This is a genomic window from Paenibacillus radicis (ex Xue et al. 2023) (assembly GCF_024722015.1).
Classification (GTDB): domain Bacteria; phylum Bacillota; class Bacilli; order Paenibacillales; family NBRC-103111; genus Paenibacillus_S.
The window spans coordinates 57,672-115,342 of the sequence record NZ_JANQBD010000023.1 but is presented as its reverse complement, the minus strand read 5'-3'; the positions used below and the strand labels follow the sequence as shown (position 1 = coordinate 115,342).

Below are 57,671 nucleotides of genomic sequence, written 5' to 3'. Positions count from 1 at the left end.
TCCGTTCCCGATTAAACAAAACGCGTCAGGACGGTACCCTCTATCCTCAAGTGGAGATTCGTAATGAAGGCTGGAAAATAGACGCTGAGGTGGCCGATCAGGTACGCAAGCTGGTTGAGGAGCTTAAGGTTCAAACCTCTACCAAAAATGTAGGCATTTATTTGCAAAAGGAACAGAAACGCTTTTATCCTGGCGGGAAAATGGCTTCCCACTTACTCGGCTATAACGACAAGGAAGGCAAGCCGATAATGGGACTCGAAACATTGTTTGATAAATATTTAAAGGGTATTCCAGGCAATCTTAGCTATGAAAAAGACCGTAATGGTGTTGAGCTCCCCGACGCCAAAGTTGATTACAAGCCCGCAGTAGACGGCAGCAATGTAAGGCTGACAATTGATAAAAACATCCAGTTTTACATAGAGAGCGCTCTGGAAAAGTATTACACCAAATATAAGCCAAAAAGCTTGACGGCAATCGCAGTTGATCCTAAAACAATGGAAATTCTAGGAATGTCCAGCTATCCGAACTTTAACCCTAACCACTACTGGGAAACTAGCAATCAATCCGATTTTATTAATCATACAGTTGCTTCACAATATGAACCTGGATCCACCTTCAAACTGGTCACTTTGGCCGCTACAGTGGAGGAGAATCTCTTTGTTCCTACGGACTTTTACCAATCGGGCTCGATTCAAGTGCCTGGACGAAGGCTGCATGACTGGAATATTTCTGGTTGGGGTCAGATTTCCTATCTCGACGGATTGAAACGTTCAAGTAATGTTGCTTTTGTAAAGCTGGGCGAGAAATTAGGTCAATCAAAATTGTCGGATTATATTGAAAGATTCGGTTTTGGAGCTAGGACGGGAGTTGATCTCCCTGGCGAGGTTCCGGGAATTGTGAGAATGAAATATCCGGCTGAGTTTGCTACGGCAACCTATGGTCAAGGTTTGACGGCTACAGCTATTCAACAAACAGCTGCTTATGCGGCGATTGCTAACGGTGGCAAGCTGATGTGGCCTCATGTGGTGAAGGAGATTTTTGATCCTAAAACCAAACAGCCTATACAAACCTTTGAGCCAAAAGTCGTCCGTGAGGTCGTTTCAGAAAAGACCGCCAAACAGGTGAGTGAATATTTAGAGATGGTTGTAAACGACAAAACAATAGGTACAGGTAAAAATGCTTATATTGAAGGATACCGTGTTGCTGGTAAAACAGGGACGGCTAATAAAGTTGATCCTGGGGGCAAAGGGTATGCAGAAGGCAAATGGGTTATTTCCTTTATTGGTTTTGCACCGGTAGAGGACCCGAAAATTCTTGTTACCGTTATTGCAGATGAGCCAGATCTGAACGGGGATTTCCATGGAGGCAGTGAGGTGGCTCCCCCTATATTCAAGGAAATCGTATCCCAAACGCTGCGCTATATGGGGGTTCCGTCTTCCTCGCAGCAGATGAAAACAACCGATAAAGAAACGAAAATGACTGTGCCTGATTTAGAAGGTTTGACGGTTGAACAAGCGAAAAATACGATGAATAAGTACGGCGTCACCGTTGAATCAGTTGGAAAAGGAGCCAAGATTATTGACCAAACTCCTTTGGCGGGTACTGAAATTGGATCGACGCAACGAATTTATGTAGTAATGCAGGAAAGTGAAGATATATCGGTACCTGATATGACCGGCAAATCATTAAGAGATGCACTGGAAGTGTGTTCATTTATTAAATTGAAATGCCAATCTGTTGGGGAAGGTTATGTGGCCTCCCAGTCCTTGTCTAATGAAGGGGATAATAAGCTGCTCATCCTCCAGTTAAAGCCATATCAAGAGCTGATTCAAGTGCCGACTCCAATGGGGCCTCCTGCGAAGTCCGATAAAACATCGGATAAGTCTGCGGATAAGGCACCAGAGAAGACGTCAACCGGCAAAGCTGATAAAACGGATAAGAAAGACGCTGTCCCCCCGCCCAAAACAGCTGCCCAGCCGGCTAGATAAAATAATAGAGGCCAGTCGATATTGAGAAATAGCTGTGGATTCTGCGAATTTACAGGACAGCTTGTTCTAACCCCTGTTTGTCCCGAATAATCTGGATATGAAACTATCTATGGGCTAGTCCGGCAGAAAGCTGCCGAAAGACTCTAGAGAATCCATTCGGGAGGGGATCGAACAGTAATGAGGGCATCGAATGTAACAGTTCGTCGTCGACTATTCATTGCATTGATTGTGGGAACGTTTCTGTTCCTTGCATTGATCGTGCGGCTTGGCTATGTACAAATTTGGATGGGGCCCGAGCTTTCCGACAAAGCAGAAGATTCATGGAGGCGTAACATCCCTTTTGCAGCGAAAAGAGGAGAAATTGTTGATCGGAACGGCATACAGCTTGCCTACAATATTAGCTCGCCAACTGTAATGGCGATCCCTGCCCAAGTAAAGGACCCGCAGTCTACGGCTGCTCAATTGGCTTCCCGACTGCAGGTGCCGCCAGAAACGGTACTGAAGCAAATTACTCAAAGGCAATTAATTGTTCGTATTCAACCGGGTGGGCGTAAGATTACGCAGGAAAAGGCTCAGGAAATTCGTGCTTTGAACCTACCTGGCATAGTAGTTGCTGAGGATAACAAGCGCAGCTATCCATTAGGCAGCCTTGCAGCTCACATTCTTGGTTTTACTGGGATTGATAATCAAGGTTTGACGGGCATAGAATTAAAATATGATAAACAGCTTACTGGAATTAATGGAAGCATATCTTTCTTATCGGATGCTGCGGGACGACAGATGCCGAATTCTTCGGACACTTATTCTCGGCCCCTAGATGGAATGAACCTGCAGCTGACCATTGATAGTCACCTTCAATCGGTTCTGGAACGAGAGCTCGATCAAACGATGGTGAAATATCAGGCCAAGCATGCTATTGCAATCATGATGGATCCTAACAACGGTGAGATTCTAGCGATGGGGGCAAGACCCGGCTACGATCCGGGCAACTTCAGGGACTTCCCTAAAGAAAGCTATGACCGCAATCTTCCGATCTGGATGACTTATGAGCCGGGTTCTACATTTAAGATCATTACATTGGCAGCGGCATTGGAAGAAAAGAAAATAAAGCTCACCGATCCTTTCTACGATCCAGGCTCGATAGAGGTCGCTGGTGCAAGGCTTAGGTGTTGGAAGCGCGGGGGACATGGCAGCGAGACTATGCAGCAGGTTGTAGAGAATTCGTGCAACCCGGGTTTTGTTGTTATGGGACAAAAGTTAGGCAAGGAAAAACTGTTTGAATATATATCGAACTTTGGATTTGGCAAGAAAACAGGTATCGATCTCGGTGGCGAAGAGAATGGGATCATGTTTAAGCTCCCCAAGGTTGGACCGGTTGAGCTGGCGACAACCTCGTTTGGTCAAGGTGTGTCCGTTACACCCATTCAGCAAATTACAGCTGTTTCAGCTGCAATTAATGGAGGGAAGCTTTATAAACCTCACGTTGCCAGAGCTTGGTACAATCCGATTACTAGCGAGAATGCAGAAACGATAAAACCGGAGCTAGTGCGGCAGGTTATCTCGGAGCAAACCTCCAAGCAGGTCAGGGAAACATTGGAAAGCGTCGTAGCTAATGGTACGGGCCGCAATGCGTTTATAGACGGCTATCGTGTAGGTGGTAAAACGGGTACAGCCCAAAAGGTAGTGAACGGTCGTTACTCGGCAGATGAGCATATTGTTTCTTTTATAGGATTTGCTCCTGCAGATGATCCGAAAATTGTTGTTTACGCAGCTGTGGACGATCCACAAGGTCTTCAATTTGGAGGTTTGATTGCGGCGCCGCTGGTCAAGAACATTATGGAGGATGCTCTCCGCTATATGAAGGTACCGCAGCGTAAAGATCAATTGAACCGGAAATATGTATATGGAGATACTCCGCTTGTAGAGGTTCCTAGCCTGATTGGGATGAGTGTCACCGAAATTTACGAGGACCTTAACTCTAATTTCGTCCTGGCCAAGTCGGGAGTCGGCAAGTATGTTGTGAATCAAGTGCCCAAAGCTGGTACTCGAATAGACCAAGGCTCAACCATTCGTGTTTATTTATCGGATAAGGAATCGGAGCCCTCGCAATAACGAAATAATTAAATATTGGTTTTTGAAAAATTAGGCTTTTCATCGGAGCTTTTTTTGTCCATAATAGATACCATGTGTAAAAAACGGAGGGGAACCCATGCAGCTAAAGGAACTGGCTTCCCGGCTTACGGCTAGCCGTATTTCAGGTGATGGGAGCATTAACATTACAGGTATCCAGATTGATTCCAGAAAAGTGAAGCCTGGTGATTTGTTTGTATGCGTTTCGGAAAAAATCGGCATTAAAGACAGACATTTATTTGCAGAGCAGGCTGTGAGCAATGGCGCCTCTGCATTAGTTGTGGAATATGACGTGGAAAGCGATGTTCCTAAGTTATTTGTGAAAAATACTTGGGATGCCTTGTCCATATTGTCCTGTCATTTTTACGAGTATCCGAGCAACAGCATGAAGGTGATTGGAATTACGGGTACGAACGGTAAAACAACAAGCTCGTATTTGCTGGAAAAGATACTGAGTCATAACGGATTTGTAACTGGCTTGATGGGAAATATTCATGTCAAAATCGGTTCTGATTATATAATAAATCATGAAAATAATACGCAGGATGCGCATAATTTACAAAGAAATTTCCGGAAAATGGTTGAACAAGGGACCGATTATTGCATTATAGAAGTTTCATCTCATGGTTTGGATATGGGCAGGGTGAAGGGCACAAAATTCAGAACGGGTATTTTTACAAACCTGACACAGGATCATCTGAATTATCACGGATCAATGGAAAACTACAAAGCAGCGAAAGGTTTGCTGTTTTCAAGGCTAGGCAATGAATATGTTTCTGATCCGGATGAACAGCGGTTTGCTGTTTTGAATGCGGATGACCCGGCATCCGTAGATTATGCCAGATTGACGGCTGCACAGATTGTAACCTATGGCATAACTAATGAAGCTGATGTCCGCGCTGACATGATTAAGATGAATTCCAAAGGAACGAGCTTCCGCTGCACGACCTTTCGTGGTACACTCGATTTCCAAACGCATTTGATCGGCGAGTTCAACGTTTATAATTCGCTGGCGGCGATTACTGCTGCTTTGCTGGAAGGAATAACCTTGGAGTCGATCAAAGAAAGCTTGGAATCCATTGGTTCCGTTGAGGGGCGGATGGAGGTAGTAGATGAAGGACAGGATTTCCTGGTCCTTGTCGATTACGCTCATACTCCCGATGGGCTGGACAATGCATTGTCTACCATCAAGCAGTTTGCAGAGGGCCAAATTCATTGTGTATTTGGCTGCGGTGGTGACAGGGACCGCACTAAGCGCCCGGTTATGGGTGCTGTGACGGCGCGTTACAGTAATCACTTATACGTTACCTCTGACAACCCGCGAATGGAGGACCCACAGCGGATTGTCGAAGATATAGAGCCTGGCATTGTGTCTGCGGGTTTTTCCAAAGACAGCTATGAACTGATCGTTGACCGAAAAGCTGCTATAAAAAAAGCCATTGCAGCGGCATCCCCCAAGGATGTAGTATTGATAGCGGGAAAAGGGCATGAAACGTATCAGGACATCCAAGGGATTAAGCATGATTTTGATGACAGGTCAGTGGCCAAGGAAGCGATAAGGGGACGATACCGTGATTAAACGAACCTTTGCAGAGGTGTCTGCCATGTCATGCGGGACTGCTGCAGCAGCGGATTACGATGGCAGCCTGCTAATTCAAGGTGTGTCAAAGGACACCCGGACACTTCAGCCCGGCAACCTGTATGTGCCATTAATTGGCGAATCGTTTGACGGGCACCGGTTTCTTGATGATGCAATCGCTAAGGGAGCTTCGGCTTCTCTATGGCAAAGGGACCATGAGCTTCCGCCTCATTCTATTCCCTTTATCTTAGTGGAGGATACGTTAGCAGCATTGCAGCAATTGGCCAAAAACTATCGCTCGGAGCTCGACATTCGTATTGTTGGTATAACAGGGAGCAATGGCAAGACGACAACCAAGGATATGACAGCTTCTGTTTTATCGACAACTTTCAAAGTGCATAAAACATTAGGTAACTATAACAATCATATCGGTCTGCCGCTTACTTTGCTTCAGTTGGAGGAGGATACGGCTGTAGCAGTGCTTGAGATGGGGATGAGCGGCCGGGGGGAAATCCGGTTCTTATCGGAATTGGCAGAGCCTGAGGTTGTTGTTATCACTAACATAGGTGAAGCACATCTTTTGCAGCTAGGCTCCCGTGAGGAAATCGCAAGAGCTAAGACCGAGATTTTAGCAGGTTTACAGCAGGATGGAACCTTGATCTATTTCGGTGATGAACCCCTGATCGATAAGGTGCTGCCCGAATTGCAAGCAGCAGACGGTATGAAAGCTCACCGTTACGATCGTGTTAGATTTGGTGCTAGCTCTAATAATGAGTGGTTTCCAGTGGAGACGAAAACAGATACGGCGGGTACCCATTTTAGATTAAATAGGATGGAAAGCACTGAGTTCTACATCCCGTTGTTAGGCTTTCATAATGTAATTAATTCGCTTGCCGCTATAGCGGTGGGAGTTCATTTTGGAGTCCCGTCAACTGCAATAGCCGATGGTCTCAAAAAGAGTGTCATGACAAGTATGCGAATAGAGTTAATGAAAGCACCGTCAGGTTTAACCATTCTTAACGATGCGTATAACGCAAGCCCTGCATCCATGAAAGCAGCTTTAAAGCTGCTGGTTGAGTTAACAGGCTACAGCCGTAAAATCGCTGTGCTGGGCGATATGCTGGAGCTGGGTGATCAGGAGGTGGAATTTCACCGGGAAATCGGACGGATACTGAATCCTAAAGAGATCGACCGTGTCTTCGTGTTCGGGCAGCTGTCCGAACACCTTGCAGACGAGGCATCCCGGAAGTATCCGCCAGGTAAAGTAGTTGTGTTCGATGACAAGAACCGTTTGGCGCAAGCGTTGGCCTCCTTTACCGCATCGGACGATATTGTGTTGGTAAAAGGATCGCGCGGCATGAAGCTGGAACAAGTCGTTGCACTGCTGCAGCAGGTATAAACATTTGAGCCATTCCAAACCCTCCCCAAGCGTTTTGCGCAGCAAAGCTGATTTCGAAAGCTGAGGGAGGGTTTGGAATGGAGGTATGTGCAATAAAGTTGGGAGGACAAAACCGTGGATTTTAATGTGGTCATGATTGCTTTGGGGGCGGCTTTTGTGCTGGCTGTCATCATGGGGCCATTATTTATACCTCTTTTAAAAAGATTGAAATTCGGTCAACAAATCCGCAGCGATGGACCGCAAGGCCATTTGAAAAAAGCTGGTACGCCAACTATGGGCGGAACGATTATTTTACTTGCACTGGCGCTTGTTGTGCTGCGGTTTGCCGATAAAAGTATTGATACGGTTATCCTGCTTGTTGCCTGTTTAGGTTATGGGCTGATAGGCTTCTTGGATGATTATATTAAGATACTGCTTAAGCGATCACTGGGACTTACGGCCAAGCAAAAATTGATGGGACAGCTGATTGTTTCTGTTATCGTCTGTATATTGCTTGCTCAGCTAGGTCACAGCACCGATGTAAAAGTTCCTTTTATTGATTATACGATCCCGCTCGGATGGTTCTATTATCCGTTTGTCGTTATAATGATGCTTGGAACCTCCAATGCTGTGAATTTTACAGACGGTCTTGATGGACTGCTGGCCGGAACAAGCGCTGTAGCCTTCGGTGCATATGCGATTATTGCCTTGAACACTACACAGCCGGATGTAGCCATCTTTTCTGCTGCGATGGTAGGCGCGGTGCTTGGGTTTCTCGTATTTAATGCTCATCCAGCCAAGGTATTTATGGGTGATACCGGTTCGCTTGGTATTGGCGGGGCATTAGCGCTTGTAGCCGTACTGACGAAATCCGAAATATTGCTTGTATTAATTGGCGGCGTGTTTGTAGTTGAAGTGCTGTCCGTTATTATTCAAGTCGTTTCTTTCAAAACAAGAGGTAAAAGAGTGTTTAAAATGAGCCCGATTCACCACCATTTTGAATTGGTAGGCTGGTCTGAATGGCGTGTCGTCATTACATTCTGGACGACAGGCATCGTGCTGGCGATAATCGGACTTTATCTAAATGAGGTGTTGTAGCAGATGAATCATCCCCGGGATTATAAGAATGAACATGTGGTCATATTGGGATTGGCGCGCAGTGGAGTGGCTGTAGCCAAGCTATTCCATGAATATGGTGCTATTGTAACTGTAAACGACAAAAAAGAGCTCAACCTATGCCCTGAAGCCGATGAATTAACGGCTCTGGGTATTTCTGTTATTTGCGGCAGTCATCCGGCTGGCATTATTCACGAAGGGGTGAAGCTGGTTGTTAAAAATCCCGGCATCCCTTATACTATAGAACCTATCGAGTCGGCACAGAAGCTAGGTATAGAGATCGTAACTGAGGTTGAGGTGGCTTATCATGTTTGCCAGGCACCAATGATTTGCGTTACGGGCTCTAATGGTAAAACAACGACCACTACCTGGATCGGATTAATGCTGGAGGCAGCGGCGAAGAAGCCGATTGTTGCCGGCAATATCGGCCGTGCATTAACAGAGGCAGCTCTTGAGGCTGGTTCAGACAACACGATGGTAGTAGAGCTAAGCAGCTTCCAGCTTAAAGGCACCCAAAATTTTCGGCCCAAGATCGCTTGCTTGTTGAATGTATACGAGACACATTTGGATTATCATGGAACGATGGATGATTATATTGCCTCCAAAGCAATGCTGTTTGCAAACCAGACTTCGGAGGATACGGCGATATTAAATTGGGATGACCCTGTTTGCAGACGTATTGCAGATGAGGTGAATGCCTCCGTACTCCCCTTTTCAATTAAAGAGGAGCTTGAATATGGATTATTCATTCAGCCGTCTCTAAGCGACAAGTCCATTCCAACGACCGGGAAGCAGTTGGTTTATCGCGACCGGAAGGGTCTCTTACATAATATTACCGCCGTCTCCGAACTAGGGATTCCCGGCAGCTTTAACATTGAGAATGCGTTAGCAGCTTCGTCTGCTGCCATTACAGCCGGAGTTCCACTGGAACTAATCGCTCAGGTCCTTCAAGACTTCCGTGGCGTAGAGCATCGGTTGGAATACGTCGCAACGAAAGACGGCGTATTGTTTTATAACAATTCAAAGGCTACAAACGCAACCGCTACGATTAAAACTATCGAATCCTTCGAAGATCAGGATATTATCCTGATTGCAGGAGGTTTAGACAGAGGTTCGGATTATATGGAGCTGCTGCCTGTGTTTAAAGAGCAGGTCAAGGGGCTTGTCACTTTGGGTCAAACCAAACAGAAAATTTTGGATGTAGCCATTATGGCAGGCATGAGCCGTGTGAAAACGGTCGATACTGCTAACGATGTGCAGGATACGATAGCTGAGGCGGTACGCGAGGCAATGGCTATGGCCAAGGCTGGAGACGTTGTGCTGCTTTCGCCGGCGTGCGCCAGTTGGGACATGTTCCCTTCCTATGAGGAAAGGGGAAGAATGTTTAGGCAGTCCGTGCATAACCTGTAAAAGGGGGGCATGCATACAAGCCTACCCTACCATTTTGCAAGGGTTGAGGTGGCATGTATGGTAAAAGCGCGGTCTGCTCCGGATGTAACGATGTTAATGTGTACGCTGATGCTTCTTGGCATTGGTGTCGTGATGGTTTACAGCGCCAGTGCGGTGCTGGCTTTTCACGAATTCAACGATTATTACTACTATTTGAAAAGGCAGCTGCTGTTTGCTGTTCTAGGCGTAGTTGCGATGTTCTTTACTATGAACGTAGATTACTGGGTCTGGAAAAAGTACGCGAAAATCGGATTGATTGTTTGCTTCATTTTGCTCATTGCCGTACTGATCCCTGGTATCGGGGTCGTTCGCGGAGGTGCGAGAAGCTGGCTTGGCATCGCATCCTTCGGGATTCAGCCGTCTGAGTTTATGAAGATTGGCATGATCCTGTTTTTATCCAAAATGCTTTCAGAGCAGCAAGATAAAATCACACTTTTTACCAAAGGGCTTTTACCTCCGCTTGGACTTGTTGGACTGGCCTTTGGCTTGATCATGCTCCAGCCTGATTTGGGCACAGGAGTTGTGCTAATTGGCGCGACACTGCTTATCATTTATACATCTGGGGCGCGAATGCTGCACTTGTCTTCTCTTGGCCTTTTAGGTTTGGCTGGTTTTGTAGGGCTCATTGCAGCAGCTCCTTATCGTCTGCAGAGAATCACTGCGTTTCTTGATCCGTGGCAGGATCCGCTTGGAGCGGGTTATCAATCTATTCAATCGCTGTATGCCATCGGACCGGGTGGTTTGGTAGGCTTAGGCCTCGGTATGAGCAGACAAAAGTATAGCTACCTTCCTGAGCCGCAGACCGACTTTATTTTCTCGATCGTCGCAGAGGAGCTAGGATTCATTGGAGGCTCCTTCATTCTAATTTTATTCATGCTGCTGGTTTGGCGTGGTATGCGGACGGCTATTACGGCCCCGGATACGTTCGGAAGTCTGCTGGCAACTGGTATTGTCGGCATGATTGCGGTTCAGGTAATTATTAACATCGGCGTTGTCATCGGGATGTTCCCTGTAACCGGAATTACGCTGCCACTGATAAGTGCGGGAGGCTCTTCATTAACGCTGATGTTGACTTCCATCGGCATTCTATTAAATATTTCCCGCTATGCGAGGTGACAGAATTGAAAAAGATTGTTTTTACAGGAGGCGGTTCTGCAGGTCATGTAACTCCGAATTTGGCTATCATTTCGAAGCTGCAGGCTGCAGGCTGGAACGTTCAATATATCGGCTCCAAAGATGGAATAGAACGTGAAATCATTGAACATGCGGGCATTCCCTACCATCCCATCTCATCAGGAAAACTTCGCCGATATTTTGACTTGAAAAATATGAAAGATCCTTTTAAGGTGATCAAAGGAATCGGAGAAGCGTACTCGCTTCTTCGGAAGTTAAAGCCGACGGTTGTTTTTTCCAAAGGTGGATTTGTTTCGGTACCTGTTATTTTGGCCAGTTGGTTAAACAAGATACCAGTAATAAGTCATGAATCGGATATGTCCCCTGGATTGGCGAATAAAATATCCATTCCTTTTGTAACACGCATATGCGTCAATTTTCCCGAATCATTGAAGTATATCAAAGGTGGGAAAGGTGTCTGCACCGGTCTGCCAATCCGCGAGCAAATAACGAAGGGCAGGGCCTTCAAAGGCTATGCAATATGCGAGTTTCATAAGCAAAAGCCGGTACTTCTTGTGATGGGCGGAAGTCTGGGTGCGCAGAAAATTAACAGTGCCGTTCGTGAGTCGCTCGATTCCTTACTGGAGCAATATCAGATTGTTCATATATGTGGAAAAGGGCAAATGGATGACGCCTATAACAAACGGCGCGGATACAAGCAATTCGAATATATCAATGAAGAGCTGGCTGATATTTTGGCTATGACCGAGCTGGTAGTTTCACGTGCGGGTGCTACTTCGATATTTGAATTTTTAGCCCTCCGTAAGCCCATGCTTCTTATCCCTCTCACAAGACAAGCTAGCCGTGGGGACCAATTACTTAACGCAGAGTCTTTTCAAAAGCAAGGCTACGCACAGGTAGTTTTCGAAGAAAATTTGACGGCTGCCTCTTTAATTAAAGGCATTCACGATGTTTACAACAGCAAGGAACAGATGGTTGATCGCATTCGATCGGCTAAACAAACGAACGCGACCGATTTGATCATCAAATTGATTAAAGAGAACAGTCTTTAAGCAGCCGTCAGCGAATCCCGAAGGGACAGCGCCACTTAGCAGGAAGTACCGAATCAAGTTCAAGCTGAGAGCGTGTCCGTCAGGACGAGATGTAAAAGTCCCGCACTTAAGCTCAATTGTCAAGCAAATCCCAAGGGGACAGCGCCACTTAGCAGGAAGTACCGGATCAATATCAAACTGTGAGCGTGTCCGTCAGGACGAAAGCGTTCCTACAGGCAGGAGATCCAACGTAAAGCGTGTTCCGCAGGAACGAAAGCGCTCCTTGCACGCAAGCAACTAAGGAACACTGCGGGTGTCCAGAGGGCGGCTGCCCTCGGAGCCCTCCCGGCGGGGAGGGTTTGGGAGGGGACTATTTTTGGGCGATTGTCACACTATTTCCGATATTACATAAACTACACTATAACCGTGACAGACACCCGTTGAAGCAGCAAACGGCAGATGCGAGAAGTAAAGCTTAATTTAACACTTGCATAAATGCTCGTATTGTTCATTTCGGTTCCGGCTTGAAGCCGGTATCGGAAGCCCGAAGGTTCTGTGAAGGAGGTTTTCCCATGCAACAGGTCATTACACAATTGCAAAGCGGCGCATTTGGTCCATATTATTTGAACGCACCGCTAGCGCCTCATACAACTTGGAAAATAGGTGGTCCAGCCGATTTGCTGCTGGTACCGCAAACCAAGGAACAGCTGATTGAGGCTGTCATACTTCTGCATCAGCTTCAGGTACCTTGGACCATACTGGGGCGCGGATCCAACCTGCTGATTGCTGATAAGGGGATACGCGGAGCTGTTATTAAGCTCGGTTCCGCGCTTGAGACACTTCGATTTGAAGGCGATGTGGCTTATGCCGGAGGAAGTTATTCATTTATTAAGTTCTCTGTCATGGCCGGCAAGGAAGGATTGACTGGATTAGAGTTCGCTAGTGGGATTCCAGGAACTGTGGGAGGCGCCGTCTACATGAACGCCGGGGCTCACGGATCAGATGTGTCACGCATACTCATACAAGCTGAAGTGCTGCTCCCGACAGGGGAATTGGTGACTATGCAGCAGGCCGATTTTGAATATGCCTACAGACATTCAATACTGCAGGAACAGTCGGGTATCGTGACCGAGGCAGTTTTCCAGCTGCAATTTGGCGACCGTGAGGAAATTGCAGGGACTTTGGCCTCGTACAAGGAACGCCGTTTACGTACTCAGCCTTTGCAATTGGCATGTGCAGGCAGTGTCTTTCGCAATCCGGAAGGGCATTTTGCTGCAAAGCTCATTGAGGAAGCAGGATTGAAAGGCCTCAAAATCGGAGGTGCGGAGGTTTCGCTGCTGCACGCTAATTTCATTGTCAACACCGGGCAAGCGACAGCTCACGACGTGCTCACCCTCATCGAACAAGTGCAAAACACCGTATTTGCAACATACGGAGTTAAGCTGGTTCCGGAAGTTTTGGTGATTGGGGAGCGGTAAATCGGAGGTGGGACTTTGGAAAAGTTGGTTATCGAAGGCGGGAGACCTCTATCGGGAGCCATCAAGATTCACGGAGCGAAAAATGCAGCGCTGCCCATATTAGCAGCTGCAATGATGGCGGAAGGCACGGTTCATATTCAGAATGTGCCCAATCTGTCGGACATCCAGGTGATGCTAGACATTCTTCGCGCACTAGGGTGCCGCACCGGGCATGTTGGTGATACGGTAACCGTCAATACGTCAACAGCGCATTCGTTTCATATCCCGGAAGACCAGATGAGTCAAATGAGATCATCGATCTTTTTAATGGGACCGCTGCTGGCTCGTTTTGGCAAGGTTCAAGTCTATCAACCTGGCGGTTGTGCTATAGGTGAGAGAAAGATAGACTTGCATTTGCAAGGGCTCTCTGCTTTGGGAGCAAGAATCGAGGAGTCCGGTAACACTATTGTTTGCACGGCACCGGAATTGAGAGGTGCTGAAATCGTACTTGATTTCCCAAGTGTAGGCGCTACAGAAAATATAATGATGGCTGCTTCTATGGCAAAAGGTCTAACTACGATTTCGAACGCTGCTAGAGAGCCGGAAATACAAGACTTGCAAAATTTCCTGAATGCGATGGGAGCCAATATAATTGGAGCCGGAACTGACACAATAACCATTGAAGGCGTGTCGGAATTAACTCCTTGTACTTACCGCATTATTCCAGACCGCATCGTGGCAGGAACTATGATGATCGCCGCTGCGGTTACGCGGGGGAATATAACGCTGGAGAATGTTTGCGCGGGCCATTTGACCTCCGCCATCCATGTTTTAAAGCGTGCGGGTGTTCAAATAACAATTGACGGTGATATAATGAATATAAGTTGTCTATCAAGGCCTAAACCGGTCGACCGCATTGTTACCTCCCCACATCCGTCATTTCCTACCGATCTGCAATCGCAGGTTATGGTGCTGCTCTCTTTAGCTGATGGTCACAGTATATTAAAAGAAACTGTTTTTGAAGGCAGATTCAAGCATGTCGATGAACTGACGCGTATGGGCGCAGATATTCGGGTTGATTTAAACTCGGCGTTTATAAGAGGGGTGCCGAGATTGTACGGGGCTACCGTGGAGGCTACTGATTTACGTGCTGGAGCCGCACTTGTTATAGCAGGATTGGCTGCTCGGGGTACGACAATTATTGAACAGATTCACCATATCGATCGCGGCTATGACCGGATTGAACATATGCTGTCCTATTTAGGCGCGAGCATTCACAGGACTACGCCTGTTCCAACAGAGTAATTATGATATACGTAATGATAGAAAGTGAATTTATATACGTATTTATCCTTAATTCCTTTTGAACACTGCCGCTTATATCCCTTTCTTTTTTGGAAGGGGATGTTTAGCGGTTTACATAATGTAAGTATATAGATCCAATACTGTGTGCGTTTCATAATGTGAAAATAAGTGTAATAACTATTTTATTGACTTGAGTTTTTATTTTGCCGGAAGTCAAAAAGGCCAGAATATGCTTACGAAGTAAGTTTTTGCCTACGCAAAAACTCCCAGGAGGGACAACCTTGCACGCAGAAGAAAGACTGCCTGTCATTCAGAAGCCGAAAATAAAAAGCCGCAGCAGTAAGAGGCTGCTTGTATTTTTATTTCTCTTTTTCATTACGCTTTTGTGTGTTTTGTTTTTTCAATCCTCCTTTAGCAAAGTGTCTTCTGTAGAAATTCAAGGTCAAGAATTACTGACAGCCGAAGCGATCGGACAAGCCTCTGGGGTTAAAGCTGGAGATCATTTCTTTTCCATTTCCTCATCACAGATCGAAGATCGTGTCAAAGCTTTGAAAATGGTTCAGTCAGCAAACGTATCCAAGCACTTCCCTGGAGTTATCCGCATTGAGGTTAAGGAGTTTCCCAAGGTAGCCTATCAATTCGGCGAAAACAATCAACCACAAGCCATTTTGGCAGACGGCAGCGTCATCACAGTTTCCAATGAAGTGAACTTCATACTGGACAAGCCTATTCTTTCCGGGTGGGCTAATAACGAAGCTATGAAAATTAAGCTGTGTCAAGTATTGCAGGAAGTTCCCTTATCCTATTTGACGGATATTTCGGAGATCAAGCCAGAGCCATCCGAATCGTATCCGGACAAAATCAAAATGTACACACGATCCCAATTCGAGGTTATTACAACGGTGGGCTATCTTCCAGAGAAGCTTAAATACTTGGACTCTTACATTGCCAACTTGAAGGAAAACAAGATCAATACGGGTGTATTAAAACTGCTTGAGGCCGATACCCACGCTCCTTTTGAGTCGGATGCCAAGGGGGCATCCAAAGATTCAAATAACAAGAGCAATTCTGGGAAAGGTGCATCATCAACAGAGAACAAGACACCTGCGGGGAATTCAACCCAAGATCCGAAGAAGGATTCATCCAAGGATGCTTCTAAATCATCGTCTGTGAAAGATAATAAGGGTTCTGTCAAAGAAATCCCGAGAAATTGATAGTTTATACACTACTCAAGCTATAAAATTAATGATAGAATTGTTTCTATGTATATTTTGTTCTTAATAAGATGAAAAATCTTTTCAAAAAAAGAGGGAAATTCCCAATCATGTTGAATAAGTACAAAGGCTTTTATTTCTACAAAGCTCATATCTATTATAAGTCACAGGAGGTGCCACAGGTTGAGCAGCAATGACATCATTGTTAGTTTGGACATCGGTACATCCAAAGTTCGTGCTATTATTGGGGAAGTCGTTAACGGCGCCATTAATATAATAGGGGTTGGATCAGCCGACTCGGAAGGTATTCGTAAGGGAGCCATTGTAGATATCGACCAAACAGTTCAATCTATCCGCAGTGCGATTGATCATGCGGAACGGATGGTTGGTATTCAAATAGCAGAGGTTTACGTTGGGATTTCCGGGAATCATATCGCATTACAATCCAGTCATGGTGTCGTAGCCGTATCTAATGGAGACCGTGAAATTGGAGATGAAGACATTGAACGCGTAATACAAGCGGCCAAGGTCATCCCTCTAGCTCCGGAACGAGAAATCATTGGCGTAGTTCCTAACCAATATTTGGTAGACGGCTTGGATGAAATTCATGATCCTCGCAGTATGATCGGTGTTCGTCTTGAGGTACAGGCCACTATTATTACTGGGGCAAAAACTTCCATACATAATTTGCTTCGTGTCGTTGAGAAAGCAGGAGTGAAGGTTTCAGGGCTTATTCTAATGTCTTTAGCCTCTGGTCATTTGTGCTTATCCAAAGATGAGAAAGCAATAGGAACGGTTCTGGTTGATATAGGAGCGGGCCAAACAACAATCGCCATTTTTGAACAAAATAATTTGGTGGCTACATCTACGTTACCTATTGGCGGAGAATATATTACTAATGATATTTCCATTGGACTTCGAACTCAGGTTGATATCGCTGAGAAAATCAAGCTTAAATTCGGCTGCGCTGTTATAGAGCATGCGGCGGCGGATCAAGTTTTCAAAGTAAACCGGATCGGCAGTAATGTGGATAAAGAATTTTCGCAAGTAGACTTGGCCAATATTGTTGAGCCACGTGTGCAAGAAATCTTTCATTTGATTCAACTGGAAGTTCAAAGATTAGGTTTCTTGGAGCTTCCGGGAGGTTATGTATTAACAGGTGGAACAGTTTCCATGCCAGGTGTACTGGCTGTTGCTCAGGCAGAGCTGGCGACCTCAGTAAGAATTGCCGTCCCTGACTTCATAGGTGTACGTGATCCTTCTTATACAAGCGGTGTAGGTATTATTCAATATGCTTATAAATATCTGAGAGCCTCCAGACAATCGTCAAGCGCGGTTAAGAAAGTATCGGCCAACAAAAAGGTGACTTCATCCAGCGGTAGTAGTAATAGCAGCGGCAGTGAACAAAAACCTTCGGTAATGGAACGATTTAAAAATTGGTTGAGCGAGTTTATTTAAAGGTACACCTAAGGCGTGAAGCTTAACGAGGGGGAAGAGGTAGGCTATGTTTGAATTTGATATGGACATGGATCATTTAGCCAAGATAAAGGTTATTGGTTGTGGCGGAGGCGGCAGCAATGCCGTCAACCGAATGATTGCCAATGGTGTTAAAGGCGTAGAGTTTATTACAGTAAACACAGACGCCCAGGCTTTGCATACATCGAAATCGGAACAAAAGCTACAGATTGGTGATAAATTGACTCGTGGTCTAGGAGCAGGCGCTAATCCTGAAGTAGGGAAGAAAGCGGCTGAAGAATCCAGAGAGTTGATTTTTAATACACTTAAAGGCGCAGACATGGTATTTGTTACAGCAGGTATGGGTGGAGGTACCGGAACCGGTGCAGCACCCGTTATTGCCGAAATTGCAAAAGAGTGTGGAGCGTTGACTGTTGGAGTTGTTACGCGTCCGTTTACATTTGAAGGCCGTAAGCGTGCTGCTCAAGCAGAACAGGGAATTGCTGCCCTTAAAGAAAAAGTTGACACGCTTATTGTTATTCCCAATGATCGTTTGCTTGAAATTGTTGATAAGAAAACTCCTATGCTGGAAGCGTTCCGTGAAGCGGATAACGTTCTACGTCAAGGGGTACAAGGTATTTCTGACTTGATCGCCGTACCGGGCTTAATCAATTTGGACTTTGCCGATGTTAAGACCATCATGACCGAACGCGGTTCAGCGTTAATGGGGATTGGTGAAGCTTCTGGTGAGAATCGTGCTGCGGAAGCGGCTAAAAAGGCAATTCAAAGCCCGCTGTTGGAAACTTCCATCGACGGAGCACGGGGTGTTCTTATGAACATCACGGGCGGTGCAAACTTATCACTTTACGAGGTTAATGAAGCGGCTGACATTGTGGCTTCGGCATCTGATCTTGAAGTGAATATGATCTTTGGAGCGGTAATTGATGAATCCTTTAAGGATGAAATCAAGGTTACGGTAATTGCTACAGGTTTCGAGCATAAGGCTATGCCACAGGCTCCTGCACGCAAACCGGCAGGCAATCATAGTCAGCACCAGCAGGTATCAGAGCCTGCGGATAATCGAGTTAACAATTTGCGTCCATTTGGCAGCCAGCCTTCTAACGATCAATTGGATATTCCAACGTTTCTCCGCAACCGCGGAAGAAGCAATTTGGATAAATAGTACAAGCACTTATAAGTTCGTATATTAGAATCCCCTGCCGGTTTAGTTGAACCGGTCAGGGGATTTGTTTTTTTTCAGACTTCATAAGCTGGTAATCTACATGGATGGGGTTGGTGCGGCTTGTGCTTGATCTTGAACTAAAAAACAGGATCGATCATGATGATCCTGCCCCTCTCTACTCCGCACTATAGCGCGTGAGTGGAAGCAGCGACGGAGGGAGAGGGGGGGGCCGGAGAGTTTACGAGTCTCCTTGAAGCGGTGTTCCCACTACCTTGTCTAATCAAAGGAACACCGCTTCAAGACAGACCGCAGGCATCCCCCTTCCCGCAGGAGCTATTGCTTCCACTCACGCGCGGCCCCCCCATTATTTGACAAAAATAGTTACGCCTAATCGGCAAGTTTAGACAGACTTTGGAATAGTATTACTATATACTTGTCTCATTCGCGGTAACCTAGCAATAACTCAGGAGGTAATAGAGGGAATGATTGTATACCTCGATATCATTTTCCTCGTAAATGTGCTGATTGATGCCGCATTGTTATGGACAACAGCAAGATCAAGAAAACTAGTGTTTCGTTGGTGGAGGCTTGCTTGTTCCGCATGTATAGGTGGGGGTTACGTAGTTTTTATGTTTTTTCCCCCGCTATCGTTTTTGTTTACATTCGGAGTCAAGTTTGTATTATCTCTTCTCATGCTGCTTACAGCGTTTGGATTCGGAGGTATGCGGTATTTTTTAAGTAATGTTGGCGCTTTTTATATGGTCAATTTTGCTGCAGCAGGAACGATCTTGGGTGTGCATTATTTTTGGATGTCTTCTAGCGACGTGATGAACGGAATATTGTTTACCCAATCCGGTGGTCCGGAACATGAATTACAGATTGGACTATTATTTCTGTTTATAGTGTTGTTGTTCGCAGTATGGTTATATCGACATGTACATCAAGCAGCCAAGCGTAAGGATGATCTTGCCTCTTTTTTTGCCAGGGTGGATGTTTATATTGATGGGTTTACTTCTAGCTGCATAGGACTCATCGATACAGGCAATCAGCTATATGATCCGTTGACGAAAACGCCAGTCATGGTGATGGAGCTGTCCCATTGGGGTGAAAAGATTCCGAATTCATGGAAACAGAGAATAGAGCGTGCTGAAGTGGATCAAATCCTGCTGGCGATAGGTACAGAAGAGTTTGAATGGCAGGATCGTCTGCGGTTGGTTCCTTATAGAGGAGTAAACCGCAGCACACAGTTTATGCTGGCGATAAAACCAGATAGAGTCATTATTACTATGGGTGATAAGCAGTATGAAGCATTGAAGGTACTAATCGGGTTAGATAGCGGTAAATTAAGCAGTGATAATGCGTATCAAGCAATCATTCACCCGAATCTGCTGCAAACTTAAACAACGTTGCATGTGACCTAAGCATCCATGACAACAGCGTAGAGAAATCTAAACGTAGCTTGCGCTTACGTAATAAGCAAGGCTGCGCAAAACTCTAAGGAGGAACACAAATATGCTCGTGAAGTGGAAGCTGATTCTGCAAATCTATTATTTCCGTCTTTTGCTGCTGCTGGGACTCAAGGGGGAGGAAATCTACTACATAGGCGGAAGTGAAGCGCTGCCGCCTCCACTCACCCGCGAAGAGGAAGAATACTTGCTGGAGAAGCTGCCCTCAGGAGATTCTGCGATCAGAGCTATTCTGATTGAGAGAAATCTGCGGCTTGTTGTCTATATTGCGCGTAAATTCGAAAATACAGGAATTAATATCGAAGACTTGGTATCCATCGGCGCCATTGGATTGATCAAAGCGGTCAACACGTTTGACCCCGAGAAAAAAATCAAGCTCGCTACTTATGCATCACGTTGTATCGAAAATGAAATTTTGATGTATCTTCGACGCAACAGCAAGATCCGTACCGAGGTTTCCTTTGATGAACCGCTTAATATCGATTGGGACGGCAATGAGCTTCTCCTCTCCGATGTGTTGGGTACGGAAAACGACACCATTTACCGCAATATCGAGGAGCAGGTGGATCGAAAGCTGCTGCATAAAGCGCTTGACAAGCTATCGGAACGCGAGCGTACGATTATGGAGCTGAGGTTTGGCTTGCAGGACGGCGAAGAGAAGACTCAGAAGGATGTAGCTGACATGCTGGGCATCTCTCAGTCCTATATTTCCCGTTTGGAAAAGCGCATTATTAAGAGGCTGCGTAAGGAATTCAATAAAATGGTGTAAACTGGAAAAAACATTTTTCGAAGTGTAATGTAAGCGAATCCGCGCTTGTGCTGATTGGTTTTGCCGGCTTTTTAATACCCATTTGCGTTGGGAGCCGTCCGAAGGCATACGCATAAAAAAGCATTCCAAGGAGATAATTAACAGTAATGTTTCTCCTTGGGAGGTAATCACGGTGACCCGAAACAAAGTTGAGATTTGCGGTGTGGATACTGCAAAGCTTCCTGTTCTGACCAACGCGGAAATGCGTGAATTATTCGTTCAGCTGCAAACCAACAATGAACGGTTGGCAAGAGAGAAATTGGTAAACGGTAATTTACGATTGGTGCTTAGCGTGATTCAGCGTTTCAACAATCGCGGCGAATTTGTGGATGACCTGTTTCAAGTTGGATGTATTGGACTGATGAAGGCGATTGATAATTTTGACTTAAGCCAAAATGTTAAATTTTCCACGTATGCCGTACCTATGATTATAGGCGAAATTCGCCGCTATTTACGGGACAATAATCCAATTCGCGTATCACGCTCTTTACGGGACATTGCCTACAAAGCACTGCAAGTTCGCGACAGTTTGACCAATCAGAACTCTCGTGAACCAACTATTTACGAAATTTCCGAAGCGTTAAACGTACCTAAGGAAGATGTTGTATTTGCATTAGATGCCATTCAAGACCCTGTATCGTTATTTGAACCTATATATCATGATGGGGGAGACCCGATATATGTTATGGATCAAATCAGCGATGATCGCAACAAGGATGTTTCCTGGATTGAGGGGATTGCTCTTCGTGAAGCCATGCATAAGCTGAATGACCGGGAAAAAATGATTTTATCTATGCGCTTCTTTGATGGCAAAACTCAAATGGAAGTAGCTGATGAGATCGGCATTTCTCAAGCTCAAGTATCCAGGCTGGAAAAATCAGCCATTACGCAGATGCAGAAGCATGTTAAGAACTAACTAATTCTTTTTCTGAACAACACAAGACTTACTCACCTTTGGGTGATAGGTCTTTTTTTTATTGTCAGATGGCTTCAATGAGAAGATTTTTCGTGAAATGGACATTTTGCCCAAGTTTCACATACATATAGAAGTAGCAGGTCAGAATCCAAATGATACGTGGTGGTTGCAGCGTGAAAATATCGGACTTTCAAACCAAAGACGTAATCAATATTGTGGACGGAAAAAAGCTCGGCCAAGTGAGCGACTTAGAGCTGGATCTACGAAATGGGCGAATTGAGTCTATTGTCGTTCCGAACGGCAGCCGTTTTTTCGGTTTGTTCGGTGGAGCGACAGATGTTGTAATTCCGTGGAAAAACATTGTGAAAATCGGGATGGATGTCGTGCTGGTTAAGATCGATGATGTACGAAGCTTCCGTCAACAAGAGGAAACGGATTCTCCTACTGAGTACAATCGGCAGTATCGGGGATAGGCATGAATATCTCAAGCAGCACACGGACGAATGCTGGCCGCTCTCCGCGGTATATGCAGAAGGATGTGTGCTGTTTGCAATTCATCGTGTATACTGGTAAGTAGAGTATGTGGAACGGGTAATGGTACAGGAGGCGATAGTATGGAACCGTTTTTATTGCAAAAAGAACAGAATGGATGCGGGCTTTTATATATAAAGGGTTGGCTGGAAAAAGATTCTGGATTAACGGCGGGTTTTACATCGCGGCTTGGCGGTGTCAGTGAGCATCCGTTTGGCAGTCTTAACTGCGGTCTTCACGTTCAAGATGTTCCAGGTCATGTAGTTAACAACCGGCAGCTTTTGGCTGAAGCGCTCCATGCACAATTGAATGATTGTACCTATGCTGAGCAGGTTCATGGCAATGAGGTAGAGGTTATCACTAAGGAGCATGCGGGTGCAGGCATTCATTCAAGGGAAGAAGCGATTCAATCCAAAGATGCTTTCATTACGAATCAGACTGGAATATTTCTGCATGCGTTGTTTGCGGACTGCGTGCCCTTATATTTTTATGATCCCATTCATAGAGCTATAGGACTGGCTCATGCCGGCTGGAAGGGAACGGTGCTGCAGATTGCCAAAGCTACCATCAATGCGATGCAGAGTGAATATGGTACTCATCCGGAAAAAATGCTAGCTGCAATTGGTCCTTCCATCCAAGGCTGCTGTTATGAGGTTGATGAAGTTGTCCTGACCAGAGTAAGAGAGGTTATGGCCGAATTGGAAATTGACAATGAAGCTGCGGGGAAATATTGTTCAATATATGAATATTTGGGTAACTATAAATACAAGTTAAGCTTGCAACAATTAAACCGACAAATTATGATAAAAGCAGGAATTATGCCACAACATATCGAAATAAGTAGTTTATGTACAAGCTGTCGTACCGATTTGTTCTTTTCGCATCGCAAAGAAGGCGGGAAAACAGGCAGGATGGCTGCTTGGATTGGGTTATATGAATAGAGGTGACTAACGTTTTGCTGCTAACGCATAATATACAGCAAGTTGAGGACAAAGTATCGAGAGCGTGTGCTCGAGCCGGTCGTGATCGAAACGATGTGCAGGTTATAGCAGTAACCAAGTATGTATCTGTACAAACAACAGGGCAGGTGCTTATACATGGTCTGCGTCATATCGGGGAAAATCGCTGGCAGGATGCTGGGCCGAAGTGGGAAGCATTCAAAGATCAGGGTATCTGGCATTTTATCGGCCATCTTCAGACTAATAAGGTGAAGGATGTTATCGGGAAGTTTACCTATATTCATTCCTTGGACCGGTTATCACTCGCCAAAGAAATTGAAAAAAAAGCAGCCGCACTAGATATACAAGTCGAATGTTTTATTCAATTAAATATTTCAGGTGAAGAAACGAAGTATGGGATGCAGCCGGAAGAGCTGCCTGCTTTCATTGAAGAACTGAAGACTTACAAGCATATCCGTATTATCGGTTTGATGACCATGGCTCCATACGAGACGGAACCTGAATTAACAAGGCCGGTGTTTCGAAAGTTACGTCAGCTGAGGGACGAGCTTAACCAAAGGCAGAGTCTTGGGTATGAAATACCGCATTTGTCAATGGGGATGTCAGGCGATTTCGAGGTAGCGATAGAAGAAGGAGCAACCTGGGTGCGTTTGGGTTCCATTTTAGTAGGGAAAGAGGAGATAACATGGGAATGATGAACAAGTTCATGAATTTCATTGGTATCCAAGAGGAAGAAGAAGTTATAGAGCGCGAACGCGTAGTAGAACAATCGGATGAACATGAAACCAATCATTCGGAGCAACGTAAAAATAAAGGAAACGTAGTAAGTATCCATACTCAGAAAAATGTCCGTGTAGTGTTATTGGAGCCCAAGTCATATGAGGACACACAGGAGATAGCTGATCATTTGCGTTCACGCCGACCTGTTGTTGTGAACCTGCATCTGGTTCGTTCAGATCAAGCAACACGCATAGTGGACTTCTTGAGCGGAACTGTATATGCGCTCAATGGATCAATTTCCAAAATTGGCCCTAACATTTTTCTGTGCACACCGGATACCGTTGAAATTCATGGGTCCATCTCGGAAATACTAAATCACGAGGGATAGACTACCACACACTAAATTGAGGTGAATAGCTTGTTAGGTACTATTTACGGTTACATCGGAACGCTCATCGAAATCTATACATACATGCTCATAGCATATGTACTGTTGTCTTGGCTCCCAAGCGCAAAGGAAAGCTTTATCGGAGAGATGTTAGGCAAGCTATGTGAGCCTTACTTATCGATATTCCGTAGGTTTATACCTCCGATTGGCGGAATGATTGATATTTCTCCAATCGTAGCTTTGATTGCGCTGCGCTTCATCGGCGAAGGAATCCGTGCGGTTCTATCTTTTTTTGTTAGGTGACCTGTGTCGTGTTGAATACGGACAATCTACTTAACCACTTTCACCCCGATGAGCATCGGTTTGTCGACAAGGCAACCGAGTGGGTGGAACGTGCGGAACAGCATACAGCGAAGCTGACGGACTTTTTGGATCCGCGGCAAGCCTTTATTTTAACAACACTTGTGAACCGCAGTCCGGATGTACATGTGAGGTGGGACGGTGGGCATGAACTAGCCGAACGCAAACGAGCTCTGATTGCCCCTGACTACCGGGATTTGGATAACGAGGATATGGGAATTACTTTGATCGCTGTATCATCTCTTGACGACAGGCTCAAAGAACTGGATCATGGAGATTATATGGGCTCCATATTAGCTCTGGGAATGAAGAGAGAGAAGATAGGCGATATTCATGTGACAGAGCAGGGATGCCATTTCTTGGTGGCTTCAGAGGTAGCGGATTACATGAGGTTAAATCTGCAGCAGGTGCATCGCGTTCACGTACAAACCGAGCAGCTTCCGATCGAACGACTGCAAGCTTCCGGTACTAAGCTGGAGGAAATCAGCCTATCGGTGGCCTCGTTGCGTCTGGATGGTATTGTGAGCGATGTATATCATATGAGTCGAGCTAAAGTCTTAATTCCGATTAAGGCAGGGCGTTGTAAGGTCAATTGGAAACAAGAAGAAGATCCAAGCAAGCCGCTTCGTTCCGGTGATATTGTTTCATTGCAAGGATTTGGACGCTTTAAAGTGCTGGATGTGGAAGGCGTTACTAAAAAAGGAAGATATCGTGTGAAAATCGGCAAATTTGTTTAACGCCGATTTTTTTTGTTGTGGAATGAAGGAAAATGAAGGGAACTGTCGAATATAGCAATACGCGTAGGACAGAAGTTAAGCATATAAAAGTGTTTTTTAAATATTCAGGAGGTGCAGCAATGCCTTTAACACCGTTGGATATACATAATAAAGAATTTGGACGTTCATTTCGTGGGTATGATGAAGACCAGGTTAATGAATTTTTGGATTTGGTGATTAAAGATTATGAAGCGTTAATTCGGGAAAATAAAGATTTGCAGAATCAATTGGTTACCATTCAAGAACGACTGAATCATTTTTCCAATATTGAAGAAACATTAAGTAAAACAATCATTGTAGCCCAAGAAGCGGCAGATGAAGTCAAGAACAATTCCAAGAAAGAAGCACAGCTAATCATAAAAGAAGCGGAGAAAAACGCGGATAGGATCATTAACGAATCATTGACGAAGTCGCGTAAAGTTGCTGTGGAGATCGAAGAGCTGAAAAAGCAGGCTTCCATCTACCGCACAAGGTTCCGTACTTTATTGGAGGCCCAATTGGAGCTGCTTAGCAAGGAAGATTGGAATTCTTTGGAGCGGATGGAAGTTGAGCAGCCGTAACTAGGCTTGTTATATGTAACATGACTTATGGTAAGTTGACGAAGAGCTGCAATTTCGCTATACTCCAGTATAAGTAACAACCATTAGAGGTGTTAGTAGTTATGTGGCATGAGGCCATTAACAACCAACATGTCCAGCTTGGAGTAATGGTTGCTCATAAATGAAGTTAATAATCATGTAAAGCGTTGACTGGGACGAGTACTTTACGTACGCAGTGTTAGCGAGTCGGGGATTTGGTGGAAGCCTGGCCACTGTAGTAAACGAAAATCACCCATGAGCGTCTCTTGAATAACAGTAAAGAAGATCGGATGATCCCGTTATAGATCAATGAGCGAAGGTTATGTTATTGCCGTCGGAAGGAACGTTTATCTTAAAATCCTTCTGCAGGGAGCAGCAGCCTTAATCAGGGTGGTACCGCGAGACTTCTCGTCCCTTTTGGGATGGGAGGTTTATTTTTGTTTCACCGACCCTATTCAAACGCTGTTCTGACCCTCACAATATCTCTCCAAGAGCGAGAGCTTGTAGTTGGGAGGGGAATGGAATGCCTTAAGTGTTCGTTGGGGCGGGATACTATTTTATTCGATGGAGATGAAGCTGACGATGGATTATGGAAAAACATTAAACCTGCTGCAGACCGAATTTCCAATGCGTGGCAACTTGCCGCAAGCCGAACCGAAGTTACAGCAGCATTGGGAAGAAATTGATATTTACGCTAAAGTACAGGAAAGCCGCAAAGGAAAGCCCAAGTTTATTTTGCATGACGGGCCTCCTTATGCGAATGGAGATATCCATATCGGCCATGCATTGAATAAGACGTTGAAAGATATTATCGTCAGGTTCAAAACGATGCAGGGCTATGATGCCCCCTATGTGCCAGGCTGGGATACGCACGGCTTGCCGATTGAGCAGGCCATTGCCAATGGAGGCAAGGTTGACCGCAAAAAAATGAGCGTTCACGAGTTCCGCAAATACTGTGAAGAGTATGCTCTTCAATCCGTAGAGAAGCAGAAATCGCAATTCAAGCGGTTGGCGATCCGTGGAGATTGGAAAAACCCTTATATTACTTTGCAGCCTAAATATGAGGCGCAGCAAATCCGTGTCTTTGGCGAAATGGTCAATAAGGGTTATATCTACAAAGGCTTGAAGCCTGTATATTGGTCCCCATCCTCAGAGAGCGCTCTGGCAGAAGCCGAGATTGAGTATCAAGATAAAACTTCTGCATCCGTATACGTAGCCTTTCAGGTGAAGGACGGCAAGGGCAAGCTGCCAGAAGATGCATCGATCGTTATATGGACTACGACACCATGGACTCTTCCTGCAAATTTAGGCATCAGCTTGCATCCGGAATTTGATTATGCAATTGTTTTGGCTGACGGGAAGAAGTATGTATTAGCCCAAGGCCTATTGGAAGCAGCTTCCAAGCAAATCGGATGGACGAATGTTGAAGTTCTTTCCCAGGTAAAAGGAAGCGAGCTGGAGTATGTGCTATGCCAGCACCCGTTTTATGACCGTACATCTTTGGTAATGGTTGGTGATCATGTAACATTGGAAGCAGGTACAGGCTGTGTTCATACAGCTCCTGGCCATGGTGAAGATGACTTTGTAATTGGTCAGCGTTACAATCTGGGCGTATTATGCCCTGTAGATGATCAGGGACATTTTACAGCAGAAGCTCCGGGCTTTGAAGGTGTCTTCTATGATAAGGGTAATAAAATGATTACGGAGATGCTGAAGGAGTCTGGACATCTGCTGCAAATGAGCATGATTCAGCATCAGTATCCCCATGATTGGCGTACGAAGAAGCCGGTTATTTATCGAGCGACTGAACAATGGTTTGCTTCTGTAGATAAGTTCCGTCAGGAGATGCTTGAAGAGATCAAGCAGGTTAAGTGGACGCCGAACTGGGGAGAGGTTCGCCTTCATAATATGATTGCGGATCGTGGAGACTGGTGTATTTCTCGCCAACGTGTATGGGGCGTGCCTATTCCGATTTTTTACTGCCGCAGCTGTAATGAGCCTTTAGTTAATAACGAGACTATTGAGCATGTTGCGCGAATTTTCGAAGAAGAAGGCTCCAATGCCTGGTTTCAAAAGGATGAAAGCCAACTGCTGCCGCAAGGAGCTGCTTGTTCGAAATGCGGGCATACTCATTTCCGCAAAGAAACAGATATCATGGACGTTTGGTTCGACTCGGGATCAAGTCATGTTGCAGTCCTGGAAACTCGCGAGGAATTGCAATGGCCGGCTGATTTGTACTTGGAAGGCTCCGACCAATATCGCGGCTGGTTTAACTCATCTTTAATTACCGGTGTTGCAGCAAAGGGACAAGCGCCATATAAAGGAATTTTGAGCCATGGCTTTACTCTTGATGGAGAAGGCCGTAAAATGTCCAAGTCGCTTGGAAATACAATCGACCCTAATAAAGTATGTGATAAGCTAGGTGCGGATATCCTTCGATTGTGGGTATCCTCAGTTGATTATCAACAGGATCATCGAATCTCTGATAATATTTTGACTCAAACTACAGAAGTATATCGCAAAATTCGGAATACACTGCGTTTCCTGCTTGGAAACCTGTACAATTTTAACCCGGTTAAGGATCGCGTGTCCTCTGATACTATGAGTGAGCTAGACCGGTTTGCATTAGTACGGCTGAACCGCATGACGGAACGTGTAGTAAAAGCATACGAGTCTTACGAGTTCCATGTCGTCTACCAAGCAGTACATCATTTTTGTGCGGTTGAGCTGAGTTCCTTCTATTTGGATATTATCAAGGACCGGTTATATGCTAACTTGCCTGATGATGGTGCACGAAAAGCGGCTCAAACCGTATTATATGACGCTTTGACGGTAATAACTAAATTGATTGCCCCAATTTTACCGCATACAGCTGATGAAGTGTGGAAGTATATTCCAGGAGTTGAGCTGGAAAGTGTACAGCTGAGTGAACTGCCCGCAGTAGACCGTTCATTGTATAACGAAGCGATTGAGCTCAAGTGGGAAAGGTTTATTGACTTGCGTGATGATGTGCTAAAGGGGTTAGAGGAGGCGCGCAAGGAAAAGCTGATCGGAAACTCCCTCGGAGCTGCTGTTCATTTGTATCCTGACGCTGAAACTCTGGAGCTTCTACTAGGATTCGAACAGCTGGATCAATTGTTTATTGTATCGGCGGTTGAAATTCACGAATTAAGTTCTGCTGTCCCATCAGAAGCGCTTCAACTAAAGGGGCTTGCTATACAGATTACGGTAGCAGAAGGTGAGAAGTGTGAGCGCTGCTGGATCGTTACTCCTGAGGTCGGTCACGATTCGGAGCATCCGACGCTTTGTAAACGTTGTTCGAATGTAATCAAACTGAGTACCCGTGCTACTTCTTAATACCAGCGGACAACTCCGGCATAAGATACCTAAGTATCTTGTGCCGGATTGCTCGTTAGTTATATTTTGAATGGAATGGATGCTGGATGAAACGTAGGTACACGGCTGCGGATGAAAGCAAGCTTCTGAATAATATCGGTATAGCTCAAGGGATTGGGTTTGCTATTGGATTTCGGAATCAGAATCGGGTTCAAGCAAGCCTTCGCCTTCGCCGCTATGCATATAATCATGATAGGCTTGGTTGCGCACAACGGTAACATGCTGACCATACATATCGGTTGCGAGAAAGCTTTCGAAGGATTCAACATAACCGACATGCTCATCGGCTTCAATCTCCATGTCATCGTAATTATTCGAGACGTTCGGATCCTCGGCCATAGCCGGTGTGTTGGAAGTTCCCCAGCTCTCGACGATCTGCCAAGCATCCTCGCCATCGAATTCGGTTTGTTTCGATAGCTCATCCAGGCTGGATCTGCCAAATGGAGGGGCTAGAAGGTCTTCTTCGATTGGGCGGTTATTAGAAGCGTGCGGATCAGGAACATGCTCCATGCAATAAAGCGTTGTTGGGACAGCTTGTAATCGCTCGTAGGGAATGGGGGTACCGCAAGTATTGCAAAGTCCATATTTCCCGTTATCCATACGGTGTAAAGCTTCGGTTACATCAGTAAGGTGCCGCTCCCGGCTTTCATTCAAGGCTATGTCTTTACTACGTTCAAACATTTCGGTTCCGAGATCGGCGGGATGATTGTCATTGGTCGATAATTCTCCGGTTTGAAACCTTAGTGATTCGTTAAGACCAAAGTGGTCATTGGATTCAAGCTTTTCCTCCAGCCATTGCTTCTCTTCCTGCAGAACGGATTTTAAGCCTTGAAGCTGCTGCGAGTTCAGTTGAAGTGGCTGACTGCTCATAGGGAATGCCTCCTTAATAATATCGCAATGCTACTATTTTTTACTCAAACTGTGTTTTTTAAGATAGGAAAATGCTTGCATCATTGTAAAAGAAAAATAAGGCAGGCGTAAAAAACTAAAATTTTTGTTGAAGCCATAAATCAGGTTTATGCTTACCAGGATAGTTTTGCTAAAGCAAAACTAAGTTAATGCTTACGATGCTGATTTCGCTCATGCGAAACCCTTAGGAGATGAAACGTTGAGATATTACATATATGCACTGTTTGTGCTGCTGTTGGATCAGGTGACCAAATGGGCGATCGTCAAAAATCTGATGCTGGGTGAATCGCGACCGGTAATAGGTGAATTTTTCCAAATTACATCTCATCGCAATCGAGGAGCTGCTTTCGGGATTTTGCAGGATCAACGTTGGTTTTTCATTGTTATAACTCTTGTAGTTGTAAGTGGAATTGTTTGGTATTTGCGTAAAACGTTCAGAGAAGGGCGCAAGCTTCTGCCGTTTGCATTAAGCTTGCTGCTTGGCGGAGCCATTGGCAATTTTGTTGATCGTGCTTTGTTCGGAGAGGTCGTTGATTTCCTGCAGTTCCGTTTTCAATTTAATTGGTTTGGCAGTCCTGTGGATTATACTTACCCTATTTTCAATATCGCGGATTCGGCAATTGTCGTAGGGGTAATTTTGATTTTTGTTGATTCTTTAATCACCTGGAGAAATGAGAAAAGAGGCGCGTAAACGAATGGCGGCATCAGAACAAGAAGGTTTCGACAATTTGGACAATCTAAAAGAATGGGTTGCAGAAACGGAAGACAGCGGGGAACGGATTGATAAATTCATAACAGAGTCACTGGATGAGGATATATCTCGTACACAGGTCCAGCAATGGATAAAGGAAGGTCATATAACGGTGAACGGTGCTTCTGTAAAAGCTAACTATAAGCTGATCGAAGGAGACCGCTTGGCTTTGGTAATTCCTGTACCGGAGGAGTTGAATCTGACTCCTGAAGCAATACCGTTGGAGGTAGTGTATGAGGATTCCGATCTAATTGTTGTGAATAAACCTCGCGGTCTTGTCGTTCATCCGGCACCGGGACATTATAGCGGCACATTGGTTAATGCGCTGCTTCATCACTGCAAGGATTTATCGGGAATCAATGGCATCATGAGACCGGGTATCGTGCATCGTATCGATAAAGATACCTCGGGGCTGCTGATGGCTGCGAAGAATGATCTGGCCCACACATCGTTGGCAGAGCAGTTAAAGTTGCATACAGTGAACCGCAAATATATTGCAGTTGTACATGGCAATGTTGCGCATGAGCACGGTACTATCGATGCACCGATCGGAAGGGATCCGCATGATCGTAAGCTATATACGGTTACAGAGCGAAATAGCAAGCACGCTGTAACTCATTTTGTTGTATTGGAGCGTTATGGCGATTACACGCTGATGGAGCTGAAGCTCGAAACGGGCAGGACGCATCAAATCCGCGTCCATATGAAGTTTATCGGTCACCCGCTAGCCGGTGATCCGGCCTATGGCCCGTCACGCAGCAAAAGTATGACGATAGAAGGGCAAGCGCTGCACGCGGCTGTGCTCGGCTTCAAGCATCCGCGAACAGGGGAGCAGCTTCAGTTCGAAGCTCCTCTGCCAGAAGACATGCAGCATTTGACACATGTCCTAAAAAATCGATAAGGATGATGCGGAAATGGAACATTTAGTTAATCCTAGAGTAAAGGATATTCAAATCTCGGGTATCCGCAAAATTTCCAACCTGGTCAGTACCTATAAAGATGCGTTGACATTAACGATCGGCCAACCGGATTTTCCGACGCCAGATCATATTATGAAAGCGGCTCATGCTGCAATAGATGCTCATAAAACAACCTATACACCAAACCCGGGAATGCTGGAGCTGCGTCAAGCCGCTTCGGCATTCGTTAAAGGGAAATACGGATTGGAATATCGACCCGAATCGGAGGTAATCGTTACCTCGGGAGCCAGCCAGGCTCTGGACATCACGCTGCGTACTATTTTGGAGGAAGGCTCTGAGGTAATATTGCCTGGTCCTATTTATCCTGGGTATGAGCCTTTAGTTCGTTTGTGCGGTGGGGTCCCGGTATACGCTGATACGCGTAATAATGGATTTAAGCTTACAGCAGAGCTGCTGGAGCCTCATATTACGGAAAAAACGCGCTGCATTATTTTATGCTATCCCTCGAATCCTACCGGCCGCGTGTTGAGTAAGGAAGAACTGGCGGATATCGCAAAATTGCTGGAAAACAAATCAATATTCGTCATATCTGATGAGATCTACAGCGAACTTATTTATGGTCAGCCTCATGTATCATTGGCATCTTATCCCGGTATGCGCGAGAAAACGATTGTCATTAACGGGTTGTCCAAATCCCATTCCATGACAGGCTGGCGGATAGGCTTTACTTTTGCTCCAGAAGAGATCACACAGCATATGGTTAAGGTGCATCAATACAATGTAACTTGTGCCAGCTCGATTAGCCAATATGCAGCTCTGGAGGCATTAACGAATGGTGTAGACGACGCGCTGCCAATGAAGGAAGCGTATGTTCAGCGCAGAGATTTCGTATACAAGCGGCTATTAGATATGGGATTTGAACTGGAGAAGCCAGAAGGTGCCTTCTATTTGTTTCCCTCCATTGAGAAGTTTAAGCTATCATCCATGGATTTTACAATGAAGCTGTTGGAAGAACAGAAGGTCGCGGTTGTACCGGGGGATGCATTCTCGATATACGGAGAAGGCTATATTCGAATCTCCTATGCTTATGGAATGGATATATTGGAAAAAGCGACGGAGCGTCTGGAAATGTTTGTACGTAAGCTGTAAACTCCTTTAATAAATTATTATTAAGATTGAAAAAGCTCCTTAATACCTCCTTGTAGATGGGTATGAGGGGCTTTTTCTCGTAAAAAGCTAGCTTTTTTAGTATAGTAAAAGGAAATGATTTCCTTAGGAGAGGAGGCATGTGCTGTGAATAAACCTCGGGTCTTCATTGGATCGGCAAGAGAATCCATTCCTCTTGTTACAGCCATTCATCAACAATTGAGCTACTACACAGAGGTCACTCCATGGTCAGCCGAAGTTTTTAAAGCAAACAAATACCCGATGGAAGATCTTGAGGAGCAGCTAGAGAATACGGATTTCGCGGTATTTGTGTTTTCGGCTGATGATATCGTTTACATGAGGGAGCAAATTTATTTATCTCCCCGAGATAATACGATTTTTGAAATGGGAATGTTTTGGGGGAGATTAAAGAGGAAACGGGTCTTTTTCTTGGTCCCTAATCTGGTTCCCTTGCATAAGAATGGTATAGATATCAATGAGTTTCATATTCCTTCCGATCTGTTTGGGCTCACCCTTTTGAAATATGAGATTCGTTCCGATAAAAATTACTCGGCAGCTGTTAATGTGGCGTGTGCTGAAATTATAAGGAATATTGAGGAGCTGGGCTTGTTTAGAGATCCTGTAAAACAGCTTGAAGCCGCTAGAATTGAGATCGATAGGAAGCAGCAAATTCTGCACTTTTTTATAGAGTTTATTGACATTCAAAAGCTAAATGAACTAAATAAGTTTGAAAAGCTGTATGAAGCGTTTCGAAATGCCTATGATCCCACCGCTTTAAAGGGCTTTAAAGTAAGGGGAGTATCCGTATGGAACGTGGAGGGAAGCGATGGGCTGCGGCAAGTTGCCGGCAATGTCGGAAAGGGAAGATTTTATAACATAGGAGCCAACGATGCCAAACAAGCGGGTGAGCAAAGGATAGGGGTTCTGGATGCTTACCTAAACAGTAAAGTACAGTTTTTTCTATATAGGCAGCATGTTGCTTATGAGTACTTACTGTGTTATCCTGTAGACAAGAAACTTGTATTGACCGTACATCTCACAGGTCCTACTGCCGTCGGTCAGGATGATCTTAATAAAGTGTATGAGGATAATGAGGATTTAATGGGAACGGTTAATTATCTTTTTGGAGGGGATTCTGTATGAGCAAACTATATCCGGATAAGAATAAATCGGGTGGCCGTGTTCCTGCCGTGAAGTCCCACTTTGTTGTCGCTCCGTCGGTTGTTGGAGGGGCAGATAAAGAATATACAATAGTGTTTGAAAAGAAAGCTACATATAAAAAGCCGTCCTTTGCAAGATAGGCTGATATAGATCGTTATTAACAACAACCACTGTTTACAGTGGTTGTTGTTTTTTCTTCGACCAAGTGAGCGTAGTCGCCATTCAACCTATTCGTTGTTGGGCTTAGCACTGCTTTTGAAAAAGTGCTGTCCACAGGAAGGATTCCCCGAAAAGGGGATTAGGCTGTACCTGCCGGATCATACGTCGCAGCTCTACAACCTGAAAATCATGGAATAGCGTACGGAGCTTCTGTTCGGTATACCCTAATCCTACCTTTAAGCTGCGTAAACGGTATACCTCCCAATCCGTAATCTGTGCTCCTTGTTCACCATACACAAAGCAAGTTAAGCCGAAGCAGCCTCCGGGCTTCAACGTTTTACGGATCATATCGATGTAAGAAATTCTGCGATGCGGAGCGATATGATGTAAGCAGCCGCTGTCATAAATGAGATCATAGCTGTTCGGAGTAAAGGTCATATCGAATACATTGGCACAATGAAAACGTACATTTACATCTAGGCTCGATGCTCTTTCCTTAGCCCAAGTCAAGGCTTCCTGCGATAAGTCTACGGCATCGACTTCACAGCCCTTTTGAGCCATATAGATCGCATTGCGGCCAGGGCCGCAGCCAAGCTCAAGCACTCGGCCCGGAATTAGAGTATTGCTGTCAAAGTACTGCACCAGATTCTCGTCAGGAGCGTTTACAAAGAAAGGAATTCCTTTCTCCCGGTCGGAATAAAATTCATTCCACCACGGCGCCGCTTCGCGCAGCAAAGAATCGAGCATTTTATTAACGTCCTCGGAATTATAGATAGATTCAGTTGGTTCGATCATACAGCCCTCTCCTTTCTTGCGTTTTTCTGGGAAGAATAATGATCCTTCATGAATATATTATTCAAGCTGAAGGTTGATTTTCCTATGAATTCGGGTGATAGAAGTTTCAGATCGGTGCTAGCTGAAGCTGTATTCAGAAGTGCAGGAGTTGGATTGGAAATAGGCTGTAGTGGCCATAAAAGGGGGAGGCTTGAAGGAAAGCGAGACAGAAAGGGATAACAAGAGTTAGCCCTAAGCCTTCTCTACTGGGCTGTGCAGAGTGTATAAATAAGTGGAGATCAAAACTCAGCCTATAAATATTTTTGATAACTGATATTGCAATTAAACCTACAGATGAATCGAGGTCACTAATCCTTGGAAGGCCTGAGTAGAGGAAAGAGGATTGCCTGTCCTATTCGGTGCTTTCCTAATATTACGGATAGCGGGGAAGTAGCCAAGTGCTCTAAAGGTTCTGAATGGATTTGAAAATTCCGCTATTCATGAAGAATAATGGCAAGTACAACGCAAAAAAATAGAGAGGTAACGGAAGCCGCAGTTCCGTTATCTCTCTGTTTTTCGTATTTGTTTATTTGTTTGATTCCGATTTCCAAGAAATATATTCGCTAATCAGATTAATCGCCAGATCGATGGCATGCTCATTAGGCTCGATTTTGGCGTGATGAAGTCCATAGGGTGTATCGACACCGAGCCAGAACATGAACCCGGGGATGTTGGCGAGAAAATATCCGAAATCTTCACCTGTCATCGCCTCCGTACATTCGATCAGCTTCATGGAGCTTGATTCCTGGACCCAGTCCATAAATTCGCGAGTGGTTTCAGCATGATTGAACACTTGGCGGTAATTGGCGCCATAATCGATATCAACCTTGCAGTTAAAGGAAGTCTCCATTCCTGCAGTCAATGCTTCGATACGTGATTTAATCAGCGTCATAGTATCAGCGGAAAGGGTGCGTATAGTTCCCTCCAAGCGGGCTTTCTCTGCGATGATGTTCTGTTTCGTACCGCCTTCGATTTTACCAATCGTAATAACCGCGGAATCAAGTGGATTGATATTGCGGGAAATAATCGTTTGCAGCTGTGAAACAAGCTGGCAGGCAGTAATAACCATGTCATTGGCCAAATGGGGGAAGGCAGCATGGCCGCCTTTACCGGTAAGATCAATAAACAGCTCGGATGTATTTGCAAACAAAATCCCTGGCTTCGTTGCAATCGTTCCAACAGGGTATTCCGGTGCAATGTGGAGAGCTATGATCTGATCAGGCATCCAATCCTGCAGCTCCTCGGATTCCAGCATAGGCTGAGCTCCGCCTGGACCTTCCTCCGCGGGTTGAAATATAAACGTAATATGGTCTTTAATGGGCTGCTTCACGAAATGGGTAAGTACGCCAAGTCCAATTGACATATGAACATCATGTCCGCAGGCATGCATAAAGCCGGGATGAGTGGAGCGGAATTCATAGCTCGTGTCTTCAGTAATTGGCAGTCCGTCCATATCAGCGCGATAGCCAAAACGGCGCGTAGGGGAGGTGCCTTTTACATTTACAAGAATGCCCGTTCTCCATGTTCGAACTTCAATTCGTTCTTGAGGCAGCTTCTGAATATAATCCAGCAGAAATTGCTGGGTCTTGAATTCGGCAAAGCCGGGTTCAGGTATTTGGTGCAGCTCTCTGCGAATAGCCGCAAAAGGACTAATAGCTTCTGGTGTACTCGGGGTCATCGGAAATTGCTCCTCTCACTCGTATTGTTGAAACTTACAAAAAAGGCCCGGCGACGTTCGCCGAGCCGTACTTGTAATCAATAACCGTAAGCCTTACAGGGTACGCAGGTCCATCAAGATTTCAGTCTTGGACTTGGTTTTGGCATCTACGTTTTTAATAACGCGTGCGGGTGCTCCTGCAACAACGGTATACTCAGGAACATCTTGAGTAACAATAGCGCCGGCAGCAACAACTGAGCCTTTACCAACGCGTACGCCTTCAAGAATAACCGCATTGGCTCCGATAAGAACATCATCTTCGATAACGACAGGTTGAGCGGATGGAGGCTCAATAACGCCTGCAACTACAGAACCGGCACCGATATGGCACATGCTGCCGATTTGTGCGCGTCCACCGACTACAACGTTCATATCGATCATAGTGCCTGAACCGATTGATGCTCCGATGTTGATGGATGCACCCATCATGATGATGGCATTGTCTCCGATGGAAACTTTGTCACGGATGATGGAGCCTGGTTCGATGCGTGCGTTGATGTTTTTCAGATCCAGTGTAGGAATAGCCGAGTTGCGACGGTCATTCTCTACTACATAATCTTCTACGCGGCTTTGGTTTTCGTCTAGTACACTTTTAACTTCTGTCCATTCGCCGAACAAGACGCCGCTTTTACCGGAGATAAAGGATTGGATGGAAGAGCCGAAATCAATTGCTTCTAAGTCGCCTTTCACATATACTTTCACCGGTGTTTTCTTGGTGCTGGTTTTAATAAAATTAATAATTTCTTGCGTATTCATTTCTGACATGCAAAATTCCAACTCCTTATGTAAATTACCGCGTACGGATAAGCCCGGACACTGGCGAAACATTCTTTATTCTTTATAGCACAAAACCTATGTTCTAGCAATGTTCGAACTGACAGGCATCGACAAAACAGCGACAATCCTATTGACATCAGTTGTCGAACATGGGATAATGCTTGTAATCGAATAGCACCTTTAAGAACAGTCCAGAGAGGCTGGCAAGGTGAACGAATGGTAGAAGCGGATTTTCCGGAGGGATCGAGTCTGAGTCAGGCTCAATTTCTCCGCATCCGGATCTCTCGTTATGTCCGCAAACCTTGCCCAATGGCAAGGTTTTTTTTGATTGATAAGACAGTGGATATCAAGAGCCCCCGAATGTATCAGGAATAAGCCGCGATGGCTTAGCTTCACTCTTGGGGGATGATTATATGTCAAACCTAATAACAGGGGGTCGATGACCTTGTCTCATGAAGTGGAACAGCACGAGCATGTGCTAATGGATGCAACGGGAGTGCGGCGCGCATTAACTCGGATAGCCCATGAAATTTTGGAGAAGAACAAAGGATTTGAAAACTGCATGCTGATCGGTGTACGCACCCGGGGCATTTACCTTGCCAACCGGATTGCCGAGCTGATCCTGGATATCGAGAATGTTCCTGCACCTGTAAGAGAAATAGATGTTACCCATTATCGCGATGACAGATCAGGCAGGCCCGAGAAGAAATTCAAATTGCAAGCTGAGTCCGCTGAATCGCCAATGGATATTCATAATAAGAAGCTCATTTTATTCGATGATGTACTTTATACAGGAAGAACCGTAAGGGCGGCAATGGACGCTCTAATGGATCTTGGCAGACCGCAGATCATTCAATTGGCGGTTCTGGTAGACAGAGGGCATAGGGAGCTTCCGATCCGTCCGGACTATGTAGGGAAGAACATACCGACATCCCGGATGGAGTCGATTGAAGTTCAGCTTAATGAAGTGGATGGAGTCGATCAAGTCGTAATTACGCAGCAGAGGAGGCACAACGGATGACACAGCTGAAGGTCGTATCAGAGAAGCATTTGTTAGGCACCAAAGGGATGAGCGCACAAGAAATTACATCGATACTTGATCGCGCCGCTTATTGGGAACAATATCCCGTAAAGCTGTCGAATCACTTACAAGGCCGGTTTGTGGCTAATATGTTTTTTGAAAACAGCACGAGAACGAGGTTTTCTTTTGAAGTCGCTGAGAAACGTCTTGGCGCTGAGGTATTAAACTTTGCAGCGGCAGCCTCCAGTGTGCAAAAAGGCGAGTCCATCTATGACACAGTGAAAACGTTGGAGTCGATGGGAATCGATGCCGGTGTCATCCGGATGAAGCCTAACGGACTGTTGGCTGAGCTTGCTCAGAATGTTAAAGTGCCGCTAATTAATGCGGGTGATGGAAACAGTGAGCATCCAACTCAGGCGCTGCTTGATCTGTATACGATGCGCAAGCATTTCGGCGAACTTCGCGGCTTGAACGTCTCCATCATTGGCGATATCCAACACAGCCGCGTAGCACGCTCGAACTTGTGGGCACTTCAGGCAGTTGGCGCCAAGGTAAGCTTCTGCGCTCCGGAAAGCATGCAGGCACCGGAATTGGCCGCTTATGCCCCTTACATCAAGATGGAAGAGGCTGTGAAAGCTGATGTCGTTATGATGCTGCGAGTACAGCTGGAGCGGCATGAGGAGAGTGTATTCAAGTCAACCGAGGAATACCGGGAGGCTTATGGGTTGACTGTCAAACGTGAAGCAGCAATGTCTCCGCATGCGATTATCATGCATCCGGCGCCGGTTAACCGGGATGTAGAAATTGATGATGTGCTTGTTGAATGCGGACGGTCCAAAATTTTTGAGCAAATGAGCCATGGTGTGCCAATTCGTATGGCCGTTATCGAGCGGGCCCTAAACTAATAAACCTAATACATATCATAGCAGGGAGGCTATTATGGGAATTTGGATCATAAATGCACAAGTTGTTGCAGCAGGCAATGAGTTATCGAAAAAACATATTTTGCTGGAAGGCAATACTATAGAAAAAATGATAGACGCTGCAGGCGCGCTGCCTGAGACAGCCGGACATACTGTCATCGACGCTGCCGGAAAGCTTGTAACGCCCGGATTGATCGATATGCATGTGCATTTGCGTGAGCCGGGCTTTGAGCACAAGGAAACGATCGCGAGCGGAACCCGCTCAGCGGCGCGCGGCGGCTTCACAACGATCGCCTGCATGCCGAATACACGTCCGGTTATCGATACGGTAGAAACGGTGAAATATGTGTTGGACAAGGCTGAAACCGAAGGCATTGTTCGTGTGCTGCCCTATGGCTGCATCACCAAAAACGAGCTGGGTCGCGAGTTGACGGATTTTGACGCATTGAAGCAAGCGGGAGCAATCGGCTTTACAGACGACGGCGTAGGCGTGCAAAGCGCGCAAATGATGAAGGATGCAATGGCCAAAGCCGCATCCATCGGGCTGCCGATTATCGCGCACTGCGAAGATAATACGCTGGTTGAAGGCGCTTGGGCGAGCGAAGGCGAATTTTCCCGGAAGCATGGCCTGAAAGCTATTCCGAATGAATCGGAAGCGATCCATGTAGGCCGCGATGTGCTGCTTGCAGAAGCGACAGGCGTACATTACCATGTGTGCCATGTCAGTACCGAGCAGTCAGTTCGCTTGATCCGCCATGCTAAGCAGTTCGGAATTAAAGTTACAGCAGAGGTATGCCCGCATCATTTGCTGCTGTCGGATGAAGATATCCCTGGCTTGGACGACGCTAACTGGAAGATGAACCCACCGCTTCGTACTCCTAAGGATGTACAAGCATGTATCGAAGGCTTGCTGGATGGCACCATCGATATCTTGGTAACGGACCATGCTCCTCACAGCGAAGAAGAGAAAGCCAAAGGCGTTAATCTCGCTCCGTTTGGCATCGTCGGATTTGAGACGGCGTTCCCGCTTCTGTACACAAAGTTTATAGCAACAGGACAATGGACACTACAATTCCTGGTAGACAAAATGACTTCGCTGCCGGCTCAAGTTTTTGGCTTGCCTCTGGGTACCTTGGAAGTAGGCAAAGAGGCGGATATCACCATAATTGATCTGAATACGGAAAAAGCAGTGGACCCTGCGGAATTTGCTTCAAAAGGTCGCAACACACCGTTTATTGGCTGGAATTTGAAAGGATGGCCGACTCATACGATAGTGGGCGGTCAAGTGGTCTGGTCAGAATCTTGATTAAATAGACAGCGGCAGGCTAAATCTTACTGAATCTAGGTTCGTCTAACATTTTACACATAGATAAGTTTTATGCAGATGTTGGTACTACATTAATAGTTCTTCACACTGATAAGGAGTTGAATGGCATGCAGGCAAGATTATTGTTGGAGGACGGTACGTTATTTACCGGAAAATCATTCGGAAGTGAAGGCGACTCGGTTGGCGAGGTCGTTTTTAATACAGGAATTACAGGATACCAAGAGGTACTATCAGACCCGTCTTACTGTGGACAAATTGTAACAATGACATACCCGCTTATCGGAAACTACGGTATCGCACGTGATGATTTTGAAGCAATTCGTCCATTTATTCACGGTTTTGTAGTGCGCCAGCACGAAACGGTACCAAGCAACTGGAGAGCGGAGTACTCCCTCGACAGCCTGCTTAAGGAATACGGTATTATCGGGATCAGCGATATCGACACAAGAATGCTGACTCGCCGAATTCGTCACCATGGGGTTATGAAAGGTCTGCTGACAACCTCTAACAAGAGAGTCGAAGAGCTGCTGGAGCAGTTGACCGGCAGTACACTAATGACAGATCAAGTATCAAGAGTTTCCACTAAGAGCGTATTTAGCGCCCCTGGTACTAAAGAGCGCGTTGTCCTGGTTGACTTCGGTTCGAAAAGTGGAATTCTGCGTGATCTTACAAAGCGCGGCTGTGATGTTGTAGTAGTTCCGCATGACGCTACGGCTGATCAAATTCGTCGCTTGGCGCCAGACGGTATTCTGTTGTCCAATGGTCCTGGGGATCCCAAGGATGTTCCACAAGCAGTTAAAATGATTGCTGACCTTTTGGGCGAATTCCCAATCTTCGGCATCTGCCTTGGACATCAGCTGTTTGCACTTGCATGCGGAGCCGATACCGACAAGCTGAAATTCGGTCACCGTGGCGGTAACCATCCGGTTAAAGATTTGCAAAGCAACCGCTGCTATATTACTTCACAAAACCACGGCTACACAGTAAAAGATGACTCAATTGCTGGTACTGAGCTTGAAGTTACACACATCAACAACAACGACAGCACCATCGAGGGATTAAAGCATAAGAAGCACCCTGCATTCTCAGTCCAATATCATCCGGAAGCGGCTCCGGGGCCTTTTGACTCCAGCTACTTGTTCGATGATTTTATCTCAATGATCCGTCAGCACAAGCAAAATAACCCGCAGTTGCCTAAACAGGCTCAAATTTCTGCAGCTTCCAAGCTTGCAGCTCTTACAGCCGGCTCAGTCACCCCTGCATCGAAAGGAGAGCTTCACTATGCCAAAAAATAATAGCCTCAAAAAAATATTGGTTATCGGTTCCGGTCCGATTGTTATCGGGCAAGCAGCCGAGTTTGACTATGCGGGAACTCAAGCCTGCCAGGCTCTAAAAGAAGAGGGCATGGAGGTTGTACTGATCAACAGCAATCCTGCTACGATCATGACCGACACGAACATGGCTGACAAAGTATATATCGAACCTATTACACTTGAGTTTGTAACTCAAATTATTCGTCAAGAGCGTCCCGATGGCTTACTGCCAACCCTGGGCGGCCAAACAGGCTTGAACATGGCTGTTGAGCTGGCTCGTGCAGGCGTGCTTGAGCGTGAGAACGTGAAGCTGCTTGGAACTCAGCTTACAGCGATTGAAAAGGCTGAAGATCGCGATCTGTTCCGTGATCTGATGAGAGAGCTGGAGCAACCGGTACCGGATAGCGTTATCGTTACAACAATAGATGCTGCGGTTGATTTTGCCAACGAGATTGGCTATCCGATCATCGTTCGTCCTGCTTATACGCTGGGAGGAACTGGCGGCGGTATTTGTGCTAATGAAGATGAATTGCTGGAGACGGTAGCTTCTGGTATCCGCTACAGCCCGATTGGACAGTGCTTGATTGAGAAAAGCATTGCAGGTATGAAAGAAGTCGAGTATGAGGTTATGCGTGATGCTAACGACAACTGTATCGTTGTTTGCAACATGGAAAACTTTGACCCGGTTGGCGTACATACGGGCGACAGCATAGTTGTGGCTCCTAGCCAGACGCTTTCTGACCGTGAGTATCAAATGCTTCGTTCCGCATCTTTGAAAATTATTCGTGCCCTGAATATCGAAGGCGGCTGTAACGTTCAGTTTGCTCTGGATCCATTCAGCTTTCAATACTATGTAATTGAAGTAAATCCACGTGTAAGCCGTTCTTCGGCGCTGGCTTCCAAAGCAACCGGTTATCCAATCGCCAAGATGGCAGCCAAAATTGCCATTGGTTACACGCTTGATGAAATCGTCAACCCTGTTACAGGGCAAACATATGCATGCTTTGAGCCGACGTTGGATTACATTGTATCCAAAATCCCGCGCTGGCCATTCGATAAATTTACTGCAGCGAACCGTAAGCTTGGCACACAGATGAAAGCAACGGGCGAGGTTATGGCGATTGGCCGTACCTTCGAGGAATCGATTCATAAAGCAATACGTTCTCTTGAGATCGGCGTTCACCGCTTGTTCTTGAAAGAAACGGATTTGTTGGATAAAGACACGCTTGAAACACGTTTGATCAAGCCGGATGATGAGCGTATGTTCCTGATCGCGGAAGCATTCCGCCGCGGGTACACATTGCAGCAAATCCAGGATTTGACTAAAATCGACTGGTGGTTCCTAAGCAAGCTGGAAGGCATGATCCATTTTGAGGAGCAGTTGATTCAACCTGAATTAACTGAGGAATTGCTGCGTGAAGCAAAGCGCAAAGGCTTCACAGACCGTGCAATTGCTGAAGTTCGCAGTGCTGCAAACAGCGGCTTAAGCTTTACTCAGGAAGCTGAGATTCGCGCACACCGTTTAAGCATTGGATTGAAGCCAGTGTATAAGATGGTTGATACTTGTGCAGCTGAGTTTGAAGCGACTACACCTTATTATTACTCAACCTATGAAACCGAAGATGAAGTTAAAGAAACAACGAAGCAAAAGGTTGTCGTACTCGGCTCCGGACCGATCCGTATCGGACAAGGCATCGAGTTTGACTACTCGACTGTGCATGCAGTATGGGCTATCCAGGCAGCTGGGTATGAGGCTGTTATTATCAATAACAATCCGGAGACTGTGTCTACAGATTTTAACACCTCGGATCGCTTGTACTTCGAGCCGCTTTTCTTCGAGGATGTAATGAACGTTATCGAGCGTGAGCAGCCAATCGGCGTAATCGTTCAATTCGGCGGACAAACGGCTATTAATCTGGCTGCACCTCTCTCTAAAGCGGGAGTACGCATTCTGGGTACCGATCTTGAGAATATAGATGCTGCTGAGGATCGTAAAAAGTTTGAAGCCTTACTGCGTGGCTTAGATGTTGCACAGCCTCCAGGCGGAACCGTAACCTCTGTCGATCAAGCAGCTGGTATGGCGGCTAACTTCGGTTATCCGGTACTGGTTCGTCCTTCCTATGTACTAGGCGGCCGCGCAATGGAAATCGTCTATTCCGATGAAGAGCTGTTGAGCTACATGGAGTATGCGGTCAAAATCAATCCGGAGCATCCGGTACTGATCGACCGTTATATGCTTGGTAAAGAAGTGGAAGTTGATGCTATCTGCGATAAAGAAACGGTATTGATCCCGGGAATTATGGAGCATGTTGAAAGAGCGGGCGTTCACTCCGGCGACTCTATCGCTGTATATCCTCCGCAGTCTGTTTCTGAAGAGCTTAAACAGCAGATTATCGATATTACAGTAAAAATAGCAAGAGGCTTGCAAGTGGTAGGTCTGGTGAACATCCAGTTCGTCATCTATCAAGACCAGGCTTATGTAATCGAGGTTAACCCGCGTTCTTCCAGAACGGTGCCTTTCTTAAGCAAAGTAACAAAAATTCCAATGGCTAATGCGGCGACTCGGGTAATTTTGGGTGAAAAGCTGGCTGATATGGGCTATCAAACCGGATTGTGGCCGGAAGATGAGTTTGTTTCTGTAAAAGTACCGGTGTTCTCCTTTGCCAAATTACGCCGTGTAGATACAACCTTGGGGCCTGAGATGAAATCAACTGGTGAAGTAATGGGCCGCGATGAGAACTTTGCCAAAGCCTTATATAAAGGATTAATCGGCTCTGGCATGAAGATTCCACCAACCGGATCGATCATTGCTACAGTTGCTGATAAAGATAAAGAGGAAGCTATCGAAATTTTAACCGGGTTCTACAAGCTTGGATACAAAATCGTTGCAACAGGCGGAACAGCCAAAGCTTTAGAAGAAGCAGGCATTCGTGTCACAACGGTTAACAAGCTGAGCGAAGGCTCACCTAACATTCTTGACTTGATTCGTAATGGGGAAGCGCACTTTGTTGTGAACACGCTGACCAAAGGTAAAGCACCGGAGCGTGACGGCTTCAGAATTCGTCGTGAAGCGGTAGAAAACGGGATTGTGTGCATGACATCCCTGGATACAGTTAGAGCTCTCTGGCATATGCTTGAGGCCATTAACTTCCAATCGAGACCGATGCCTGCGCAGCATATATAAGTGATAACCTGCCTTGCTGTGCTTGAGGTAATGGTTGCGCGCAAATAGCCATCATTATAGATTAGCACAGCAGCCCTGTAACATATAAGGGACGCTGTGCTAATCCTCTGCTTGGGCCGCTTGACGGCAGGCTAAGCAAATCTTTAGGAAGTAGTTTCATAGAAATCTTGTAGGAGGCGACGATTAAATGACAGTTCAAACGAATGTGGCGGAACGTATTATGGTGGCATTGGATTACGCGGAAGCGGGAGATGCACGTAAGCTGGTCCAATCCTTACAAGGGATTCCTTGCTACATGAAGGTGGGAATGCAGCTCTTTTACAGCGCTGGTCCCCAATTTGTGCTCGATTTGAAGGAGCAGGGCTACAAGGTGTTCCTTGATCTGAAAATGCATGACATTCCTAATACGGTCAAAGGCGGCTCTGAGAGCGTAACAAGGCTTGGAGTGGATATGTTCAATATCCATGCTGCCGGAGGCAAAGGGATGATGGAGGCCGCTTTGGAAGGTGTCGACAAGGCACTCGCCGGAGGCGGGATTGCAAATGGAGGCTTAAAACCGATAGTCATCGGTGTAACACAGTTAACCAGTACGAGTCAGACCGTTATGAATGACGAAATTGGCATCGCTGGAACGGTAGAGGAGGCTGTAATTAGCTATGCGAAGTTAGCTCTAGCCTCTGGCTTGGACGGTGTTGTCGCTTCACCACTCGAAGTAACCCGGATTAAAGCTGCTTGCGGCTCCGGCTTCGTAACGGTTACACCTGGAATCAGACCTGCGGGAGCGTCAATCGGAGATCAGTCTCGTGTAATGACGCCGCCCGAGGCTTTTGCCCAAGGTACGGATTATGTGGTTATCGGTCGTCCGATTACGGCGGCAGACAATCCGCGTGCTGCTCTAGAGCAAATCATCGAATCGATTCAATAGTAAGCCTAGCTAGCATTGCCCCAGCCATTATTTTATCAAAGGAGAGATGTTCTATGAGTTCCCTTACTATTACGATCAATCCCCAGCTTTCTGAGAAAGTTGCTTCTGCCTTGCTGCAAATTCAAGCGGTAGCGTTGAGGCCGCAGCAGCCTTTCACCTGGACCTCTGGCTTGAAATCTCCAATTTACTGCGACAACCGTTTAACAATCTCTTATCCCGAAATTCGCGACTTGATAGCCGAGGGTTTCGTGTCACTGATCCGTGACAATTTCCCCGAAGCAGAAGTTATTGCAGGGGCGGCGACTGGCGGCATCCCTCATGCGGCTTGGGTAGCCCAAAAGCTGAATTTACCGATGGTATATGTTCGTGATAAGGCGAAAGGCCACGGTAAAGAAAATCTGATCGAAGGCGCAATTCAGCCCGGACAAAAGACCGTTGTAATCGAGGATCTGATTTCAACTGGAGGCAGCTCGTTGAAGGTGGCTCAGGCCGTCAATGACGTTGGTGCGAAAACATTGTCTGTACTTGGAATTTTCTCCTACCAGTTTGAAAAAGCGGCAGCGGCATTTAATGAAGCAGGGGTTCCATTCGAAACGTTGACCAATTATAGCGTACTTCTGGATGTAGCTTTGAAGCAAGGCAGCATACAACAGCAAGACCTGCAGGCCCTGCAAGCATGGAGATTGAATCCAAGTGAGTATGGGAAATAAGCATATATGGATGGCGGCATGCTAAAATAGAATATAAAAAGCCTTAGTCTTTTAACTTAAAAAGACTAAGGCTTTTTTTGTATGGATAAAACGGATTGTTAAAGACTGGTCGCAGCGAAAACAAAAATAACTTCCTGTTGATTTCGGAAGTTTGGGGTGTTAAAATAGGCATTGTCGTTTAAAAATATTAAAAAAATAAAAATCAAGTTTTTCCTACAATAACAATAACACATTGCGATCAGGTTGTCAAATTGGTTTTTAATTTTGCTGTTTTCGATTCACATCCCATTGAAAGAGAGGCGATTATATGAATGTGACCGAACTCGAATGGCGTTTAGAACAAGAGCGTGTGAACGAGGTAACTAATAAAATGGCTGGGCGCATGGATACATTGGAGCAAGAAGCAGGTCATGTTAGAACTGAAGTTGTAAATATCCGCAAGCATTTCTGGGACGATGTTAGCATCAATGTCAGCACTCACGAGGATAGGGCAGAGACCTATTCAAGCATGAGGCAGCAGGCAGAGGTATTATCGGAGCGCGAACGAAGCTACCGCCAAGCTGCAGCCGTACTCGGGAAGCTTCAGCGCTTGATTAAATCTCCTTATTTTGGGCGAATAGATTTTAAAGAAGAGGGTCAGGAGCTGGAAGAACGTATTTATTTGGGAATCGCCTCCTATTTGGATGAGGATGAACAAACGTATCTGGTTTATGATTGGCGTGCTCCCATATCAAGTCTTTACTACGATTATGGTCCAGGGTCAGCGGCATTTGAAACACCCGTTGGTGAGATCAGAGGGATTATGTCGTTAAAAAGGCAATTTATAATTCGCGACCGCAGCATCCGGCTAATGTTTGATACAGGTGTAACTATTGGCGATGAGCTGCTGCAGCAGGTGCTTAGCCGAAGCTCTGATGCCCAAATGAGAAGTATTGTCGCCACTATTCAGAAGGAGCAAAATCAAATCATTCGCAATGACCGAAGCCGTATGTTAGTGGTTCAGGGGGCAGCAGGCAGCGGGAAAACGTCGGCAGCACTACAGCGAGTAGCCTATCTCTTATATAAACATAGGGAAAATTTGCAAGCGGATCAAATGGTTCTATTTTCACCCAATCCGATGTTCAATAGTTATGTTTCCACCGTTCTTCCCGAGCTTGGTGAAGAGAACATGCAGCAATCAACGTTTCAAGAATATTTGGAGAAACGTCTCGGTACGCAATTTCAAGTGGAGAGCCCGTTCAATCAAATGGAGTATGTATTAACTGCTGCATTGGATCGTACTTACCTGGCGAGAATGAGCTCGATCCGATATAAAGCTTCTGCTGAGTATTTAGCGGCACTTGGGGGTTATAAGGAGTTACTGGAGAAGGAAGGCATGATCTTTAAACCAGTAAGGTTCCGTGGTCGTATAATTGCGTCTCAGAAAGCTATTGCTGAAAAGTTTTACTCGTACGATCCAGCTATACGTTTGCCTAACCGGGTTGTTCTGCTCAAGGAATGGCTGTTAAAAGAAATTGCCGCGTTTGAGGAGCAGGAATGGAAGGAGGGTTGGGTTGAGGATAGGATGGAGCTGCTTGAGCCTGAGGATTATCTTCGGTCCTATAAGAGGATGCGTCAAGCTCGGAAGGGTAAGGAGGATACGTTCGATGATTTCGATAAAGAGAAGGAACTGCTGGCCAGGTCTATTGTCAATGAAGAGCTGAAGCCGCTTCGCAAGCGGACCAAACGGCTCAGCTTCGTTGATGTACGTAAGCTGTATGCGCAGCTGTTCACTAATGATCAGCTATTTGAGCGTGTAGTCGGGACAGACGCCCTACCTGATTATTGGCAGGATATTTGCCGTGAGACTATAGCGCTGCTTGAGAAGTCGAAGCTTACCTATGAGGATGCAACCCCGTACTTGTACTTGCAGGAGTTGATATTAGGCTTCCAAACCAACACTTCCGTAAGGCATGTCATCGTCGATGAAGCTCAGGATTATTCGCCATTCCAGCTTGAATTTTTAAAGCGGCTGTTTCCGCGCTCAAGAATGACTGCGCTGGGTGATTTGAACCAGGCGATTTATGCGCATTCGTCAGCGCTGGCTGATATAGAGCCGCTAACGGCATTGTACGGTCCAGAGCAAACGGAGCTTATCCGATTGACTCGAAGCTATCGCTCCACACAGCAAATCGTTGAGTTTACCAGGGGAATGGTACCCGGAGGGGATTTGATTGAACCCTTCAACAGAAGTGGAGAGCGCCCGTTGGTTACGTCAGTGCTTGATTGTGCAAGTTTGAATGCTAAAGTCGCCTCTGATATAGAAGCCCTTCAGAAGAATGGTTACGAGTCGATTGCTGTCATATGTAAAACGGCTGCCCAAAGCCAAGAGTTATATGCTGAGTTAAGCGAGAAACTCGAGCTGAATTTGGTAACACAGTTCACTCCAACTTTCGAGAAGGGGACTCTGGTAATTCCAGCTTATTTGGCTAAAGGGGTGGAATTTGACGCGGTTATTATATATGACGCCTCTAAGGAGCAATATAGCCGTGAAAATGAACGTAAGCTATTCTACACCGCCTGCACACGTGCGATGCACCTTCTTCACGTTTATGCTGTAGGGGAGTTAAGTCCGTTTATCCTTACTCAAAATCCGCAAACGTATCAATTTGAGCCGTTTCCGGTTTCATAGAAATTGAGGTTAAACATGCGGAATAACTAGAGGTTGCATATGCACTCATGCTTGTGCCCCATCCGCGCTGGATTGGCATGAGTGCATAGAATAATGATCCGGAAGCTGTCACTACTTTTCAAATAAATAAAGCTTTCCATTTTCCGGAGTACTGAATTTAGGCCCACTGAAGCCTCTACGGATTAATTCCTTCCTCATATTCATCATCAGAGCTCCATGACTGACAATAAGGACATCCTCTTCAAACTCCGGCTTTAGAATATGATCCAGAGCGGCGTTTATACGGCTTTGAACATCCGCTTTATTTTCGGTTAAGCATTTATGGTTGATAAACCATGCGGTTCTAATTAAAATGGCCCATAGCATAAAAGGCAAGGGCTGATTAATCATTTTACTAAACAGGGGATAGTGTATCTCCCTTAAATCCTTCATAAATATAATTTCACCATTAAAAATGGTTTGGGCCGTTGCTGCTGCTCTTGGTAAATCACTGGAATAACAACGTTTCCACTCCACGCTGGACAAATCCGTTTGTCCAATTTCTATGTCACAGGTATCGTATTCATCAAACCATCGCGTCAGCTCTTCAGGAGAGATCCATCTTTTTTCCGGCAATTGCTTCAATACTCTAAAATGTCTTACTAAACCGATTTTCATTAGGGACGAATCCTTTCTTTAACATCAATCCAAAATCTTCGGATACAATTTCCATTTTCTTCAATAAACTCGGACTCGAATACACCGCCATTTTTCAGAATGGTCCTCTCGGAACCGGTATTTCCTTTATCACAAACAACGAGTACCTTTTGCAAGCCCAATTCAGCTGTTTGCTGCAAAGCCAAAGATAGCAGGAGGGTAGCGTATCCTTTGCGTCGCTCTGATGGGCAAATGCCGTATCCGATATGTCCGCCGCTGTTTAATAACTTCTCGTTTAAGCGATGACGAATGTTGACGGCTCCAACAACTTTATTCGCTGTATCCATTAACCAGTAGGTAGATGCGGGCACCCAGCCCTCAGGGAGCAGTTCTTCCTTAGCTTCTTCCGAAAGAAATTGAAGCATAGCTGGAAAATCAGTGGGGTCTTTACCAACAACCCAAGGCACTATGTTTTCTCCGCTGTTTATCCAGTCCTGATAGAAGGAAATGTAAGCATCCTGGTAATCAATAGACGGTTTAATTATATAGACTTGGCTGTCCATACGGTACGGTCCCTCATTTCTTTTGCAAGTAAATTTCTACCATAATAGCACAAGGGAAGGAAGCGAGCTATACCGTATTAAATTTTTTTGTAGCGTAAAAAATCCCCATACTTGATTAAAGACGACAGCTTGCACTGTTGAACATAATCAAAAGGGGATTTCAGAGAAACTATATATCCTGGATAACGGCGTTACTTTTTCAAAAGCTCAAGCCGGTACACATATTCGAACAAGAATTCAAAGGCTTCCAAATGGCGCTTCGCTTCAAATGCATTGGCGCCCCAAGCGTAAATTCCATGCTTGCGCAGCATGATGCCGGGAATACGAGGTACAATCGCTTTCTCGACCAATTCGGCGATACGTGGGATATCAGTATAGTTTGGGAGAATAGGGATTTCAATCTGAGCTTCCTCATCCCAAATATTGAAGCCTTTGATCAGTTCAACGCCATCAACAGGAATCGATTTGCGTTCCCAGAACAGCTCCGACACCAGATTGTTAAAAACAGTGTGCACATGAAAAATAGCGCCGCAGCCTGTAGCCCGATAAATTTCACAATGAATTAATGTCTCGGCGGACGGCTTCAATCCGGTAATGTCAGTGGGCTTTCCCTGCTCATTGACTAACAAAAAGTCGGAGGGGGTGTTGACGGATTTATCCTTGCCGCTTGCGGTTATAGCAAAAGTAAATTGTTCCGGTGTGAAGTCGCCTACCCTAATCGATAAATTACCGCTTGTTGCAGGAAACCATCCTCTTGCGGCAAGCGTTGTTTTAATGTCCCTTAGCTCGGAAAAAGCCTGCTGCTTCTCCTCCAGGCGAAGTGTTTCACTCATGCTCGTTCATCTCCTTTAGTCGTTCAATAACTTCGTGAAAATTTTCAAAAGGATAATAATTCAACCCCAGATCTTTGCATAGATCAATTAAATGGGAGCGGGCGAATACGGTATCTGCCAGCTTGGCTCCTTCAAAATCAGTTACGCTGTCGCCGATTAAAATCCGTTCATACTTATCGCTCGGGTATCCGCGGATGATGGTCGTTTTGCACATGCCGCAATTATTATGGCATTGATCGTCGCAAACATGCGGCCATACGATTTCAATATGACTCCCGCTAAAATCGCTTGCGTTGCAATAAATATTCTCTTTTACAATTGGAAAAGCATACAGTACGGGGTAAACAAAGAAATCAATTCCGCCGCTAGTTACAAGAAACGTGATGTTTTGTTGCTTGCAATATTCGAGCAGCTTGCTAAAGCCATCCCGAATCTTTACGTTGTTTATAGAGTAATCAATGACTTCTTGCTTGCGGGAGGTTGGCAGAAGAGCGAACATCCGGCCTACGCCTTCCCGAATCGAAATGGTTTTGGAAATCACCTGCTCGACAAGTACATCCCAGCCTGCAGGTTGAAAATGCTTCATGATTGCGACAATGTTATCATTAACGGTAATGGTTCCGTCAAAATCACAGAAGATGACCTGAGTGCGCTTCATTCCTTAATTCCCCACAGTTTAACAGCAGCTTGAAGCTCGGGATGCTGAGCATCGGCATATTGTTGAAGCGGGATTCCCGCTTGGCAAGCATCAATAGCTTGTCGGAAAGCTTGTCCACCTGCAATTGCCCCCATAGGATGGCCATGCACGCCTCCTCCGGCATTAACGATGACTTGATCTCCAAAGTCCTTCAGGATCAGCGGCACCAGTCCAGGATGTATGCCTGCGGAAGGGACGGGGAAGCTTGTTTTTAATGGCAAAGCAGTATCATTGGCTACAATTTCTTCGTTGTCGGCAGAATGTCCTGAACCGGTATATATATAACGGCTTGCTTGCTCTGTAAGCAGCACTTCCTTGATAGCCATATTTTCCTCACGCGGCATTACAACGGAGCCATATGGGGAAGGGAATAGCACAAGGTCGGCTCCTGCTAACCGCATCAGCTTGCCAAGCAGCACGTTTGCGGAAATACCGTGATATGTAGACGGATAGAAGGCTCCCGCTAGTGCTGGATGAGCCATAATAGGCACCTTGATGTCCGGATGGCGGCTAAGCTCGCTTAACGCATCGAAGCCGTACGCCAGCACGTTAAAGAGCAATGCGTTGGCCCCGTGAGCAATCGCTTTGCGGGCTTGGTCGATCAGGCCGAAGGTTGACCCTGTCAAGTTCACAGCGTACAGCAGCTCTTGTCCGGTTTCACGCTTGGACTGAGCGGCAGCCTCTATGCAGGCTTCAACCCGCTTTTCGATAGGGGTCAAAGGGTTCTCAAAAAGAATTTCATCATCCTTGATTAAATCAACACCGCCCGCGGCTTGCAGGTAGAATTGCTCGCGAAGCGCGGAAATATCATGCCCGATAACCGATTTGAAAATGCTCATAAGAAGAGGGCGGTCATGAACGCCTAGCAGATTGCGAACGCCCTGAATACCGAATTTGGGTCCCGGGAATGCGGAAATGAAATCCTGTGAAAAGGAAAGGTCGATCAGCTTGATCCTGCCGTCCATCGACAGCTTGCCGAAAACGGTGACGAGAAGGGCAGGAATGTCCCTGCTGAAATTAGCATCAGGGTAGGCAATTTGAATATCGGCGTAACGCTCAGAGGCGGTTCCACCTGTACCTTCCGGCTCATGTACATCAACGCGTACTACTTTACCGAGATGTTTTTCCATCTCGGCTTTTTTTGCTTCCGGCAAATCAGTCCAGCTTCCTACCGTTAGTCCAACAGCAATGCTGAGCGCTTTTTTGGCAAAATCGGCTTTTTCATCATAGCAGCGATAAGTCGCTACACAGTATGGATTCATCTCCATGTTCACCTGCTCTTTATCTATATTTTGAACAATTACAGTTTTGCTAACTAGCGGTTTGCCGCTTGCGCGCTGATGGCTTGGCCAAGCTCGCCTGCACGTTCTGCAGAGCGCAGAACGGCTTTAGTTACGCCTGAAGAGAAATCATGGCGGTCAAGTGTCTCCAGAGCTGCTTGAGTGGTACCGTTCGGTGAGGTTACCTTGCGACGCAAGTCTGCAGGGTCCTCGCCTGTCAGCTCAACCATTCTGGCTGCACCGAGCACGGTTTGCACCGTAAGCTGCTTTGCGGCTTCCGGCGTTAAGCCGCCACGTATGCCGCCCTCAATCATAGCCTCCATCATATAATAGATGTAGGCTGGTCCGCTGCCTGAGACTCCTGTAACAATGTCCAGCGAAGCTTCTTCAACAACGGAGACGATGCCTGTTGATGAGAACATGTCAGTTGCCAGCTTTTGCTGGTCCGCTGTAACGGAGGCTGTAAAGGATATGCCTGTAGCGCCAAAACCGATAGAGCTTGAGGTATTAGGCATGGTACGTGCAATTGGTTGGCCTGGTGCCCCGATTATATCCTCGATTGTCGATGTAGACAGCCCGGCAATAACAGAGACAAGCAGCTGCGAGGGCTGCAATAACGGACTTAAGGCTTTTAAACCTTCAACGGCATCCTTCGGCTTAAAAGCAACGATAACTACGTCGGCAGCTGTAATAGACTGATCTTTCTCTGACGACTCAACAGCATAGCTGACGCCATAACGCTGCTGCAATGACTGCAATCGGGAAACATCCTGACGATTTAGCATGGTAATTCTTGAAGGGTTGCCGTCCTGCTGCGAGGTCAAGCCGCGAACGATAGCTTCCGCCATTGAACCGGCGCCGACAAAAGTAATAGCTGCGTTGGATAATGTTAAGGACATAACCATGTGTCTCCTTTGGAATATCATTTCATGAATAATGGTAGGCAGAGCTTATCCGCGAATTTGCCCATTGCCTTTGATCATATATTTAGTCGAAGTTAATGCAGGCAGTCCCATAGGACCTCTGGCGTGAAGCTTCTGAGTGCTGATACCGATTTCTGCACCGAAACCGAACTCGAAGCCATCCGTGAAACGAGTGGAGGCATTATGATATACGGCAGCTGCATCTACCTCCTGCAGGAAACGTGCAGCATGATCTGCGTTTTCGGTTACAATGCATTCTGAGTGCAAGGTGCTATGAAGGCGGATATGCTCCAAAGCTTCATCAAGCTCATTTACGATTCGAATATTGAGAATATAGTCGTTGTACTCGGTATCCCAATCCTCGTCAGCCGCAGCTTTAATAACAGGTGCGAGTTCACGCGCCTTGGAACAGCCGCGAAGCTCAACATTAAGAGCGGTAAATTGGTCTGCGATGGAAGCAAGATGCTCTTGCGCAAAGCTCTGATGAATTAGCAATGTCTCCATAGAGTTGCAGACGGAAGGTCTTTGCACCTTGGCATTAATAGCAATGTTCAAAGCCATAGCATAATCAGCCGATTCGTCCATATAAGTATGACAAATCCCGGCGCCTGTTTCAATGACAGGTACGGTTGCATTTTTTACAACATTTTGGATTAATGAATGTCCGCCTCGTGGAATCAGCACATCCAGCAGCCCATTAAGCTTCAGCATTTCGTCGACAGAGGATCGGTTAGGATCCAATATGATTTGGATGGCTTCAGCTGGGACATCGGATCGGGAAAGTGCCTCGTGCAGCACCTCAACAACGCGTTTGTTAGACGAGAGGGCTGAAGAGCCGCCACGCAGAACGACTGCGTTGCCGGTTTTCAAGCAAAGTCCTGCAGCGTCTACGGTCACGTTCGGACGCGCTTCATAAATAATGCCAATTACACCGATTGGCACACGCAGCTTGCGGATATGAAGACCGTTAGGGCGGGTTACCTCCTCTAATAGGTCACCAATCGGATCAGCCAGCTCAACGACTTGACGCAGGCCTTCAGCCATTGCTTCGATCCTTTGCTGGTTTAAAGCAAGCCGGTCCAGCAGCGACTGGCTGGTTCCGTTCTCTTTGCCGCGCTGCAAATCCTCAGCGTTTGCCTCTATTATTGAAGGCGCTTCGGCAATGAGGGCGTCGGCCATCAGGAGCAGCGCTTTATTCTTTTGATCCGTTGAAAGCAAGCTAAGGCGTGGAGCTGCGAGCTTGGCTAAAGTAGATTTTTGAACAACCTCACTGGCGATAGTTTTTGATTGAGTTTGAGCGGATTCCATTACCGATTCCTCCTTGGAAAATGGGATAAATATTATTGTACTTAGCTAAGCTGCTGCTATTCGTTTATTTGCTTGCCGGCGGTGAGTGTGATCCATTCATCACGATGAATAACTTCCATTCGCTGGACTTCAATACGCTTCTGAACTTCTTCGGTGCTTAAACCGGCTACTGCCTGCAGCTGCCACGTGGAGTAATTGACTACACCGCGTCCGATGATCTGCTGGTCAGAGCTGACGACCTCTACGACATCTCCCGGATGGAAATCACCGCTTACTTCCTTGATGCCTGCTGGCAGCAGGCTTCTGCCACCTAATACAAGCGCTGTTTCTGCGCCTTGATCCACGGTTATTTGCCCCTGAGGCAGCGAGTGGAAGCCGAGCCATTGCTTCTTCATGGGAAGATTGTGCTCTCTTGTATCGAAGTAGGTTCCTTTACCTATGCCGTGAACAGCCAAATCAAGGTCGCCGTCTTCAGCCACACGGCCTACAAATACGGGCACTCCGCCTCGCATCGCAATACGGGCTGCTTCAATTTTGGAGCGCATTCCGCCTGTTCCGACAGAGGAGCCAGACCCTCCTGCAATACGGTACATTTCTTCATCAATCTCTGAAACACGGTCTATACGCAAAGCGTTGATGTTTTTTCGTGGATCCTCCGTATATAATCCATCCGTATCGGTAAGAATCACGAGCTGCCATGCACGGACCAGATTGGCAACTAAAGCAGATAGTTTATCATTGTCACCGAATTTGAGCTCTTTCAGCTCATCAACGGCTACCGTGTCGTTCTCATTGATTATTGGAATAATCCGGTGCTTAAGCAGCTCCTCAATGGTCATTGAGGCATTATGAATTCGTCTGCGGTTGGAGAAGTCATAGCGAGTCAACAATATTTGCGCAACCCCAACCTGATGGGCGGCAAAAGCTGCATGATAAGCTTGCATGAGCAGCGCTTGACCGACGGATGCCGCAGCTTGCTTTTCATGAACATTTTTGGGTCGGCTGGCATAGCCCATTTCCCGAAAGCCGGCGGCCACTGCACCGGATGTAACTAGCAGTACTTGAAAGCCTTGATGCTGAAGCTTGGAAAGCTCTGAGGCAAAAAAGGCGAGCTTATCACGGTTGAGCCCACCCTCATCCGAGGTTAAGGAGCTGCTCCCGATTTTGACAACGATGGTTTGCTGCATGGCAGGTTCACTTCTTTCTATAACGAGTATCCTGAAAAACACAAAAAGCCCTCGTCCTATAAGGACGAAAGCTTGAACTTCCGCGGTACCACCTTAATTGATGATAAATCATCCATCTTATAAGCCTTTGGTAACAGCAAGGCAGCCGTCCAGCTCGTCACTGGCCGTTCCGGGGCAGGTTCGATAAGGTTTCACGGTAAATTCTTTCAGCCGGTGGAATTTACTCTCTGCGCGTGAAGGGGCCTCCTACTAGTCCCATCATTACGTTTGGTTTTTTCTAGCATAGCATTTTGTTGGCTGTCTTGTAAAGGTTCAGACATCATTCCTGCCCCTTAAGTTTGCATCTGAGATGACTCAAAATGTCTAATGATGTGCAATTATAAATCATAGCTTAGCGGGTGAATGGCGGGACTTTAACATTTAGCTGAACAAATTCAGCTTCGCAATTCGGTTTACAG

Annotated in this window: 50 protein-coding genes and 1 other annotated feature (2 of these 51 cut by a window edge); of the genes, 37 read left to right on the top strand and 13 right to left on the bottom strand. The window is 46.0% G+C overall.

The window, feature by feature from the left end; translation table 11 throughout:
• The 24 genes from NV381_RS27595 to ileS all read left to right on the top strand — a co-directional run.
• Positions 1–1,988 carry the 3' portion of a penicillin-binding transpeptidase domain-containing protein gene (locus tag NV381_RS27595; protein WP_258216518.1) on the top strand. 346 nt of this gene lie to the left of the window's left edge, so the window shows 1,988 of its 2,334 coding nt (coding positions 347–2,334); its start codon lies off the left edge, out of view; it ends in the stop codon at positions 1,986–1,988.
• A gap of 177 nt (positions 1,989–2,165) precedes the next feature.
• Positions 2,166–4,100, top strand: coding sequence for a stage V sporulation protein D (locus NV381_RS27590; RefSeq protein ID WP_258216517.1), 1,935 nt, complete (start codon positions 2,166–2,168; stop codon positions 4,098–4,100).
• Between the two features lie 97 nt (positions 4,101–4,197).
• Complete coding sequence (locus NV381_RS27585) at positions 4,198–5,697, top strand: UDP-N-acetylmuramoyl-L-alanyl-D-glutamate--2,6-diaminopimelate ligase (RefSeq protein WP_258216516.1); 1,500 nt, start codon at positions 4,198–4,200, stop codon at positions 5,695–5,697.
• Positions 5,690–7,096, top strand: a complete 1,407-nt coding sequence (locus NV381_RS27580; protein WP_258216515.1) for a UDP-N-acetylmuramoyl-tripeptide--D-alanyl-D-alanine ligase — start codon at positions 5,690–5,692, stop codon at positions 7,094–7,096. Before NV381_RS27585 ends, NV381_RS27580 begins: the two co-directional genes overlap by 8 nt.
• Before the next feature lie 114 nt (positions 7,097–7,210).
• A complete protein-coding gene (mraY, locus tag NV381_RS27575) occupies positions 7,211–8,173 on the top strand; it encodes a phospho-N-acetylmuramoyl-pentapeptide-transferase (protein ID WP_258216514.1) in 963 nt (320 codons plus the stop codon).
• Positions 8,174–8,176: 3 nt separating this feature from the next.
• Positions 8,177–9,601 carry a UDP-N-acetylmuramoyl-L-alanine--D-glutamate ligase gene (gene murD / locus NV381_RS27570; RefSeq protein WP_258216513.1) on the top strand — a complete coding sequence of 475 codons (1,425 nt, stop codon included), beginning with the start codon at positions 8,177–8,179 and terminating at the stop codon, positions 9,599–9,601.
• Positions 9,602–9,658: 57 nt separating this feature from the next.
• Positions 9,659–10,756: a stage V sporulation protein E gene (spoVE, locus tag NV381_RS27565; RefSeq protein WP_258216512.1), complete on the top strand. Its 1,098-nt coding sequence runs from the start codon at positions 9,659–9,661 to the stop codon at positions 10,754–10,756.
• Positions 10,757–10,761: 5 nt separating this feature from the next.
• Positions 10,762–11,826, top strand: a complete 1,065-nt coding sequence (locus NV381_RS27560; RefSeq protein ID WP_258216511.1) for an undecaprenyldiphospho-muramoylpentapeptide beta-N-acetylglucosaminyltransferase — start codon at positions 10,762–10,764, stop codon at positions 11,824–11,826.
• A gap of 551 nt (positions 11,827–12,377) precedes the next feature.
• Entirely contained in the window at positions 12,378–13,283 is a 906-nt protein-coding gene (murB, locus tag NV381_RS27555) for a UDP-N-acetylmuramate dehydrogenase (protein ID WP_258216510.1), read from the top strand.
• Between the two features lie 15 nt (positions 13,284–13,298).
• A complete protein-coding gene (gene murA / locus NV381_RS27550; RefSeq protein ID WP_258216509.1) occupies positions 13,299–14,567 on the top strand; it encodes a UDP-N-acetylglucosamine 1-carboxyvinyltransferase in 1,269 nt (422 codons plus the stop codon).
• A 281-nt stretch (positions 14,568–14,848) separates the two neighbouring features.
• Complete coding sequence (locus NV381_RS27545; RefSeq protein WP_258216508.1) at positions 14,849–15,781, top strand: cell division protein FtsQ/DivIB; 933 nt, start codon at positions 14,849–14,851, stop codon at positions 15,779–15,781.
• Positions 15,782–15,964: 183 nt separating this feature from the next.
• Positions 15,965–17,239, top strand: coding sequence for a cell division protein FtsA (gene ftsA, locus NV381_RS27540; RefSeq protein ID WP_258216507.1), 1,275 nt, complete (start codon positions 15,965–15,967; stop codon positions 17,237–17,239).
• 46 nt (positions 17,240–17,285) lie between these two features.
• Positions 17,286–18,419, top strand: coding sequence for a cell division protein FtsZ (gene ftsZ / locus NV381_RS27535; RefSeq protein WP_258216506.1), 1,134 nt, complete (start codon positions 17,286–17,288; stop codon positions 18,417–18,419).
• Positions 18,420–18,901: 482 nt separating this feature from the next.
• Positions 18,902–19,819, top strand: coding sequence for a sigma-E processing peptidase SpoIIGA (spoIIGA, locus tag NV381_RS27530; RefSeq protein WP_258216505.1), 918 nt, complete (start codon positions 18,902–18,904; stop codon positions 19,817–19,819).
• 112 nt (positions 19,820–19,931) lie between these two features.
• On the top strand, positions 19,932–20,654 hold the full coding sequence (gene sigE / locus NV381_RS27525; RefSeq protein ID WP_171653589.1) for an RNA polymerase sporulation sigma factor SigE: 723 nt from the start codon (positions 19,932–19,934) through the stop codon (positions 20,652–20,654).
• Between the two features lie 172 nt (positions 20,655–20,826).
• Positions 20,827–21,609: an RNA polymerase sporulation sigma factor SigG gene (gene sigG / locus NV381_RS27520; protein WP_171653588.1), complete on the top strand. Its 783-nt coding sequence runs from the start codon at positions 20,827–20,829 to the stop codon at positions 21,607–21,609.
• A gap of 173 nt (positions 21,610–21,782) precedes the next feature.
• Complete coding sequence (locus NV381_RS27515) at positions 21,783–22,082, top strand: YlmC/YmxH family sporulation protein (RefSeq protein ID WP_258216504.1); 300 nt, start codon at positions 21,783–21,785, stop codon at positions 22,080–22,082.
• Positions 22,083–22,223: 141 nt separating this feature from the next.
• A complete protein-coding gene (gene pgeF, locus NV381_RS27510; protein ID WP_258216503.1) occupies positions 22,224–23,081 on the top strand; it encodes a peptidoglycan editing factor PgeF in 858 nt (285 codons plus the stop codon).
• A 14-nt stretch (positions 23,082–23,095) separates the two neighbouring features.
• On the top strand, positions 23,096–23,794 hold the full coding sequence (locus NV381_RS27505; RefSeq protein ID WP_258216502.1) for a YggS family pyridoxal phosphate-dependent enzyme: 699 nt from the start codon (positions 23,096–23,098) through the stop codon (positions 23,792–23,794).
• Positions 23,785–24,207: a cell division protein SepF gene (locus NV381_RS27500; protein WP_258216501.1), complete on the top strand. Its 423-nt coding sequence runs from the start codon at positions 23,785–23,787 to the stop codon at positions 24,205–24,207. Before NV381_RS27505 ends, NV381_RS27500 begins: the two co-directional genes overlap by 10 nt.
• Before the next feature lie 30 nt (positions 24,208–24,237).
• On the top strand, positions 24,238–24,510 hold the full coding sequence (locus NV381_RS27495) for a YggT family protein (RefSeq protein WP_258216500.1): 273 nt from the start codon (positions 24,238–24,240) through the stop codon (positions 24,508–24,510).
• Between the two features lie 11 nt (positions 24,511–24,521).
• Complete coding sequence (locus NV381_RS27490; protein ID WP_258216557.1) at positions 24,522–25,304, top strand: RNA-binding protein; 783 nt, start codon at positions 24,522–24,524, stop codon at positions 25,302–25,304.
• A 119-nt stretch (positions 25,305–25,423) separates the two neighbouring features.
• Positions 25,424–25,903 carry a DivIVA domain-containing protein gene (locus tag NV381_RS27485; RefSeq protein ID WP_258216499.1) on the top strand — a complete coding sequence of 160 codons (480 nt, stop codon included), beginning with the start codon at positions 25,424–25,426 and terminating at the stop codon, positions 25,901–25,903.
• Between the two features lie 176 nt (positions 25,904–26,079).
• Positions 26,080–26,340: a binding site (T-box leader), on the top strand.
• 163 nt (positions 26,341–26,503) lie between these two features.
• The gene (gene ileS, locus NV381_RS27480) at positions 26,504–29,278 is read left to right on the top strand and encodes an isoleucine--tRNA ligase (RefSeq protein ID WP_258216556.1); all 2,775 of its coding nucleotides are present in this window, start codon (positions 26,504–26,506) and stop codon (positions 29,276–29,278) included.
• A 162-nt stretch (positions 29,279–29,440) separates the two neighbouring features.
• On the opposite strand, the gene NV381_RS27475 is transcribed toward ileS, so the two are convergent.
• Entirely contained in the window at positions 29,441–30,187 is a 747-nt protein-coding gene (locus tag NV381_RS27475; protein WP_258216498.1) for a TraR/DksA C4-type zinc finger protein, read from the bottom strand.
• A 238-nt stretch (positions 30,188–30,425) separates the two neighbouring features.
• On the opposite strand from NV381_RS27475, the gene lspA reads away from it, so the two are divergent.
• The 5 genes from lspA to NV381_RS27450 all read left to right on the top strand — a co-directional run bounded on the left by lspA (position 30,426) and on the right by NV381_RS27450 (position 34,365).
• Positions 30,426–30,917 carry a signal peptidase II gene (lspA, locus tag NV381_RS27470; RefSeq protein WP_258216497.1) on the top strand — a complete coding sequence of 164 codons (492 nt, stop codon included), beginning with the start codon at positions 30,426–30,428 and terminating at the stop codon, positions 30,915–30,917.
• A gap of 4 nt (positions 30,918–30,921) precedes the next feature.
• Positions 30,922–31,878: an RluA family pseudouridine synthase gene (locus NV381_RS27465; RefSeq protein ID WP_258216496.1), complete on the top strand. Its 957-nt coding sequence runs from the start codon at positions 30,922–30,924 to the stop codon at positions 31,876–31,878.
• 13 nt (positions 31,879–31,891) lie between these two features.
• Positions 31,892–33,046, top strand: a complete 1,155-nt coding sequence (locus tag NV381_RS27460; RefSeq protein ID WP_258216495.1) for an aminotransferase A — start codon at positions 31,892–31,894, stop codon at positions 33,044–33,046.
• Positions 33,047–33,190: 144 nt separating this feature from the next.
• Positions 33,191–34,207 (top strand): nucleotide-binding protein, encoded by a 1,017-nt coding sequence (locus tag NV381_RS27455; RefSeq protein ID WP_258216494.1) that lies wholly within the window; start codon positions 33,191–33,193, stop codon positions 34,205–34,207.
• Positions 34,204–34,365 (top strand): hypothetical protein, encoded by a 162-nt coding sequence (locus NV381_RS27450; RefSeq protein WP_258216493.1) that lies wholly within the window; start codon positions 34,204–34,206, stop codon positions 34,363–34,365. The genes NV381_RS27455 and NV381_RS27450 overlap by 4 nt, the downstream gene beginning before the upstream one ends.
• Before the next feature lie 103 nt (positions 34,366–34,468).
• Here NV381_RS27450 and NV381_RS27445 read toward each other — a convergent pair whose 3' ends face one another.
• The 3 genes from NV381_RS27445 to dapD form a co-directional block, all read right to left on the bottom strand.
• Positions 34,469–35,179 (bottom strand): class I SAM-dependent methyltransferase, encoded by a 711-nt coding sequence (locus NV381_RS27445; protein ID WP_258216492.1) that lies wholly within the window; start codon positions 35,177–35,179, stop codon positions 34,469–34,471.
• A gap of 565 nt (positions 35,180–35,744) precedes the next feature.
• Positions 35,745–36,896, bottom strand: coding sequence for an N-acetyldiaminopimelate deacetylase (locus NV381_RS27440; RefSeq protein ID WP_258216491.1), 1,152 nt, complete (start codon positions 36,894–36,896; stop codon positions 35,745–35,747).
• Positions 36,897–36,989: 93 nt separating this feature from the next.
• Positions 36,990–37,700 carry a 2,3,4,5-tetrahydropyridine-2,6-dicarboxylate N-acetyltransferase gene (dapD, locus tag NV381_RS27435; protein ID WP_258216490.1) on the bottom strand — a complete coding sequence of 237 codons (711 nt, stop codon included), beginning with the start codon at positions 37,698–37,700 and terminating at the stop codon, positions 36,990–36,992.
• Between the two features lie 469 nt (positions 37,701–38,169).
• On the opposite strand from dapD, the gene pyrR reads away from it, so the two are divergent.
• From pyrR to helD, 8 genes are all read left to right on the top strand, one after another.
• Positions 38,170–38,733, top strand: a complete 564-nt coding sequence (gene pyrR, locus NV381_RS27430; protein WP_258216555.1) for a bifunctional pyr operon transcriptional regulator/uracil phosphoribosyltransferase PyrR — start codon at positions 38,170–38,172, stop codon at positions 38,731–38,733.
• Entirely contained in the window at positions 38,730–39,638 is a 909-nt protein-coding gene (locus tag NV381_RS27425; RefSeq protein WP_258216489.1) for an aspartate carbamoyltransferase catalytic subunit, read from the top strand. Before pyrR ends, NV381_RS27425 begins: the two co-directional genes overlap by 4 nt.
• A 34-nt stretch (positions 39,639–39,672) precedes the next feature.
• Positions 39,673–40,962 (top strand): dihydroorotase, encoded by a 1,290-nt coding sequence (locus NV381_RS27420; RefSeq protein WP_258216488.1) that lies wholly within the window; start codon positions 39,673–39,675, stop codon positions 40,960–40,962.
• A 128-nt stretch (positions 40,963–41,090) separates the two neighbouring features.
• On the top strand, positions 41,091–42,278 hold the full coding sequence (locus NV381_RS27415) for a carbamoyl phosphate synthase small subunit (RefSeq protein WP_258216487.1): 1,188 nt from the start codon (positions 41,091–41,093) through the stop codon (positions 42,276–42,278).
• Entirely contained in the window at positions 42,265–45,480 is a 3,216-nt protein-coding gene (gene carB / locus NV381_RS27410) for a carbamoyl-phosphate synthase large subunit (protein WP_258216486.1), read from the top strand. The genes NV381_RS27415 and carB overlap by 14 nt, the downstream gene beginning before the upstream one ends.
• 187 nt (positions 45,481–45,667) lie before the next feature.
• Entirely contained in the window at positions 45,668–46,405 is a 738-nt protein-coding gene (gene pyrF / locus NV381_RS27405) for an orotidine-5'-phosphate decarboxylase (protein ID WP_308862333.1), read from the top strand.
• A 53-nt stretch (positions 46,406–46,458) separates the two neighbouring features.
• The gene (gene pyrE / locus NV381_RS27400) at positions 46,459–47,115 is read left to right on the top strand and encodes an orotate phosphoribosyltransferase (protein ID WP_258216485.1); all 657 of its coding nucleotides are present in this window, start codon (positions 46,459–46,461) and stop codon (positions 47,113–47,115) included.
• Between the two features lie 307 nt (positions 47,116–47,422).
• Positions 47,423–49,786: an RNA polymerase recycling motor HelD gene (gene helD, locus NV381_RS27395; protein ID WP_258216484.1), complete on the top strand. Its 2,364-nt coding sequence runs from the start codon at positions 47,423–47,425 to the stop codon at positions 49,784–49,786.
• Positions 49,787–49,897: 111 nt separating this feature from the next.
• Here helD and NV381_RS27390 read toward each other — a convergent pair whose 3' ends face one another.
• The 9 genes from NV381_RS27390 to NV381_RS27350 all read right to left on the bottom strand — a co-directional run.
• Positions 49,898–50,443, bottom strand: a complete 546-nt coding sequence (locus tag NV381_RS27390; RefSeq protein WP_258216483.1) for a histidine phosphatase family protein — start codon at positions 50,441–50,443, stop codon at positions 49,898–49,900.
• Positions 50,443–50,985, bottom strand: coding sequence for a GNAT family N-acetyltransferase (locus NV381_RS27385; RefSeq protein ID WP_258216482.1), 543 nt, complete (start codon positions 50,983–50,985; stop codon positions 50,443–50,445). The genes NV381_RS27390 and NV381_RS27385 overlap by 1 nt, the downstream gene beginning before the upstream one ends.
• 191 nt (positions 50,986–51,176) lie before the next feature.
• Positions 51,177–51,818 (bottom strand): methylthioribulose 1-phosphate dehydratase, encoded by a 642-nt coding sequence (gene mtnB, locus NV381_RS27380; RefSeq protein ID WP_258216481.1) that lies wholly within the window; start codon positions 51,816–51,818, stop codon positions 51,177–51,179.
• Positions 51,811–52,476 (bottom strand): 2-hydroxy-3-keto-5-methylthiopentenyl-1-phosphate phosphatase, encoded by a 666-nt coding sequence (locus NV381_RS27375; RefSeq protein WP_258216480.1) that lies wholly within the window; start codon positions 52,474–52,476, stop codon positions 51,811–51,813. Before NV381_RS27375 ends, mtnB begins: the two co-directional genes overlap by 8 nt.
• Complete coding sequence (locus NV381_RS27370; protein ID WP_258216479.1) at positions 52,473–53,777, bottom strand: 2,3-diketo-5-methylthiopentyl-1-phosphate enolase; 1,305 nt, start codon at positions 53,775–53,777, stop codon at positions 52,473–52,475. The genes NV381_RS27375 and NV381_RS27370 overlap by 4 nt, the downstream gene beginning before the upstream one ends.
• A gap of 53 nt (positions 53,778–53,830) precedes the next feature.
• Positions 53,831–54,694, bottom strand: a complete 864-nt coding sequence (proC, locus tag NV381_RS27365) for a pyrroline-5-carboxylate reductase (RefSeq protein WP_258216478.1) — start codon at positions 54,692–54,694, stop codon at positions 53,831–53,833.
• A gap of 51 nt (positions 54,695–54,745) precedes the next feature.
• Complete coding sequence (locus tag NV381_RS27360; protein WP_258216477.1) at positions 54,746–56,026, bottom strand: glutamate-5-semialdehyde dehydrogenase; 1,281 nt, start codon at positions 56,024–56,026, stop codon at positions 54,746–54,748.
• 56 nt (positions 56,027–56,082) lie between these two features.
• Positions 56,083–57,213 carry a glutamate 5-kinase gene (gene proB, locus NV381_RS27355; RefSeq protein ID WP_258216476.1) on the bottom strand — a complete coding sequence of 377 codons (1,131 nt, stop codon included), beginning with the start codon at positions 57,211–57,213 and terminating at the stop codon, positions 56,083–56,085.
• A gap of 420 nt (positions 57,214–57,633) precedes the next feature.
• Positions 57,634–57,671 carry the 3' portion of a pyridoxal phosphate-dependent aminotransferase gene (locus tag NV381_RS27350; RefSeq protein WP_258216475.1) on the bottom strand. It continues 1,168 nt past the right edge of the window, so 38 of the gene's 1,206 nt are visible here — the last part of the coding sequence; its start codon lies beyond the right edge, outside the window; its stop codon occupies positions 57,634–57,636.

Excerpts from the sequence above, each read along its gene's own strand:
- pyrE (WP_258216485.1), top strand. The coding sequence starts at position 46,459 with ATGAGTTCCCTTACTATTACGATCAATCCCCAGCTTTCTGAGAAAGTT.
- NV381_RS27475 (WP_258216498.1), bottom strand. The coding sequence starts at position 30,187 with ATGAGCAGTCAGCCACTTCAACTGAACTCGCAGCAGCTTCAAGGCTTA.
- NV381_RS27390 (WP_258216483.1), bottom strand. The coding sequence starts at position 50,443 with ATGAAAATCGGTTTAGTAAGACATTTTAGAGTATTGAAGCAATTGCCG.
- NV381_RS27590 (WP_258216517.1), top strand. The coding sequence starts at position 2,166 with ATGAGGGCATCGAATGTAACAGTTCGTCGTCGACTATTCATTGCATTG.
- NV381_RS27465 (WP_258216496.1), top strand. The coding sequence starts at position 30,922 with ATGGCGGCATCAGAACAAGAAGGTTTCGACAATTTGGACAATCTAAAA.
- carB (WP_258216486.1), top strand. The coding sequence starts at position 42,265 with ATGCCAAAAAATAATAGCCTCAAAAAAATATTGGTTATCGGTTCCGGT.
- murD (WP_258216513.1), top strand. The coding sequence starts at position 8,177 with ATGAATCATCCCCGGGATTATAAGAATGAACATGTGGTCATATTGGGA.
- proB (WP_258216476.1), bottom strand. The coding sequence starts at position 57,213 with ATGCAGCAAACCATCGTTGTCAAAATCGGGAGCAGCTCCTTAACCTCG.
- sigE (WP_171653589.1), top strand. The coding sequence starts at position 19,932 with ATGCTCGTGAAGTGGAAGCTGATTCTGCAAATCTATTATTTCCGTCTT.
- NV381_RS27420 (WP_258216488.1), top strand. The coding sequence starts at position 39,673 with ATGGGAATTTGGATCATAAATGCACAAGTTGTTGCAGCAGGCAATGAG.
- NV381_RS27385 (WP_258216482.1), bottom strand. The coding sequence starts at position 50,985 with ATGGACAGCCAAGTCTATATAATTAAACCGTCTATTGATTACCAGGAT.
- pgeF (WP_258216503.1), top strand. The coding sequence starts at position 22,224 with ATGGAACCGTTTTTATTGCAAAAAGAACAGAATGGATGCGGGCTTTTA.
- ftsZ (WP_258216506.1), top strand. The coding sequence starts at position 17,286 with ATGTTTGAATTTGATATGGACATGGATCATTTAGCCAAGATAAAGGTT.
- mtnB (WP_258216481.1), bottom strand. The coding sequence starts at position 51,818 with ATGAGTGAAACACTTCGCCTGGAGGAGAAGCAGCAGGCTTTTTCCGAG.
- helD (WP_258216484.1), top strand. The coding sequence starts at position 47,423 with ATGAATGTGACCGAACTCGAATGGCGTTTAGAACAAGAGCGTGTGAAC.
- NV381_RS27485 (WP_258216499.1), top strand. The coding sequence starts at position 25,424 with ATGCCTTTAACACCGTTGGATATACATAATAAAGAATTTGGACGTTCA.
- NV381_RS27370 (WP_258216479.1), bottom strand. The coding sequence starts at position 53,777 with ATGAATCCATACTGTGTAGCGACTTATCGCTGCTATGATGAAAAAGCC.
- murB (WP_258216510.1), top strand. The coding sequence starts at position 12,378 with ATGCAACAGGTCATTACACAATTGCAAAGCGGCGCATTTGGTCCATAT.
- NV381_RS27425 (WP_258216489.1), top strand. The coding sequence starts at position 38,730 with ATGACACAGCTGAAGGTCGTATCAGAGAAGCATTTGTTAGGCACCAAA.
- pyrF (WP_308862333.1), top strand. The coding sequence starts at position 45,668 with ATGACAGTTCAAACGAATGTGGCGGAACGTATTATGGTGGCATTGGAT.
- NV381_RS27460 (WP_258216495.1), top strand. The coding sequence starts at position 31,892 with ATGGAACATTTAGTTAATCCTAGAGTAAAGGATATTCAAATCTCGGGT.
- NV381_RS27445 (WP_258216492.1), bottom strand. The coding sequence starts at position 35,179 with ATGATCGAACCAACTGAATCTATCTATAATTCCGAGGACGTTAATAAA.
- NV381_RS27440 (WP_258216491.1), bottom strand. The coding sequence starts at position 36,896 with ATGACCCCGAGTACACCAGAAGCTATTAGTCCTTTTGCGGCTATTCGC.
- ileS (WP_258216556.1), top strand. The coding sequence starts at position 26,504 with ATGGATTATGGAAAAACATTAAACCTGCTGCAGACCGAATTTCCAATG.
- NV381_RS27585 (WP_258216516.1), top strand. The coding sequence starts at position 4,198 with ATGCAGCTAAAGGAACTGGCTTCCCGGCTTACGGCTAGCCGTATTTCA.
- proC (WP_258216478.1), bottom strand. The coding sequence starts at position 54,694 with ATGTCCTTAACATTATCCAACGCAGCTATTACTTTTGTCGGCGCCGGT.
- NV381_RS27450 (WP_258216493.1), top strand. The coding sequence starts at position 34,204 with ATGAGCAAACTATATCCGGATAAGAATAAATCGGGTGGCCGTGTTCCT.
- NV381_RS27360 (WP_258216477.1), bottom strand. The coding sequence starts at position 56,026 with ATGGAATCCGCTCAAACTCAATCAAAAACTATCGCCAGTGAGGTTGTT.
- NV381_RS27500 (WP_258216501.1), top strand. The coding sequence starts at position 23,785 with ATGGGAATGATGAACAAGTTCATGAATTTCATTGGTATCCAAGAGGAA.
- spoVE (WP_258216512.1), top strand. The coding sequence starts at position 9,659 with ATGGTAAAAGCGCGGTCTGCTCCGGATGTAACGATGTTAATGTGTACG.
- dapD (WP_258216490.1), bottom strand. The coding sequence starts at position 37,700 with ATGTCAGAAATGAATACGCAAGAAATTATTAATTTTATTAAAACCAGC.
- NV381_RS27375 (WP_258216480.1), bottom strand. The coding sequence starts at position 52,476 with ATGAAGCGCACTCAGGTCATCTTCTGTGATTTTGACGGAACCATTACC.
- spoIIGA (WP_258216505.1), top strand. The coding sequence starts at position 18,902 with ATGATTGTATACCTCGATATCATTTTCCTCGTAAATGTGCTGATTGAT.
- NV381_RS27415 (WP_258216487.1), top strand. The coding sequence starts at position 41,091 with ATGCAGGCAAGATTATTGTTGGAGGACGGTACGTTATTTACCGGAAAA.